Raw genomic sequence first — 55,835 nt, 5'->3', positions numbered from 1 at the left:
CATCGGCACATCGAGGAAGTAGATGCCGAGGCCGATGAAGATCGCGTCGATGAGGGCGACTATCACCGTGCCGCGCACATACGCCGTGAGCGTCTGCCAGGCCCGGGGACCGGCCCCGGCGACACCCGGCCGCGCCGCCGCCGGCACCAGCTTCAGCGTCCACTCCCAGATCCGCCGGCCGTCGTAGAGCAGGAACAGCGTCGAGAACACCGCGAGCAGGATGCCGGTCAGCGTCTCGACGACGACCGTCACGCCCTCGAGTCCCGCGGTGGTGATCTGGTCGGTGTTGGCCCCGACCGCCTCGCGCAGGTTCTCGGCGATGTCGTTGATCTGCTTGTCGGTGACGTGGAAGGGGCTGTCGAGCAGCCAGCGCCGCAACTCGTCGATGCCGTCCTGCACCTGGTCGGAGAGGTTGTCGATGTTCTCCATGACCTGCCAGGTCACGAACCATCCGATCAACCCCATCACCACGAAGCCGAGGATCGCGGTCAGCGCCGTGGCCGGTCCGCGCGGCACCCCGTACCGCCGCAGCCGCGCCACCGTCGGCTGTAGCACCGCCGTGATGAGCAGCGCCGCCACGAAGGCCAGCACGACGAGTTGCACGGCGCTGATGACCCGCATCAGCACCCACAGCGTGCCCGCCAGCACCAGCAGCCGCCAGCCGGCCTCGGCCGCGACCCGCATCCCCCACGGCACGGCCTGCGCCGGATCGGGGCGGGCCACGACCGGGAGGTCACGCGCGTACGGGAGAGAGCTCGCCGCCCTTGCCGACTCCTCGGGATCCGGCTCCGGCGCGCCATGCGCACGCTCCGCCTCGGCCCGGCGCTCTTCCCACCGTTGCCCCATCTCGGTCAGCCGGGTGCCGACCCGACCGAGCCACCCTGGCACTCGCGACATGATCCGTCCTTTTCCCCCAACCGTCCCCACCACTCCCCCCGGAGCCGTCCCGTCAGACCGTACATGGCCGAAGCCCCCCACCGAAGGACGGTGAGGGGCTCGGAAAGGTTGAGCGGGACGTGGCCCGACCGGGGCTCAGTACCAGTGGTTGGCCTGCCAGAACGACCAGGCGCCGCAGGGGCTGCCGTAGCGGTCGTTCATGTAGTTCAGGCCCCACTTGATCTGGGTGGCCGGGTTGGTCTGCCAGTCGGACCCCACGGAGGACATCTTGGAGCCGGGCAGCGCCTGGAAGAGGCCGTAGGCACCGGAGGAGGGGTTGACCGCCGTGTAGTTCCAGTCGGACTCGTGGTCCACGATGTTGCTGAAGCACTGGAACTGGTCGCCCGGCACCATCGCGGCAGCCATCGACTGGATCTCGGAGATGGAGTACGAGCTCTGGACCGCGAAGCTGGCGGCGTCCCGGGTGGCGGACCGGCTGGCCGCCTCCTCCTCCGCCTCCTCGCGCTCCTTGGCTTCCTGGGCCGCCTGCTCGGCGGCCTCCTTCTTCGCGATCGCGGTCTCGGCGGCCGCCTTGCGCGCGGCCTCCTCGGCTTCCTTCTTGGCGCTCGCGTCCGCCGCGATGGCCTGAATGTCGGCCTGCTGCGTCAGGGAAGCGGTCTGTACCTGCGCCTGCTGGCCCGCGGGGATGTCCGCGAGGAGCGTCAGGTCGGTTGCCGCCGCCTCGGCGTCATTGGGCTGCGCGACACTGCCCGAGGCAACGCCGACAACGCTTCCGACAGCGGTGACCGCGGTGGCCGAGGCCACTGCGAATCCCCGGACCGAAATCCGGCTCACACGGTTTCCTTCCAGCATCGCCCGCTCGGTGACCCTGGCGGACGCAATCGTGCCCCCTGACACTGGCCTCCCCAACTGCGGGTCACGGGAGGCACGGGCCCGGTGGGCAACTCCCGCGAGGGGAGCGCCGCATGGTGCTCGGGCGGCATACGACGACGCTATGGAGTTAGGTGTGGTGCTCCTGCTGTGCCGTACCGCTGGGGGTACAGATGTGTCGTATGCGGGGCCTGACAGGAGTGAGACTCTGCCGTAACCCGACACCGCAAGGCAATTCCGGGTTGCGTGTGAAAGCTCACATGTCGTTTGGCTCGAGTGATTTCGAGAAACACTGACGCGCGAAGGCGCCGCCCGGCTAGGCTCTTCGCCTTTGCCGAACGGCGCCAACTACCGCTTCTTCGCCCCGGAGTGGGGCGCGGGGTCAGATCGCCCCCTCCTCCAGCATTTCGGTCACAAGCGCCGCGATCTGGGACCTCTCGGACCGCGTCAGGGTGACATGGGCGAAAAGGGGATGCCCCTTCAGTTTCTCGACGACGGCGACGACACCGTCATAGCGCCCGACCCGCAAATTGTCCCTTTGCGCCACGTCGTGGGTGAGAACGACCCGTGAATTGGCGCCGATCCGGGACAGAACGGTCAGCAGCACATTCCGTTCGAGCGACTGCGCCTCGTCCACGATCACGAACGCGTCGTGCAGCGAGCGGCCGCGGATGTGGGTGAGCGGGAGCACCTCCAGCATCCCGCGCGCGGTGACCTCCTCGATGACCTCGCGGCTGGTGACCGCGGACAGCGTGTCGAAGACCGCCTGGGCCCAGGGGCTCATCTTCTCGGCCTCGGAACCCGGCAGATAGCCGAGCTCCTGGCCGCCCACCGCGTACAGCGGACGGAAGACCATGATCTTCTCGTGCTGACGGCGCTCCAGGACCGCCTCCAGGCCCGCGCACAGCGCGAGCGCGGACTTGCCGGTGCCGGCCCGGCCGCCCATCGAGACGATCCCGACGTCGGAGTCGAGCAGCAGGTCCAGCGCGATGCGCTGCTCGGCGCTGCGCCCCTTGATGCCGAAGGCCTCCCGATCGCCGCGCACCAGACGGACGTTGCCCTCCGGCGTCACCCGGCCGAGTGCCTTGCCGCGCTCGGACTGAATGGTCAGGCCGGTGTGGACGGGCAGTCCCGCGGCCTCCGGGACATGGACGTGGCCTTCCTCGAAGAGGATGTCCACCTGCTCGCCGGGCAGGGTCAGTTCGGACATTCCGGTCCAGCCGGAGGAGTCCGTGATGGCGAGTTCCGCCCGGTACTCCTCGGCGAGGAGGCCGACCGAGGACGCCTTGATCCTGAGCGGGAGGTCCTTCGAGACGACGGTGACGTCGAACCCCTCGGCCTGCAGGTTGCGGGCCACCGCGAGGATGCGGGAGTCGTTGTCCCCCAGGCGGTAGCCGGTCGGCAGCACACTGGGGTCCGAGTGGTTGAGCTCGACACGGAGGGTTCCGCCGAGGTCCCCGGTCGGGATGGGGGCGTCCAGACGGCCGTACCGGACACGGTAGTCGTCGAGCAGGCGCAGGGCCTGCCGGGCGAAGTACCCGAGTTCGGGATGGTGCCGCTTCGCCTCCAGCTCCGTGACCACCACGACCGGCAGCACGACCTCGTGCTCGTCGAAGCGGTTCAAAGCGTTCGGGTCCGCCAGCAGGACGCTGGTGTCGAGAACGTAGGTGCGCCGGTCGGGCTTGTGGCGCTTTGTGCTGGTCACCACGGAAGGACGTACCCCCTCGGATGAGGTCGGGGAGCGACGGAGACGGTCTGGACCGGTTGCCGGCCGCGATGCACGGGCCGGAGACCGGCCCCTCGCCGCTTCGTCCGTGCTGTGACCGCACGATCGGGCTGGTGCAAAGGGCCTCCCGGGCGGACGGCCCCGTGCCGTCCGCTGAGATCCGACACCCGTGGTTCGGGCGTCGACCTGGTTGCTTTATGCCCTCGAAAACGCGCCGCCATGCCACGGCATATGACGGCGTGCCGGTGAACTCCGTATGAAGCGCTCTACGCCCGAAGGGGTGGGACGGCCGCGTCAGCCGCCGTAGCGGCGATGACGCGCCGCGTAGTCGCGCAGGGCGCGCAGGAAGTCGACCTTGCGGAAGGCCGGCCAGAAGACGTCACAGAAGTAGTACTCCGAGTGGGCCGTCTGCCACAGCATGAAACCGGACAGCCGCTGCTCACCGCTGGTGCGGATGACCAGGTCGGGGTCGGGCTGCGCACCCGTGTAGAGGTGGCGGCCGATCATGTCGACGTCCACGGCCTCGGCGACGTCCTCGACCGAGCGGCCCTTGTCGGCGGCGTCCAGCAGCATCGAGCGGACGGCGTCGGCGATCTCCTGACGGCCGCCGTAGCCGATGGCGACGTTGACCAGTATCCCGTCGACGTGCGCGGTGGCCTCCTCGGCCTCCTTGAGCGCCGTGCGCATCGGGGAGGGCAGCAGGTCGGGGGTGCCGACGTGGTGCACCCGCCAGCGGCCGTCGGCGGCCAGGGAGCGCACGACGCCCTCGATGATGCCGAGCAGCGGGACGAGCTCGTCCTCGGGCCGGTCGAAGTTGTCCGTCGACAGCAGCCAGAGGGTGACCACCTCGACGTCCGTCTCGGTGCACCAGCCGAGGAACTCCTCGATCTTCTCGGCACCGGCCTGGTGACCGTGCACGGTGGTGGAGCCCGAGGCCTTCGCCCAGCGCCGGTTGCCGTCCATGATGACGCCGATGTGCTTGGGCACCTGAGCGTGGTCCAGGTGGCCTTCCACCCGGCGTGCGTACAGCCTGACCAACAGGCCGCGCAGCTTGTCGCGCAGGTTCACGTGAATGTCAGCCCCTCCGTACGGATCGGACAGGTGCGGCCGAGCGCGCCCCCTGTCCGCGTGGCGGTCCCCGGGGGCGAAGCCTACCCCCGCGCTACGCCCGTGCCCCGGGCGGGTGTTGGGAGCAAAAAACGGGCCGGTCCGTGGGGGGGAGACGGACCGGCCCGAGGGGGGGCTTCCACCATAACCCTTCGTAAGGGCTGCTGCGTGCATCGGCGCGAGACAACTACTCTCCGGAATCGCCCGGCAACGCGCGGATGGCCGCGGAATGCCGGGTTCACAGCCTCTTCATGGCCGGTTCACGGGGGGCACACAGGACTTTTCGGGCATCCCTCTGACGGGCGACCCTGGAGGTGACGGCGACTTGACGCCTGAAACGGGATCCGGACACCGCGCAGCCCCCTCCACTGCGCGGTGTCGCCCGCGCAGCTTTGCTGACGCGAATTACCTTGGTCTGAACTTACGTGATGTGTCAGGGGTGACGCGAGTGGTCGGCGATAACAATGTGGAAAAACCCTGGCCCTGTCTGCCGCCCGGACCCCCCGCGCGGGGTCCGAACCCCCGCGCGGGACACCCGATCGGCCCCACGGCAGGACCGGATCCGTCCGCGTCGCGCCCTGACGTCCGGCTCCGACCGTGAAGAGCAAAGGGATCACCTGGGCCCAGGTCGGCGCACGACGGCAGGACCGGCAGTTCCTGGCCAATCCGGCGCCGGCCGTTACTCCGGTCGCCGAGGTCGTCGCCGCCCTGCGCGGGGCGCACGCCCAGGTGATGTCGGCGGCCGAACTCTCCGTCGGGATCCGGGCCGCCGACATCACCCGGGCGGACGTACGCGCCGCCCTGTGGGAGGAGCGCTCCCTCGTCAGGACCTACGGTCCGCGCGGCACCGTCCATCTGCTCGACAGCCGGGAGCTTCCCCTGTGGTGCTCCGCCCTGCCCGCCGTGCCCACCGCCGCGGGCCCCCTCCCGCCGGGCATCCGGCTCGACGGCGAACGGACCGCACAGGTGCTCCACGCGATCGGCGACGCGCTCACCGGGCCGTGTCTGACCGTGGACGAGCTGGGCGAGGCGGTCGTCGCGCGCACCGGTGCCTGGGCCGGGGAGCGGGTGATGCCCGCCTTCCAGGAACTGTGGCCGCGCTGGCGGACGGTGCTGCACCTGGCCGGCCAGTCCGGCGCCGTGTGCTTCGGACCCGACCGCGGGCGCAGGACCACCTACACCCGCCCGCCCCTCTTCACTCCCCTGCCCCCACGGGAGGCGCTGCGCCTGCTGGTACGCCGGCACCTGCGTGCCTACGGCCCGGCGACCCCCGCCCACTTCGCGAAGTGGCTGGCGGCCTCACCCGGTTGGGCCGGCGGGCTGTTCGCCGCACTGGCCGACGAGGGGGAGATCGAGGAGGTCGTCTGCGAGGGCACGCGCGCGTGGGTGGTGGCCGGGGACACGGAGTTCCCCGAAGGGCCGGTGCGGGGCGTACGGCTGCTGCCGTACTTCGACGCCTACGGCATCGCCGCGCAGCCGCGCGAGGTGCTGTTCCCGGGACGCGCCCGGGAACGCGCGCTGTCCCGGGGCCAGGCGGGCAACCATCCGCTGCTGCTCGTCGACGGCGTGGTGGCCGGGGTCTGGCACCAGCGGCGCCGGGGGCGGCGGGTGACGGTCACGGTGGAGCCGCTGGGCACGCTCACGGCACGCCAGGAGCGGGAGCTGGCGGAGCAGGCCGAACGGGTGGCGGCGGTGGGGGAGGCGGCGGGCGGGGCGGAGCTGGTGATGGGGGAGGTGACGGTGGGGCCGCACGCCTGACGCCGTGTCCGGTCCGCCGGCCGGTCTCCGGGTCGGTCAGCGGGCCGGTCTGCGGGCAGGTCTGCGGGCGTCGAAGAGGTGGCGGGTGCTGTGGGCCACGAAGGGGCCCTGCGTCTCGATCCGCTCGTGCAGGGCACGGAGCCTGTCCTCGTACGCCTCGACGGTGAAGTCCGGCACCATCCAGATCACCTTGCGCAGGAAGTGGACGACGGCGGCGATGTCGTGGAACTCCGTCCGCAGCCGCTCCGCGCGCAGCTCGACGACCTCCAGACCGGCGGCCTCCGCGCCCGCGCGCTCGCGGTCGGGGTGGCGGCCGCGCCGCACCTCCTCGGGCTGCGGGCCGAGGAAGTACTCCACGAGTTCGAAGACGCTGCCCGGCCCGACGTGCTGGGCGAAATACGTACCGCCCGGCCGGAGCACGCGCGCGATCTCGTCCCAGTGCGGCTGTACGGGGTGACGGCTGGAGACCAGGTCGAAGGCCCCGTCGGCGAAGGGCAGCGGGGCGTCCTCCGGCGCGGCCACGACCACGACGCCACGCGGGCCGAGCGACTCGGTGGCCCGGGCGACGTTCGGGGGCCAGCCCTCGGTGGCGGCCGCGAGCACGGGCCGGTGGCCGGCGGCGTCGAGCGCGAACCCGAGGACCTCGCCGCCGCCGGTCTGGATGTCGAGGGCGGCACGCGCGCGGGCGAGCCGCCCGGCCAGCGACTCGGCGTACCGCCAGGAGGGCCGTGCCTCGGTGGCGCGGCCCTCGAACCACGAGAAGTCCCACCCCTCGGTGGGGACGGCGGCACCCTCGGCGAGGAGTTCCTCGAAACCGGGGCGGGGGTCGGTGGGGCGAGGGTCGGCGGGGCGGCGATCGAGCGGCATGGGCCCGATCGTCGCAGGGCCGTGCCGGGGGCCGCCGCCGATTTTCCGGCGTGGTGACCGACGGCGGGCGGGCCGCGGCTACGGGACCAGCGGCCTGACCTCCTCGGCGGTGAAGCGGACGAAGCCCTCGGGGTCGGGCTCGTCGCCGGTGGGCTGGAGGATCACGGTGTCGGCACCGGCCTCGACGAGCTGCTCGACGGCCTTGGCGACGGTCGCCGCGTCCCCGGCCACACCGAGGTCGGGAACGTCCGCGACGCCCTCGGCGACGAGTTCGGCCCGCAGGCGGTCGAGGGCGTCGGGGCCGGTGGCGGCGAGGAGGTAGACGACGACGCGGTGCGGGTCGGTGCGGCCGGCCGACGTCCGCCCCTCGTCGATGAGCCGACGGGCCCGGCGCACGCCCTCCGGGGACGTCGCCGCGGTGAGGACGGTGCCGTCCGCCGCCGCGCCGGACAGGTGGAGGGTGCGCGGGCCGGTGGCACCGGCGAGGATCTCGACCGGTCCCGGCGGCGGCCAGTCCAGGGCGACGTCGTCGAGCTCGACGTACCGCCCCTCGGTGCTGAGCCGCTCCCCGCGCAGCAGCGCCCGCAGCGCGTCGAGGTGCTCGCGCAGCAGCGTCAGCGGGGAGCCGGCGCGGGCGCCGACCTGGCCCATCCAGTCCTGCACGCCGTGCCCGACGGCGAGCACCGGGCGGCCGGGGAACATCCGGTGCAGCGAGGCGGCCTCCATCGCGGTGATGGCGACGTTGCGCAGCGGCACGGGAAGCAGGCCCACACCGATCCGGACCCGCTCGGTCCAGGCCAGGGCGGCCGCGGCCGTGGAGACACCGCCTTCACGGAAGCAGTCCTCCCACAGCCAGAGTTCGTCGAGGCCGGTGTCGTCGGCCAGTCGGGCGAGGGCGCGCAGCCGCTCGGGGGGAAGTTGGGGACGGAACACAGCGCCGAGTCCTGTCATGCGGCCTTCCTACCCGCGGCAGGCGCAGCGGACAACAGCTTTACGGTGTCGGCGAGGACGGGCGGACCGGTGCTTCGGGAGCGTGCCGGTACGGTCGGTTCGCACACCGGCTGGGGACCGACGGCGGAGGGGCCTGGGAATGGGCAGAGGCTGGGGCGGCGGGCGGCGCATGCGGGACGGGCGGGGGGAACTGGTCGTGCACGGGGGTGCGACCGTGCCGCTGGAGATCGCGGCGTCGTACCGGGCCCGGACGCGGGGGCTGCTCGGGCGGGACGCGGTCGAGGGCGCGCTGCTGCTGTCCCCCGCGAACAGCGTCCACACCTTCCGGATGCGCATGCCCATCGACGTCGCCTACCTGGACCGCGGGCTGGTCGTCCTCGCCGTCCGCACGATGCCGCCGTGGCGGTTGGGCCTGCCCCGGCTCCGGGCGCGGCACGTGCTGGAGGCGGAGGCCGGGGGGATGGCGGGGTGGGGGGTTCGGGCGGGGGTCAGGGTGGAGGTCCGGACGGGGCCCGGGGACGTCCGGTAGCGGCGCGCGAGGTGCCGCTCCCGGCGGGGTGCGTCAGCCGTTGCGGGGGAAGGAGACCTCCACGCGGCGGTTCTTCTTGCGGCCGGACTCGGAGGAGTTGTCCGCGATGGGGTACTGCTCGCCGTAGCCGCGCACCTCGAAGGTGATGTCCGGGGAGTTCAGTTCCGTGTCGAGGATGTCGTGGACGGCGTTGGCGCGGCGGCGGGAGAGGGTGTCGCCGTGGGCGGAGGAGCCGAGGTTGTCGGTGAAGCCGAAGACGCGGACCTTGGTCGCGTTCTGGGTCCTGATCTCGTCGGCGATCGCGGCGATGCGGGCCTTCGACTCGGCGCTGAGCTTCGCGCTGTCCTTGCCGAACAGGACTTCCGCCTGGAGGGCGAACTTCACGTCGGCGTTGGTGTCCTCGCGGCGTTCCTCTCCGCTCTGGTCCTCCACGACCTGCTTGATGTCGAGGACCTTGGGCTCGGCGAGGGTGGCGCCTTCCGGGATCTTCAGATCGGGGTCGTTGGCGTCGACCTCGACCGGCGCGGACGCGGTGGCCTCCGTACCCGGGGGGACGCTGGGGTCGTCGTCGGCGTGCGCGGTCCCGGCGGCGCACAGGGTGCCGGCGAGCATGATCGAGGCTGTGGTGAGGGCGAGGGGGAGGCGGGTGGGGGTCATGGGGGCCTCAACCGGAGATCGTGATGGAGGCTGCGGCGAACATCGGGAGCTGGAAGGCGACCTCGGAGGTGCCGCTGGGGGGCGCCGGGAACTGCATGAAGACGGGGACCGACTCTCCGGACTTCAAGGAAGGGAAGTTGGTCGTGGTCAACGGACGTCCGTCCGTGTCGCGCAGCACGTAATAGCGCTTCTTGCCCTTGGAGTCCACCAGGGTGGCTCCTCCCAGGGACCTGCCGTTCCGGATGATCTCCGTCTCGTTGCCACTCAGCTGTGCGGGCACGTTGACCGTCTCACCGCTGTCGTTCTTCAAGGTGCCGTTGACGGTGACGAAGCCACCCGCGTCCCGTGCAGCTGACGTGATCTGGAGAAGCAGGCCGTCGGGGCCCCTCAACTCGGCGAGAGGAGTGCCCGCGTCACCTTCCTGAGCACTCGGCTGCGATCCGTCGTCCTGGGAAGCGGAGGCCGAGGCCTTCGGCTTCTCGTCGTCACTGCCACCGCCGCCGCAGCCGGCCACACCGAGGGCCATACCGGCCGCAACGGTCCATGCGACCATCCCCCTGCGGGCCTTCGTTGTGAACCGCATGCTCATGACTCCGCTTCCTTCATCACTCGTCGTTCGCTTGTCAGTCGGCCAGATGGACGTCGAAGAGGTCCTCGGGTCCCGGAAGGGTGGCAGGGGTTTCCGGATCCAGGTCCCACTTCACGCCCTCGCAGTTGAGACTCGGCAGGGTGTCCTCACCCGCATCCTCGCCAGGGGGGTCGAAGGTGCAGCGCAACTCCACGACGGCCACGGCGAACGCCGTCGCGTATCGGCCCTCCGTTCCGGGCACGATGGTGTCCCCCACAGGCTCGTCGGTCGTGACGTCGACCCGGTAGCCCAGGAGGCCTTGCCCTTGGCAGGCGTCCACGTGAGCCTCGTTCTGTGCCGCGAGCTGCCCCGCGCGATCACAGGGGTCCTCGAACAGCTCCACGTCACCCTCGAAGATGCCGTGCCACGAGTCCGGGTCCAGCAGGTTCTCGACCCACTCGCCCGTGATCTGGTCCCTCAGGTCCTGGGCAGCCGCGAGCGCGGCCGCGTCCGCCGCCGTCTGAGCCTCGTTGCGGGTCGCCGCGGCCTGCCCGACCGCAAGGTACGCGAACGCGAGAAAGAGCAGACCCGCCACCACCGTGATGTAGATGGGGAAGGCCTGCCCTGCGTCGCGGTGCCTCGGAGGGCGCGTCAGCCTCCGGTCACCTCGGTGATCTTGTCGGTGATCGCGTTGTAAATGGACTGCCCGATGTCCGTCCCCGTGATCGCCAGCACGATGGCCACCACGACCGCGATGATCCCCAGGTACTCCACCGCCGTCTGGCCCCTGTCGTCGCGGGCGGTGGTGTTCCTCCACTTGTGCATGACGTTCCCCTCCCGGTGTGGCGGCTTCGGTGCCGCGAGGGTATGGCGGGGCCGCCCGGTCTGCCGAGGGTCCCAGGGCCCAGCCGTGGGCCCAGATATCCGTCCGCCGCATCGCCCTCACCCCAGCCCCAGCCACTTCGCTGTGGCCTCCGAGCGGCTCGTGCTGTGCAGCTTGGCGAAGATTCGGTTGATGTGGTTCTTGACCGTCTTCTCGCTGATGAAGCACGTGGCGGCGATTTGCTGGTTGTTCATGCCGGATGCGATGAGGTCCATGATCTCCGCCTCTCTCGCGCTGAGTTGGGACCGTGACCGGTATGACGAAGACTGTGCCACAACCGGTTGCACTTGCGAAAGGTTTTCCGAAGAATTAAGGGGTGCAGGGGAGTGCGGGTTTGCAGTCGCATCTGTGGGAGTGCGGGCGCTCTGCCTGAGCTGGGCCAGGAGGGCCTCCGCCGCCGTGGGGGTGAAGTGTGGCCTGCCGTCTTTGATGTCCCGTACCGCCGCGACCAGTTGGTCCGCCGTGAACTCGCCGTGCACAAGGTAGCCGCCCGCGCCGCGCCGCAGGGCCTCCTCGACGATGTCGGGCTCGCGGCTGTAGGTGAGCATTACGACGGGGGCCAGCCGCACCAGGTGCGGCAGGGCCGCGATGCCGTCCACTCCCGGCATGCGGACGTCCAGGAGCACCACGTCCGGCCGGTGGGTCCGGGCCGCCTCGTACGCCTCCCGGCCGTCCGCCGCCTCCGCCACGACCGTGATGTCCTCGCGGCCCGAGAGGAGGGCGGTGAGCCCCGCGCGGACCACGGGGTTGTCGTCGGCCACGATCACGCGCAGGGACGGGCCGGCCGGGTCCGCGGGGGGCGGGAAGGGGGTGGCGGCAGCGGGGTGTTCAGCGTCCGGCATCGTTCGGCCTCCGCTCGGGGGTGGGGCCCAGGGCCGCCAACGGGAGTTCCAGTCGTACTTCCGTGCCCTTGGGGTGCGTGCCGCGGCCGATGCGGATGCGGGCACCCACCGCGGCGGCGCGCTCCACCATGCCGACCACCCCGAAGTGGCCCGTTCTGCGGAGCTGGGCGAGCGACGTCCCGGGGGCGAGGCCCCGGCCGTCGTCGTAGACGCTGAGCAGGAGCTGGTCGCCCTGGACGCCCGCCGTGACGTCGACGTGGGTGGCGTCCGCGTGCCGGTGGGCGTTCTCCATCGCCTCGGCCGCGATGGTCAGCAGCTGGCGGGCCACCGACGGGGGGACGGGCGGGACGGCGGCGTCGCCGGTGCGGCGGTAGGTGGTGGGGACGCCGGTGCGGGCGGTGAAGTCGGCGGTGCGTGCGGAGAGTTCGGCGAGTATGTCGCTGCCGTGGGCCGGGTCCGACTCGCGGCGGAGGTCCGTCAGCAGTTCCCGGGACTCGGCGGCGGCCCGGCGGGCCGAGCGGGCCACGAGTTCGGCCCGGTCCTTGACCAGGGACGGGTCGAGCCGGTCCGCCGAGTGGGCCAGGCCGTCCGCCGCGAGCGCCACGCCGTGCAGGGTCTTGGCCACCGAGTCGTGCAGCTCGCGGGCGAGCCGGGCGCGTTCGGCCGCCACCGCCTCCGCGACGGCCAGCCGCGCCTGGACCGTGGTCAGGGCGTGGGTGGCCTCGCCGAAGCGGAGCATCAGGCCGCGCAGGGTGGAGCCGACCGCGCCGGTGATCACGCAGAGGCCTGGCAGGAGGAGCGTCTCGGCGGGGGTGGCGTCCGGGGTCCTCGCGAGGGTGGCGTGGACCAGGAGCAGGATCAGGGCCTGGAGGGAGGCGAAGACCGCGGCGCCCCGCCAGCTGTAGACGAGTCCGGCGAGGAGCGGGGTGCAGACACTGACGTAGGCCAGGGTGCTGTCGGGGCCGGCGGAGATGAGCGGGAGGGAGCCCAGGAGGGTGTCGAAGGCGAGCAGGGTGGGGTGGCGCAACAGCAGGGGGGCGAAGCGTTCCCAGTCCCTGAACAGGACGTAGGAGGCCATGAAGGTGACCACCACGGCCGCGCCGACCAGGCGGACGCCGAGGCCCGGCGAGGCGTTGAGGAGGGCGGCCGGGGCGGCCAGGGCGATCATCGCGAGCCGGAAGCCGAAGACCTGGCGGCACAGTGCCTGCAGGGCGTTGACCTGGAGGGAGAGCGCGGGTGGGGTGGCGGGCACCGGGTTCCCGGCCCGGTGCGGCCTCGGCGGCGCGCCGGACGCGCGGCCACCGTCGTCCGGCGCGGGTGGCCCGTCAGGGTGCGGGGCGCCGGCGCCGGCCGCCCGCTCGTGCTCCCGCCATGCCCACCCCGCCGCCACGCCCCCCGGCGCGGCCGCGCGGAGGTGCCCCCGCGGGACCGCCCTCGTCCCCTCCGTCGGTGTGAGTGTCATGGCCCTCACTCACCCGTGAGCGTGCCGAAGTCCGTGCCGGAGCCGAGGAGCAGCCCGGCGCCCAGCAGCAGCATCGTCGCCGGGACCATGAACGTCGTGATCATCATCGTGGCCTTGGGCACGGCCCGCGCGGCCTTGCGCCGGGCGTTCTGCGCGTCCGTGCGCCGCATGTCCTTGGCCAGCGACACCAGCGTGTCCACGATCGGCGCGCCCAGCTCCTCGCCCTGCTGCAACGCCGTCACGAACATCGCGACCTGCTCGGAGTCGTTGCGTCGCCGCAGTTCGGCGAATGCCTGGCGGCGGCTCATGCCGAGGTCCATCTGGTGCAGCGTGATACGGAGTTCGTCCGCCCAGGGGCCCTCGTAGCGCGAGGCGACCCGGTCGAGGGCCTGGCGGAAGCCGAGGCCGGCGCTGACCACGACGGCGAGGACGTCGAGGAAGTCGGGCAGGGTCCGGTCGATCACGTCCTTGCGGACCCGGATCGCCGACCAGATGCCCACCTCCGTCCAGAACGCGCCGAAGGCGAGCAGCAGCACGGTCATCAGCACGTTGCCCTGGAGCAGGAACACCAGTCCGCCGACCCCGCCGAGGAAGCCGTAGACCGCGCGGCGCGCGGCGTAGCGGTCGATGGTGAGGCCGCCGGGGTTGCCCGCCAGGTCGATCCTCCTGCGGTACCGGGCGACCCGCGCCGGGCCCATCAGGCGCAGGACGGCGGGCGCGTACCGCATGCCCGTCCGGTCGACCAGCGAGTCCACCGCGCCCGTGCGGGTCGAGCCCACCTCCAGGGCGAGGACGAGGTCGGCGGGGAGCTTCGCCTCCGCCCGGTACATCCGGATCCCGGCGAAGACGCCCCACACGCTCAGACCCATGACCAGTGCCAGTACCAGTGCCATGCCGATCCCCTCCCTTCCTCAGACGTCGATACGGGACAGCCGGCGGATCATGACGAAGCCGACGGCGTACAGCGCGAACGCGACGACCACGCAGGCCTGGCCGACCGGGGAGCCCGTCATCCGGTCCAGGGCGCCGTCCTTGACGCCGTTCATCAGGAACAGCGAGCCCACGCCCATCACGGGGACCGCGTAGGACGTCATGCTGACCTGCGAGAGCTGGGTGCGGATCTCACGGCGGGTCTCCTTGCGTTCCTCCAGCGTCTCGGTGAGGTTGCGGAGCGCGCTGACCAGCTGGCCGCCCGCCCGGTTGGAGAGCACCAGGGTGGTCACCAGGACCACCAGCTCACGGGACGGCAGCCGTTCGGCCATCTCCCCCAGTGCCTCGTCCATCGACGCGCCCACCGCGAGCTGGTTGGCCACCTTGCCGAGCTCCTCCCCCGCCGGGGCCTCCAGCTCCTCCGCCGCCATGCCGATCGCGGTGCGCAGGGCGAGGCCGGCCTGGGTGGCGTTGGCCAGGATGCGGGCGAGTTCGGGGAGTTGGTTGATGAACTTCTCGATGCGTTTCTGCCGTTGCCAGTTGAGGAACTGCACGGCCGCCCAGACGCCCAGCAGTCCGGCGATCGGGCCGAAGAAGGGGGCGAGGGCGGCCTGCCCGATCAGCCAGAGTCCGGCGACGGCGGCGAGCATCGCGACGAAGAACTCCCCGGGGGTCACGTCCAGACCCGTCGCCGCCAGCCGCAGCTCCAGTCTCCGGCCCGCCCGGGTGCGGCGCAGCCGGCGGTCCAGGTCGCGGAACCGGCGCCGGCGGCCGGTGACCTGGACCTGGCCGGTGGACGACAGGCGCTCCACGAGTGCCTGCCGCTGGGCCCTGCCCATGGCGTAGGCGTGCAGCCCGGCCACGGCGAGGACGCAGGTCAGCAGGGTGACGCCGGTGGTGAGGGAGACGAGCGTCGTCAGTTCCATGGTCGGCTCCTGCCTACCGGGCTTCTCGGGTGGCCAGCTGGTCCGCGGACTGGGCGACGCCGAAGGCCTGCGGAATGGGCTGGCTCGCCATGTAGAGGCGGTCGGCGGTGCGGCGGGTGAGCGGGAAGTACTGGAAGCCGCCGTGGATCCGGCCGTCGGCGGTCATGGGCCGGGCGTTGAAGCGGGCGATCGTGGCCAGCCGGTACGGCTCCCCGCCGTGGCTGTCGAGCAGCGCGACCTCGGTGACCCGGCGCAGTCCGTCGGCGAACCGGGTGAGCTGCACGATGACGTCGACCGCGCTGTTGATCTGGTCGTGCAGCGCGGCGAAGGGGACCTCGACGTCGGACATGGAGGCCAGGGTCTGCAGCCGCATCAGCGCGTCCTCGGCGCTGTTGGCGTGGACGGTGGCGAGCGACCCGTCGTGGCCGGTCGACATCGCCTGGAGCATGTCCAGCGACTCGCCGCCACGGACCTCGCCGACGACGATCCGGTCGGGGCGCATGCGCAGCGAGTTGCGGACCAGGTCGCGGATGGTCACCTGGCCCTGGCCCTCGACGTTCGGCGGCCGGGACTCCAGGCGGACCACGTGCTGCTGCTGGAGCTGGAGTTCCGCGGAGTCCTCGATGGTGATGATCCGCTCGCTCTCGGGGATCAGGCCGGACAGCGCGTTCAGCAGGGTCGTCTTGCCGGTGCCCGTAGCGCCCGACACGATGATGTTGAACCGCGCCTGCACTAGCCCCGCCAGCAGGTACACCATCGGCTCCTCCAGCGAGCCGAACTGGATCAGTTCCTGGAGCGTGAAGGAACGCGGGAAGCGGCGGATGGTGAGCGTGGCGCCGGTCAGGGACAGCGGCGGGATGATGACGTTGACGCGCTCGCCGGACGGCAGGCGGGCGTCGACCATCGGGTTCGACTCGTCCACGCGGCGGTTGACGGTCGACACGATCCGTTCGATGGTCTGCATGAGCTGGTCGTTCGAGGCGAACCGCAGCGGCAGCTGCTCGACCCGGCCGGCCCGCTCGACGAAGATCGCGTCGGGGCCGTTCACCATGATCTCGGTGATCGAGGCGTCCTCCAGCAGCGGCTCCAGGATGCCGAGGCCGAGGGCCTCGTCGACCACCCGCCGGATCAGCTGCGAGCGTTCGACCGTCGACAGGACGGGGCCTTCGCGGCTGATGATGTGCCCGAGCACCCGCTCCAGCCGTGCCCTGCGCTCGGCGGTCGCGAGGGCGCTCATCTCCGCGAGGTCGATCTCCTCCAGGAGCTTGGCCCGGTAGGTGGCGACCAGGTGTGCGTCCTCGCCCCGGCTGCCGTTCTCCTCGGGGGAGTTGATCCGTGCCCGCAGACTCATCGCCGTACTCCCCGCTCAGTGGTCCATCGGCATGGTGGCGGTCTTGGTGGCCGGGCCGAAGTCCCAGCCGGGCACGATCGACGGGATGTCGATCGTGGCGGTGACCTCGACCTCGTCGCCCAGGTAGGAGGCCGCGCAGCCGGCGTCCAGCCAGGAGCTGACCGCGTTCCGGCAGTCCTGCGCGTACGGCCCGTCGAGGGAGGCGCTGCGCGCGCCGGTACGGGCGGCCGTGCCGGCCTGCTGTGCGGCGTAGGCGATCAGGCCGACCTGCACGGCGGCCATCGCCACCAGGATCAGGACCGGGAGGAACCCCAGGTACTCCAGGGCCACCTGGCCCCGGTCGCGGACGCGCGCGCTGTGCCGGTACGTCATCTCAGTCCGTCTCCTCCACCACGGCCCCCGCGTGGCCGGCGACGCCGGGGAAGGGGAAGCCGATCGAGCCGGGGAAGAGGACGGGTACGTCGAGCCGCACGTCGGCCGTGACGAGGCCACCGCTCTCGCCGCAGGACACCTCGGCACCCCCTTCCCACGCGGACGGCAGATGCTCGAGGCCCGCCTCCTGACAGGCCGCTTGGCGGTCCTCGGCCGCCGTGCCCGCGCGTGCGGCCTCGTCGGCAGCGTTCCCCGCGAGCGAGTAGGTGTACCCCACGAGCACGAACTGCCACAGCAGCACCAGTGTCAGGACGATCAGCGGGGTCATGCCGAGGAACTCGACGGTGACCTGCCCCCGGTCGCCGCCCCGGCGGCCGGGATTCATCCGTCCCTCCGCCGCCGGAAGCCCGCCGCCCCGCGGTCCGCCCGCGACCGGCCGCCCTTCCGTTCGCCCACCGGCGCCTTGACCAGCCCCAGTTCGCCCGCGAGCGCCCACAGGGCCTGTCTGACGGTGCTCCTGCTGTCCAGTTCGTGGACGCGGCCGGCGTCCACGACACCCTGGAGTTCCTTGAAGTGGGCGGGCACGGCCGTCGCGGCGACCGCCGTGCCGGTGATCCGCTGGATGAGGGCGGGCTGGATCTCCGTACCGCGGGTGTGCCGGTTGACGACGACCGTGGTCTCCTCGGCCTTGCGGATCTGCAACCGGTCCCACATCCGTACCGTCCGCTTGGCGCCCCGGACCGCGACCACGTCCGGTGTGGTCACCAGCAGGGCGGTGTCGGCCATCTCGACCGCGGCGGCGCCGGCGCCGCTCAACTGGGCGCCGCAGTCGATGACGACGGCCTCGTAGCGGGAGCGCAGGGCGCTGACGATCTGCCGGGCGGCGCGGTCGGTGACCTCCTCGCCGCGTTCGCCCTCGCCGGGGGCGAGCAGCAGGGCGAGTCCGGTGTCGTGCCGGAAGACGGCGTCGGCGAGGACCCGCGGGGAGATGTCGTTGATCGCGGCGAGGTCGGCGACGCTGCGCCGGAACTGGACGTCCAGGTAGGACGCGACGTCCCCCGTCTGGAGGTCCATGTCGACCAGCACGGTGGAGCGGCCCGACGCCTGGGAGGCGAGCGCCAGCTGGATGGCGGCCAGTGTCGCCCCGACGCCGCCCTTGGCGCCGCTGACGGTGACGACGGTGCCGCCGACGCCGGTGAAGACGTCGCCGCCGTGACCGAGGTGCCGGCGTACGCCCACCGACCACTGGGCGACCGCCTGCACGCGGTTGGCCAGTTCCTCGTACGACAGCGGCAGGGCGACCAGGCCGCGGGCGCCGGAGTCCATGGCGGCCTGGAAGAGGGCGGGGCCGGCGTCGGAGGTGACGAGGATGACGCCTACGGCGGGGAAGCGGAGCGCGACCTCGCGGATCAGTTCCAGGGCCGGGACGGGCCCGATGCGCTCGTGTACGACGACGACCTCGGGCAGTTCGTCCACGGACTCGGCGGCCAGCCGGGCGAGGGTGTCGACGAGCTGGGTGGAGTCGACGACCGGGGTGACGGGCTCGGCGTCCGGGAGCTGGCTGAGCAGGGTCGTGACGGAGCGGATCGCGTCCGCGTCGCCGACGGCCGGCAGGATCCTCGTGGGCATCCGGGCCTCACTTGTCCTTCGCGAGTTCGTAGGTGCGGTCCGCGTCGGGGACGGTGGTGCCGCCGCCGGGCGCCACCAGGGCCAGCCGGACGCGCTCGGCGAACGACTCGGCGTAGGTGAGGCGCTGGGCGTCGAGGGTGGACAGCGCGAAGGTGATGGGCACGGCGTCGGTGGAGCGCCGGGTGCGGTCGTCGCTGTCGGGCTCCAGGGAGGTGAGCCTGCCGACGTCGATCACCTGGGCGTTGGTGACGATGATCTTCGACTGGGCGGGGTCGCCCTCGCGCTCACCGGCGAAGGTGGCGTACACGTTGACCTTGGATCCCGGTGTGATCTTGCCGGCCACTCCGGTCGCCGCGTCGATCATGATGGCGACCTCCTGCTGTCCCGGCCGCAGCGCGGGCTGGTCGACGATCATGTCGCTCTGCAGCAGGGAGCCCTCGCGCAGGGTGGTGACGGCGATCTTGCCCCGGACCTGCCGCAGATCGGTGACCGCGTTCTGCGACAGCCAGCGCTCGGGCATCTCGATCCGCTCGAACCGGTCGGCGGTCAGGGCGGTGTAGGGCGCGACGTCCTCCTTGAGCCGGTACGCCGAGACCTCGGGGCCGACCTTGGACTGCACGTCGTCGATGACGGAGAGCACGCCCGCGAACGCGCCGAGGGCGCAGAGTACGGACAGGAGCAGGAGTATCACGCCGCGGCGCTGACGGGAGTTCATGAAGCGTGCAACCTCGTTGGGGGTGGGGTCGAACGGGTCGGGGGTCTCGTCGGGCGGCGGGTCACCCCGCCGGGAGCTGGAGCTGGGTGTCGTACGCCGGTGCCGTCGCGGAGCAGAACACGCACCGGTCGCCGATGACGTCGATGCCGCACCAGTGGCAGCTGTTGCGGCGCACCGAGCCGACCAGCTGGTAGAGCACGGACAGGTCGGGCAGATAGGTGCAGAACTCGATCAGCTTGCCGGTCCCCCACCAGGCGGCGGACTCGGCGGGCAGCCGGGTCTCGCGCAGGCCCTGCACACGCCAGGACGGGGCGAGCGTGGCGTTGATCCAGTCGGACTGGAGCTGTCCCCGGGCCAGCAGCATCCAGGTCCCGAACTCCGGTCCCGCGAGCCGTGCTTCGGGGGCGATCCGCACAAGCTGCGGCTCGGGGTAGGCGAGGACGCCGAACTGGCTGCCCGGCACCCAGGACTTGGCGTGCGACGTGAGTCCGACGGGGACGCGGTCGAGCCGGGCGACGGAGGCGAGGAGCGCTCCGGCGTGGATGTAGTGGGTGAGCAGCCGGCCCGCCGAGGCGAGGACGCCCGGGCCGAGGTCGCAGGAGGCCAGCTGCCGCAACTGCCGTGCCAGGACGGCGAGTCCCAGCGGGGGCAGATCGGGCCGGAAGAGGGCGATCCGGTCGCTTTCCAGGAGGGACCGGACGGTGTGCAGCCGCCGCGCCACCGCCGCCGGAACGGCCTGCGAGCACACCACGATCACATGGCCGTGCGCCTCGACCAGGGCCTGCATCTCGGCCAGGGCGTGGTCCAGCGGGCGTTTGTCCAGGTCGCGCAGGACGACGGCGGGCAGGGTCCGCTCGTCCTGCGCCGGCAGCGCCATGTCGGCGCTGGTCACGGCAATGGCTGTTGGCACGCGCAGCTCCCCGTTTCCCACCCAAGTCCGGCCCGCCGGCGCAACTCTCGTGCACCTGGACGACTTCATTGCGTGACTACCTCAGCACTGTATCCACGCCTCCGTGACCGGAGAACAGCGTTTCCGTAGCCGAGCGGCAACTCCTCTTGCACAAGGCGCGCCAAATCGGGACAGGGGGAGCATCCCGACCGAACCCCCAGGAGTGGCCGGGCACTTACCCCTTGACAGCGGAATTGGTCTGGACCAACTTGTAGCTCCAACGGTGGCCACCGTTCGTTCCCTCGCGTTCCTCCTTCGTCGTTCCCCCGTCATGGAAGTCCCCACTCCCCCACCGGAGGCCCCAGTGGACCGCGCACGCAGACGCAGACGTACCCGCATGTGGTCGGGAGCGGTGGTCGCCGCCCTGGCCCTGACCGTGCCCGCGATCGGCCAGGCATCCGCCGCGGACATCAACAACGCCAAGAACGCCGGCTTCGAGTCGGGCCTGACCAACTGGACCTGCTCGGCGGGCAGCGGTACGACCGTCTCCTCGCCGGTGCACGGCGGCTCGTCCGCGCTGAAGGCGACACCGGCCGGGCAGGACAACGCCCGCTGCACGCAGACGGTCGCGGTCCAGCCCAACTCCCGGTACACGCTGAGCGCGTGGGTGCAGGGCGGATACGCCTACCTGGGCGCCACCGGCACGGGCACCACGGACGTGTCCACGTGGACCCCCGACTCGTCGTCCTGGAAGCAGCTGTCGACCACCTTCACCACGGGCTCCTCGACCCGCTCGGTGACGATCTACACGCACGGCTGGTACGGCCAGGCCGCCTATCACGCGGACGACGTCTCGGTGTTCGGCCCCGACGGCGGCGGGGGCGGCGACCCGACCCCGACGATCCCGGGCGCCCCCGCGGGCGTGGCCGTCTCCGGCACGACCTCGTCCTCCGTCTCCCTGTCCTGGAACGCGGTCTCGGGCGCGACGGGCTACAACATCTACCGCAACGGCACCCGGGTCACGGCCGTGACCGGCACGTCGGCGACGGTGACCGGGCTCGCGGCGTCGACATCGTACAGCTTCCAGGTCACGGCGACCAACGCCGCCGGTGAGTCGCCGAGGTCGGCGACCGTGACGGGCACGACGGCACCCACGGGCGGCGGCCCCGGCGTCCCACGGCACGCGGTGACCGGCTACTGGCAGAACTTCAACAACGGCGCGGCCGTGCAGCGGCTGTCGGACGTGCCGTCCCACTACGACATCATCGCGGTGGCGTTCGCGGACGCGACGGCGACGCCGGGGGCCGTGACCTTCAACCTGGACTCGGCGGGGCTCGGCGGCTACACGGTCGACCAGTTCAAGGCCGACCTCCGGGCGAAGCAGGCCGCCGGGAAGAAGGTCATCATCTCGGTGGGCGGTGAGCTCGGCCGGGTCGCGGTCAACGACGCGACGTCGGCGGCGAACTTCGCCAACTCGGTCCACTCGCTGATGCAGACATACGGCTTCGACGGCGTGGACATCGACCTGGAGAACGGTCTCAACGCGACGTACATGTCGCAGGCGCTGCGCCAGCTGTCGGCCAAGGCGGGACCGTCGATGGTGCTCACGATGGCGCCCCAGACGATCGACATGCAGTCCACGTCGAACTCGTACTTCCAGACGGCGCTGAACGTGAAGGACATCCTCACGGTCGTCAACATGCAGTACTACAACAGCGGCTCGATGCTCGGCTGCGACGGCAAGGTCTACAGCCAGGGCTCGGTCGACTTCCTCACGGCCCTGGCCTGCATCCAGCTGGAGAACGGCCTGAACCCGTCCCAGGTGGGCCTCGGCGTCCCGGCCTCGACCCGCGCGGCGGGCGGCGGCTACGTCGCCCCGACCGTCGTGAACAACGCGCTGAACTGCCTGACCCGCGCGACGAACTGCGGCACCTTCAAGCCGCCGCGGACCTATCCCGACCTGCGCGGCGCGATGACCTGGTCGACGAACTGGGACGCGACGAGCGGCAACGCCTGGTCCAACGCGGTGGGCCCCCACGTGGACGCCCTGCCCTAACCCCGACCCGACAGGCGCCGGCCACGTCGAAATCCGACGCGGCCGGCGCCGCCTCGTGGGTCAGTACGCCGGCCGGTAGTGGTTCAGCACCCAGGCCAGTTGGGCGAACCACTCGTGCAGGCGGGACTTCGGCCTCGCCTGCACCACCGCCTCGTAGACCCTGCCGTCGAGGTGGACGACGGCCACCATGAGCGCCTTGCCGTCGGGGCTCGCCTTGTGGTGGACACCGCGGATCTCGGGCCAGTCGAACTCGACCGACGTGCCGTACATCTCCAGCGCCACGCCCGAGGCGTCGATGACGACCGAGTTCTGCTTGTCGATCGCCAGGAACTCCGGGCCGGGCGGCGTGGCGCCGTACTGCGGTGCGGGGGCGGTGCCGTACTGCGGGGGCGGACCGAAGCCGGGAGGCGGCGGGCCGAAGCCGGGGGGTGGTGGGCCGAAGCCGGGAGGCGGTGGCTGCTGGGTCATCCGGTGGTACCTCATGCGTCGCGGGGCTGACGGAGACACCGCACATTCTTTCGCTCCCCGCGGCACCTTGTCCCCGCCCGCTCCCGGCGTCAGGGCCGGGAGGCCCCGTCCCCCGCCGTCAGCACCGCGGGGGTCGTGGTCCGGCGGGGGCCGGCCGTCATCAGGGGCACCAGGGAGATCGCTGCCGCGCCGAGGACCGCCGTCAGGGCGAACGTCGTGAAGCCCAGGCCCGCGTTGCCGCCCGCGAGGACCACGCCGCCGACCGTGGGACCGACCACCGCGCCGGTGCGGCCGATGCCGGTGACCCAGCCGAGGCCGGTGGCGCGCTCGCTCGGGGCGTAGACGCGGGACGTGGCGGCGTAGACCATGACCTGCGCGCTGAACAGCCAGATGCCGGTGAGGAAGACGACGGTGTAGGCAGCGCCGAGCGGCATCTCCGTCCTCAGCAGGAACGTGCCGCAGGCCGTCAGGACGAACCACAGCGCCGAGACCTTCACCGGCCCGAACCGGTCCGCGGTGCGCCCCGCGATCAGCATGCCGACGATGCCGCCCGCGTTGATGACCATCAGGAAGGTGACCGAGGAGGAGAGCGAGTAGCCCGAGGCCCGCATCAGTTCGGGAAGCCAGGTCGAGACGCCGTAGACCAGGAGCAGTCCCGCGAAGGAGGCCACCCACAGCAGCGGGGTCGCCCAGCGGGTACCGGGCGCGAACAGGGCCCGTATCGCGGAGAGTCGGCCCTTCGCGCCGGCCTCCGGCGCCTCCGTCACCCCGGGGCGGCTCAGGCCGTGCCGGTCGGCGACGGCGTACGCCTCCTGCGTGCGCCCCTTCGCGAACAGCACACCCGGCGACTCCGGCAGCCACTTGAGGACCAGCGGCACCGCGATCACCGCGGGCAGCACCCCCGCCCAGAAGACCCAGCGCCAGCCGTGCTCGGGAGCCACGGCGAGGCCGATGCCCGTGGCCGCCATGCCGCCCGCGTGGTACGCGGTCATCATCAGGCCCGTCGCCAGGGCCGCCCGGCGCGGCGGCGCGAACTCCGCGACGATCGCCAGGCCGATCGGCATCAGGCCGCCGAGACCGAGGCCGGAGACGAAGCGGCCCGTGCCGAAGACCGCCGCGCCCGGCGCGAGCGCGCACACTGCCGAACCCAGCGAGAAGAGCACCACGCTCGCCGTCACCAGCGGCTTGCGGCCCAGCCAGTCGGTCAGCGTGCCCGCCGCCAGCGCGCCGATCAGCATGCCGAACGTGGTCCAGCTGCCGATCGTCCCGGCGAGCGCGGTGCTGAAGCCGAGGCTCTCGTCGGCGAGCAGGTGCGGCATGGTCGCGCCGTAGATGTTGACGTCCATGCCGTCGAAGAAGACGGCGAGCCAGCACAGGGCGATGACCACACCGACGGACCGGAAGGAGCGTTCGGGAGGGGACGGGGTCGATGCCACGGGTCACTCACTTTCTGCCACGGCGGTGTGGGAGAGGCACGTCGTCTGCGCGCTTGTTCGCCTGGTGAAAAGTGCTTCACTTGCGGGTCCGTGTGAGTGTGCTCGTGCGCCCAGGCCGTGTCAACGGTTTCGGCGGGCCCCCGGCGCCCCGTCGCGAGAACGCCGTGAAACATTTCCCCCGGCCCACCGCATCAATGAGGTGAAGGCACCGACGACGGGGGAGCACACATGCAGGTCCGCGGGGACGAGTACGCGGAGTTCGCCGCCGCGCGCGCGGGGCACCTCTACCGGGCCGCCTGCCTGCTCACCGCCGGGGACACGCATCTCGCCGAGGACCTGGTGCAGGAGACCCTCGGGCGGCTGTACCTGAGATGGGGGCGGGTCTCCCGCGCCGAGAACCCGGCCGCCTACGCGCAGACCGTCCTGACCCGCACCTTCCTCGCGCAGCGGCGCCGGCGCAGCAGCACCGAGCGCGCAACCGACGTCCTCCCGGAGACAGCCGGCACCGACGGGGACACCACCCTGCGGCTGACCCTGCTGGAGGCGCTCGCGCGGCTGCCCGCCAAGGACCGGGCCGTCGTCGTGCTGCGCTACTGGGAGGACCGCAGCGTGCAGGAGACCGCCGACGCCATGAACACCAGTTCCGCCGCCGTACGGACCCGCTGCTCCCGCGCCCTCGCCCGGCTGCGGGAACTGCTCGGCGAGGACCTCGCCGAGTACGCGGCCACCTGACCGGCGCCCCCACCCCGCCCGACGTCACCTCACCACCCCTTCGAGAGACGGTGATTCGCCATGTCCACGGACCGCACGGAACGCAACGACCACGCAGGCCACCACGACGACCCCTTCGAGGACCGGCTCGGCGCCGCGCTGCGGCAGACCGGGGACACCTTCGACACCGACCGTCCCGCGCTGATCGCCGCGGGCCGGGCCCGCGGACGCGGGCTGCGGCTGCGCCGCCGTGCCGCGGTCGCCGGGGGCGCGGCGGGCATCGCTCTCGTGGGTGTCGCGGGTGCACTCACCCTGCCGGGGACCGGCGACGGCACGGGCGCCGGTGAGCAGCGCTCCGTCGGCGCCGGGCCCGTGACGCCGCCGCCCGCCACCTCGCTCGCGCCGCGGACCGCCACGGCGTCCGTCTCGGCCGAAGAGATGATCTCCACGCTGCGGGAGTTGCTCCCGGAGGGCGAGATCCGTGACGCGCAGGCCGAGGGCGGCGGGGCGCTGGGGACGCCGTCCGTACGGCTCGTCCACGACGACGGCGGGGGCGGCGGTGCCGTCGGCGTCGGCCTGTACCGGGTCGAGCCCGGCAGTCAGGCCGCCCGCGACGCCGTCACCTGCCCGGACAAGGCCTATGTTCCGCACGACAGTTGCCGCCGCGACCGGCTGTCCGACGGGTCGGTGCTGATGCTCTTCCAGGGGTACGAGTATCCGGACCGCCGCGTGGACACCAAGCTGTGGCGCGCCGAACTGGTCACCCCCGAGGGCCAGCAGGTCAGCGTGAGCGAGTGGAACGCCGAGGCCGAGAAGGACGCGCCCATCACCCGCCCGCAACCACCGCTGTCCCTCGCGCAGTTGAAGGCGGTCGCCACGTCCTCACGCTGGCTGCCCCTCGTCCCGGCCGCCCCGGAAGGCCCGGGGCAGCCGGGGGGCGACGCCGGGCCCGCCGACCCTCCGGCGACGCTCACCGGCTCCGCGGCGGACACCCTCGTCACGCTGCTCCCCGAGGGCGCGAAGGTGGTGGACAAGGGTGGCGAGGGCGGCGACTTCGGCTACGTCGTCGTCGACGACGGCAAGGGGCGCAGCCTCGTCCAGATCAACGTGCAGCCAGGCATGGGCGACGTCGTGGGCGACCTCTTCGGCGGGGCCGAGATCCTGCCGGACGGCACGTTGGTGACGGAACGGCAGGGACCCGGCGAGAAGGGCGGCGAGGGCGTCGTGATGTGGACCGCGGACACCCTGCGCGAGGACGGCCTGCGTGTGGTGATCAGCGCCTTCAACTCCGGCGCCCAGCACACCCCGGCGACCCGCGAGACCCCCGCCCTCACCGCCCGGCAGCTCCGCGAGATCGCCCTCGACCCGACGTGGCCCGCCCTGCTGCGGTGAGCGCGCCCGCTAGAAGAACTCCGCCCACGGCTGGTCGGAGATCTGCTTCACGCACAGCACCAGGAACAGCAGACCCGCGATCACCAGCATCCCGTTGCTGACCCAGCCGTTGCGCCACTCGCGCGGCGTGCGGTCGGTGTTGAGCAGCCAGAGCAGGGTGCCGGCGAGGAACGGCAGGAACGCCGCGCCGAGCACGCCGTACAGGATGATCAGCCGGAACGGCTGGCCCTCGAAGAGCAGGACCATGGGCGGGAAGGTCAGCCACAGCAGGTAGGCGCGGAACGGCCAGGACCGTTCCCGCTCGCCGGAGGCGATCTCCTCGCCCTTGGTCTGCGCCCGCTTGCGGTAGCGCGCCACGAAGTCCGCGAACATCAGGCTCACGCCGTGCCAGACGCCGATCAGGGAGGTGAAGGAGGTGGCGAAGAAGCCGATCAGGAAGAACTTCGCCGTCGCCGTGCCGTACTCGGCCTCCAGGATGCCGGTCAGCTGGATGAGGCCCTTGTCGCCGCTCTCGATGGCGATGTTGCGGGTGTGCAGCAGTTCGGCGCCGACGAAGAGCATCGCGATGACGAAGATGCCGGTGGTGGCGTAGGCGACCCGGTTGTCCAGCCGCATGACCTTCATCCAGCCGGTGTTGGTCCAGCCCTTGGCGTTGACCCAGTAGCCGTACGCGGCCAGCGTGATGGTGCCGCCGACGCCGCCGATCAGACCGAGGGTGTTGAGGACGGAGTCCTTCTCGTCCGGCAGGACGGGCAGCAGGCCGGCGAACGCGTCCGGGATGTTCGGGGTGACCCGGATCGCCAGGTACACGGTCACCACGAACATGACGCCGACCAGGACCGTCATGACCTTCTCGAAGACGGCGTACTTGTTGAACCACACGAAGACGAGGCCCACCAGACCGCAGGCGATCCCCCACCACTTCAGGTCCATGACGTCGGGGAACAGCGCCTGCAGCGGCAGCGCGCTCGAGGACATGGCCGCCGCCCCGTACACGAAGCCCCAGACGACGACGTAGACGACGAAGAAGTACGTCGTCCAGCGGCCGAGGCTCGCCCAGCCGTCGAAGAGGGTGCGGCCGGTGGACAGATGCCAGCGGCCGGCCGCCTCCGCGAGGGAGATCTTCACCAGACAGCCGATGACGGCGGCCCACAGGAGGGTGTAGCCGAAGTTGCTGCCCGCGATCAGTGTCGCCACCAGGTCGCCGGCCCCGACGCCGGTCGCGGCGACCACGATTCCGGGGCCGATGTACTTCCAACTGGCCTTGCGGGGGGTCGGTTCGGAGTTCGGGCCGGGTGCCGCCCCGGTGTCACTGGTGTTTCCCGTGGTGTCCGCCATGCACGTCAAGAAAGCCGATGGACGGTCGCGGGACAAGAGGTCGTGCCGGATCTTCACCCGATGTGTGCGCCGGTCCGAGGAGCACCCGTGGACGGGGACGGGCCCCGGCGGCCGGGAGTGCCGCCGGGGCCCGCGGCGGGCGCGTCACGGCTGTCGCCGACCGCAGCCGTCGCACGCGCAGGTGCCGAGTTCGAACCAGACGGTCTTGCCCGGGCCGTCCTGGTGGCAGCCCCAGCGCCGGGCGAGCGCCTCCACCAGGAACATCCCCCGGCCGCTCTCCGAGGCGCCCGGGTCGAGCAGTTGGGGAACCCGCCGGCCGCCGTCGGCGACCTCGCAGCGCAGGACGCCGTGGGCGGCGGTCAGGGTGAGCCGGAAGCGGCTCGCGGCATGCAGCAGGGCGTTGGTGGCCAGCTCGCTGACCAGCAGCTCGGCCGTCTCCACGAGCTCGGTGCCGTGGTCGTCCCCGTCGGCGAGCCCCCAGCGCTCCAGCTGCCGCCGCACCTCCGCCCGGGCCTCCCGGACGGCGGACGGGCGCGGGGGGAGCTCGATGCTCAGGTGGCCCGCTCCTATGGGCGGTTGAGGATAGGCGCCGTAACGGGGTTCAGGATCCGGGCGGCCGGTCCCGGAGAGGTGCAGCATGCCTTCAGGGTGAGGTGTGCCGGGTCGGGGGCGCACGGGGAGGACTACCCGATTCCCTACCTGCCTTGGGGTGCGCATACGGACCGGGCTACGCGTACTGCAGGCGCACGACCGCGCCCGCCTCGTCGTCGCGCACGTCGACGTACGCGCACACCTGCCGCGCGAACCACAGTCCCTGTCCGGGTGCCGGACCGGCCGTGGGCGGGGGCACGAAGCCGGCCAGGGGGTCGTCGACGCGGTGCGGTGAGCGCAGCTCGCAGACGCAGCCGGGCGCCTCGCCCCACAGCAGGACCTGGCTGACCGGGTCGAGGGGGTCCGCCGCCTCGCAGACGGCCGCGGCGAACAGCTCCGCGTCGGCGGCGGGCAGTCCGCGTCCGGCGGCCCAGGTGCGCACGGCGTGCGGTTCGGGCGCGGGCAGCGGGCGCGCGTCGTGCGGGACGGGCGAGAGCGGTACGGCGTCCAGCTCGGCGGCGATGCGCAGCGGGTCCTCGTAGACGCCGGTGCCGGGGTGGGCACGGCGGGCGGCGGCCACCACCGCCGGCCCCGCGGTGCGGGTGTCGTACGCGCACAGGGCGGTGGTCGCGAGCGGGGCGAAGAGGAGGTTGGCGAAGGCCTCGTAGCGGATCCACTCGGTGCTCTCGCGGACGGAGCGTCCGGCACGGCCGCCCCAGTCGGGCTCCATCAGCAGGTGGACGCGGCCCCGGGGGCCGGCGTGCTCGGCGAGGTAACCGGCGCCCTGTGCGACGGCGTTGGCGGCGGATCCGCTGTACCACTCGGTGTGGGGCACGAAGCCGACGCGCCCCGCGTCCCCGCCGAGGGCGTCCCGCAGCAGGTCGAGCTTGTCGGGGGCGGCGATGGCGACGGGCGGGGGCTCGTCGGCGGCGGCGAGCCCCTCGGCGAGGAAGGGCAGCGCGGCGGCGACGAACTCCTCGTCGGAGGAGAAGACGGCCATGCGGTGGTCGAAGGTGCCTTGGGCATGTGCTGAGGGGATGGGCATGGAGTTCCTGTCGGTCGGTGGGGTGGTGGCGGGTCGCTCGGTGCTGGGTGTGCTGCGCGTGGTGCGTGCGGTGCGTGTGGTGCGTGCCGTGCGGACGTCCGGGTGGCCGGCGGGCGGGTGACGCCGTGGACCGGGTGGGGCGGCGGTGCGTCGACCGGGTCGGCCGGTGGTGCCTGTGTGCCTGTGGTGTCTGTGCTGCGGTGGGGCGGACAGGGGCGGTCAGCGTCGGGCGGTGACCCAGGACGCGATCTGGCTGCGGTTGCTGAATCCGAGCTTGCTGAGGATGCGTTCGACATGGCCCTCCGCGGTGCGGCGGGCGATCACGAGGCGGTCGGCGATCTGCTGGTTGGCGAGACCCTCGGCGACCAGTTCGGCGACCTGCGTCTCGCGGCGGGTGAGCCGGACGCCGGGATGGCCGCGTCCGGCGGTGACGTGCTGCCCGGAGCCCCGCGGCTCGCGGCGCTGCTCGTCCAGCGCGTAGCCCACGATGCCGGTGAGGCCGAGGGCGGCGCCCTGCGCGTAGGACCGCTCGTAGGCGGCCGCATCGAGGGCCTCCCGGCAGCGGGTCTCGGTGCCCCGCCGGGTGGTGCCGAGGGCGGCGGAGCCCCACCGGTCCCGGTCGACGTCGGCCCAGACCCGGTCGGCGCCGCCGAGCAGCACGGCCGCGCGCTCGTGGGCGCCGCCCCGGCCCGCGATCTGGGCCAGCAGGTCGAGGGTCAGGCCGATGCCGGTGACGTCGTGGACGGCGAGCTTGAGGCGCAGGGCCTCGCGGGCGTGCCGTTCGGCCCGGCGGTGGTCCTTCTTCACGGTGTGGGCGAGGGCGAGCATGCGGTGCACGTACGACAGCACCCACTCCTCGCCGTGCCGCTCGCACAGCCGCCGGGTCTCCTCGCTGATCGCGATGGCCTGGTCGGCCTCGCCCAGGAAGCCCAGCGCGCAGGCGAGTTCGACGCGGTCGAGCCCGGCGAGGCTGAGGTGCTGGCCGGGCACGCGGCCGCGTGCGACACCGGCGCGGAAATGGGCGAGGGCGGCCCGCAGGTCGTCGCTGAACAGCAGGATGACGCCGAGCACGTACTCGGCGTGCGCCGCCTCGGCCTCGTCCCCGAGGCGCAGGGCCAGCGTCCGCGCCTCCTCGGCGCGCCTGCGGCCCCGGGTGAGGTCCTCGGGGCAGCCGGCGAGCAGTCCGGCGACCCACAGGGCACGGGCCCGTTCGGGCGTGGGCTCGGGGGCGGCGTCGAGCGCCCGGTCGAGCCAGTACCGGCCCTCCCGGGGCGCGCCGCAGGCGTGCCAGTAGAACCAGAGGGTGCCGGCCAGCCGCAGGGCGGCGAGGGCGTCGTCGGGGGTGGTGGGCTCGTCCAGGCCGAAGGCCAGGGCGGCGCGCAGATTGTCCTGGTCGGCGTGGAGCCGGGCCACGATCTCGCGCTGGCCCGGCCCGAACCAGGCCTCCTCGCAGTCCGTGGCCCGTCGCTGCATCCAGTCCCGCTGCCGCCGCCGGGTGACGGCTTCGTCGCCGGGCAGTTCCCGCAGCCGCTCCCCGCCGTAGTGGCGCAGGGTGTCCAGAAGGCGGTAGCGCACGCCGTCGGGGCCGGGTTCACGGCACAGCACCGACTTGTCGACCAGGCCGGCCACGGCCTCCATGACGTCGTACGACCGGATCCGCTCGCCGTCCGCGCACACCGCCTCCGCCGTCTCCAGGTCGAAGCTCCCGGCGAGCACCGACAGCCGTGCCCACACCAGCTGTTCGGGACCGGTGCACAGGTCGTGGCTCCAGTCCACGGCGGCGCGCAGTGTCCGGTGCCGGGGCAGGACGGCGGGGCTGCCGGCGGACAGCAGCCGGTAGCGGTCGTCGAGGCGTTCGAGGAGCTGCTCGACGGAGAGGACCCGCATCCGGACGGCGGCCAGCTCGATGGCGAGCGGCAGACCGTCCAGGCGCCGGCACAGACGCGCCACGGCGGACCGGTTGGCGGGGGTGAGGCGGAAACCGGGGACGACGGCGGCGGCCCGGTCGGCGAACAGGGCGAGCGCCGGGCCGGGTCCGGCGCCGGACGGATCGCCGTCCGGGTCCGGCACGGGCAGCGGCCGTACCTCCAGGAGGTGTTCCTCGGTGAGCCCGAGCCGGTGCCTGCTGGTGGCGAGCACCCGGACGCCTGCGGTGCCGCGCAGCAGCGCCGCCGCCAGGTCGGCGCAGGCGCCGAGCAGATGCTCGCAGTTGTCGACGACGAGCAGCAGCCGGCGGTCCCGTACCTGTGCCACCAGCGCCTCCAGCGGGGGCTGCGCGGAATGGTCGTGCAGGCCGAGGGCGTCCGCGGCGGCGACCGGAACGAGTGCCGGGTCGTGCAGCCCGCAGAGGTGCACGACGTGCACGCCGTCGGGGAAGGCGCGGGCCACGCGGGCCGCGATGCGTCCGGCGAGCCGGGTCTTGCCGACGCCGCCGGGTCCGGTGAGCGTGACCAGACGGGCCCTGGCCAGCAGTTCGCGGCCTTCGGCCAGTTCGGCCCGCCGGTCGACGAAGCTGGTCGTCTCCACCGGTGGCCGGCCGTCCCGTCGTGGCGCTGATCCGCCCATGATCAGCCAGTCCTTGGAAGGTGGGTGGGGTCGTGTGCGCGCCCCTCACTCTTCCGCCATGTGTACATATATGCACGCGCCGCTCACACCGGCGGGTGGAATTCGCCGGGGACCCATTCCGCCGGGGCCGGTCCGCGTACACTGCGCGGCCCGCCGCCGGGCGCGGCCGTTTTCCGCCGGTTTCGGGACGCCACTTCACGGGCTGCTCTTGACCTGGTCATGCCAGGACCGCACGATGAGCGCCACACGCGCACCAGCACCCCGTACGTCGCACGGAAGAACCACCCCCACAGCTCCACTCCCCCACTTCCGGAGAACCCGGAACACCTGGAGATCCAAGGAGACTTCATGCGACTTCGCATCCGTGGCTCAGGCGTCCGCGGCGGCAGACGCACCGCCGCGCTCGCCGGCCTGCTCGCCCTCGCCCTCGCGGCCCCGCTCTCGGCGACGGTCACCGACGCCACCGCCGACAGCGCGGGCCGGGCGGCGGCCTCGGCGGACGACGTCCGCCAGTACGAGATCCACACGCACTCGACCGCCCAGGACCGCACCGCGATCCAGCGCACGGGCGTCACCGTGGACGAGGCCGACGACCACACCGTCGTCGTCTCCGGCCGCGCGGACCAGATCAGGAGACTGCGCGCGCTCGGCTACGAGATCACTCCGCTCGGCGCGGTCCCCGACCGGTCCGCCGGAGAGGACGACGTCCGGCTCTTCGACTTCCCGTCCGCCGACTCCCGCTACCACAACTACGCGGAGATGACGAGCGCGATCAACTCCGCCGTCGCGGCGAACCCCGGCATCGTGAGCCAGCGGGTGATCGGGACGTCGTACCAGGGCCGGAACATCGTCGCCGTCAAGATCAGCGACAACGTCGGCACGGACGAGGCCGAGCCCGAGGTGCTGTTCACCCACCACCAGCACGCCCGCGAGCACCTCACCGTCGAGATGGCGCTGTACCTGCTGCGCGAGCTGACGTCCGACTACGGCACGGACTCCCGCGTGACGAACCTCGTGAACAACCGCGAGATCTGGATCGTCCCCGACCTCAACCCGGACGGCGGCGAGTACGACATCGCCTCCGGTTCGTACCGCTCGTGGCGCAAGAACCGGCAGCCCAACTCCGGTTCGTCGGCGATCGGTACGGACCTGAACCGGAACTGGAACTACCGGTGGGGCTGCTGCGGCGGCTCGTCCGGCTCGACGTCCTCCGAGACGTACCGCGGCCCGGCGGCCGAGTCGGCGCCCGAGGTGAAGGTCGTCGCCAACTTCGTGCGCAGCCGTGTGGTCGGCGGTACGCAGCAGATCCGGGCGGGGATCGACTTCCACACGTACAGCGAGCTGGTGCTCTGGCCGTTCGGGTACACCTACTCCGACACGACCACGGGCATGACGGCGGACGACCGGAACGCCTTCGCCGCGGTGGGGCAGAAGATGGCCGCGAGCAACGGCTACACGCCGGAGCAGTCCAGCGACCTGTACATCACGGACGGGTCGATCGACGACTGGCTGTGGGGCTCTCAGAAGATCTTCGGGTACACCTTCGAGATGTATCCGCGGGGCGCCTCCGGAGGTGGGTTCTACCCGCCCGACGAGGTGATCGAGCGGGAGACCTCACGCAACCGGGACGCGGTGCTGCAACTGCTGGAGAACGCGGACTGCATGTACCGGTCGATCGGCAAGGAAGCCCAGTACTGCTAGTCCCGGTCCTGCTGGTCCCGGTCCTGCTCGTCGGCGTCCTCGGCGTCCGCGACAACCTTGGCGTCCTCGGCGTCCTCGGCGTCCGCCTCGAAGTAGGCGTCGAGGACGGCGTCCAGCTCCTCGTCCCACTGCTGGTGCTGGGACTTCGCCCTGGCCTCGATCTCGATCGGGTACCAGCGGCGCTCCGGCGTGTGCACGGTCACCGTGAACCGCTTGCCGAAGCGCGGGGACTCGGTCTCGATCGCGGCGATCTCGTCCCAGCGGAACTCACAGCTCTCGTCGTCGAGGCTGAGGCGTACGCCCTTGGCGTCGGCGACGACACGGGCGCGGCGGTCGGCGGCCTCGAACACGGGGCCGTCGGCCACCGCGGTGTCGTCGGTGTCGCCGGCGGCATCGTCGTCGGAGGCGCCGTCGCCGGCTTCCTCGTCGACGGCGTCGTCGACCGCGGCGGCGGCCTCGGGCTCGTCGGGCTCCGCAGGGGCGGAGGCGTCCTCGACCGGCGCCGCGTCCTCGGGCTCGGGCTCGGCGGCCTTCTCCGGGCCGGTGAGCCCGGGGATGTGGGCCGGGTTGATCCCGGCGTCCAGGGGCTGACTGCTCGTACCTATGCGCTGCTCCACAGCGGGCAGTATGGCGGACATCGCTGTGCCGTGGGGCGCCGGGGGCGGATGAGGGTCACTCGTCCATGAAGACGATCCTGCGGGACGGAGTGGCCGCGCCCGCCGCCGCGGTCGTCACGGCGCGGCCGGCCGGCACCGCCCGCTCCCGGCCCCACGCGCGGATCTCCTCGATCTGCTCGGGGTTGACCCGGCTCAGCGGCACCGTGTTGGCGAAGGTGTCCAGCACGAACGACGGCTTCAACCGGTCGGGCCCGCCCAGGCGGTACGCCTCCTCCCCCACGTCGTGCAGGGTGGACTCGATGTCGGAGCCCGCGAAGCCCTCGGAGAGGTCGACCAGCCGGTCCACCTGCTCGGGCTCGGGCTCGATCCGCAGATAGCGGCGGTAGTACATGTCGATGATCTCCCGCCGGTCCTGGCTGTCCGGCAGATCCACGAAGAACAGTTCGTCGAACCGGCCCTTGCGCAGCAGCTCGGGCGGCAGGCTGCGGATGTCGTTGGCGGTGGCCACGACGAAGGCACGCGAGCGCGACTCCTGGAGCCAGAACAGGAACTGACCGATGATGCGCTGCGGGACACCGGACATGTCGTCCTTGCCCGCGAGGCCCTTCTCGATCTCGTCGATCCACAGGATGCAGGGCGCCACCCGGTCCGCCATCGCCAGGGCCTCCCGGAACCGGCCCTCGGACTCGCCCAGGTACTTGCCGTGGATGCTGGCCATGTCGAGCCGGTACAGCGGCAGTTGCCATTCGTGGGCGATGGCCTTGGCGGACAGCGACTTGCCACAGCCGGGTACGCCGACGAGCAGCACGCCCCGGGGCGGGCGCAGCGCGGAGTCGCGCAGGTCGGCGTGGAGCATGTCGTGCTTGCGCCGGAGCCATTCCCGCAGGCTGCTCAGGCCACCGACGGTGTAGTTGCCCTCCTTGAGCTGGACGCGTTCCAGGCCGGTGAGATTGCTGAAGATGCGGTCCTTGGCCTGGGCGAGACCGAGGACGTCGCCCTTGAGGATCGAACCCTTGGCGGCGATGGTCGCCATCAGGTTGATGCACTCGGCCTCGGTGACACCGCTCAGGAACTCGGCGGCGCGCCGGGTGTCGTCCTCGTCCCACTCGATCGGGATGTGACCCCGGTGGTCGCCGAGGAACCCGGCGAGGGTGCCGTACATCTCGTCGGCGTCCGGCAGGTCCAGGTGCAGGCTCATGCCGAGGCGCTGGAGACCGCTCCAGATGGGGGCGTCCGTGATCAGGACGATGCTGCCCATGTTGTTGTCGGCGAGCCGGGCCAGTTCGGCGATGTGCCGGGTGACCGGGGTGTCGGACTCCAGGTGGTCGGGGTCGACGAGGACGATCGTGGCGTTGGCCCGGCTGCTGAACTGGGCGGCGGCGAAGTCCATGGCGCCGGTGAGGGAGCGGTCGTCCTGGACGGCGGCGTTGGTGCGCAGGTCGCGCAGGCCGGTGGCCCGGGTGTAGATCCAGAACGGCATGCTGCTGCGGCGGGGCTGGAGGGCGGCGTCCCGCAGGAGGCGCAGGGCGCGTTGCTGTTCGATGGTCCGCATGGCGATCACCGGGACACGGGCGGAGATGTAGCTGTCGAGGTGGTGGAGGCTTTCGGTGTAGTTCGACATGGGGGCCTTCGGATCGTGGGCGGGTGCGGGTCCGTCGGGGCGTGCGCGCGGTTCCCCGCGCCCCTGAGGCGGGGACGGTCGCCGTCTAGTCCGTGACGACTCTTCGGCGCGGGCGGTCGGACGTGTGGGCCTGTGCCCAGGGATCCGTCGTGGCGGCGGCCGGACGTGCCGTCAGGGCGTTGTCCCGGACCGTGCGCCGACGCCCCTCGATCCAGCGCGGGTCCGAGCCGTCGGTCGCCGCGAGGTGGTCGAGGTTGCGCTCGATCTGCTGCTGGAGGTCGGTGATCTGGGACTCGACCAGTTCCGTGAACCTGCTGCGGAGCGTCTTGGGCAGGCCGGGGTGGCCCGCGACCGCGCGTACCTCCGTCAGGCCCACCCGCGCCTGGGCCAGGGCGCGGCCCGCCGAGAACTCGTCGTCGGCCGCGAGCAGCGCCTGGGCGAGGCGCTCGCCCCAGTACTTCAGGCGTCCGTCGAGGGCGTCGCCGAGATGGCGGGCGAAGCGCTCCCAGGTCTCGCCGGGGTAGTCGTCCTGGGACAGCGGGGGCAGGGCCGCGGGATCGGCGGGCTCGGCGGCAGCCCAGCGGCGCAGGAAGTCCACCCAGGTCTCGTAGGGGCCGCCGTGGCCCCAGTAGGAGTGCGTGTTCACAGCGTGCCGCCCGGCCTGCGCACGACGGTCTCGCCGGGTGGCAGGGGCTCCCAGTCGGGCAGGCCCTCGGCGATCTTGCGGACCCGGCTGGTGGCGCGCTCCCCGGCGGGTCTGCGGCTGGCTCCCCAGGGGGACGTTCCGGGCGCGGCGTACTGGGGGTCGGCGGCGGGCCTGCGGGGCGGGGGCGGGGCCGCCGGGACGCTGCCGGGCGCGGTGCTCATGACGCGGTGTCCTCCTTGGCTACGGTGCGGCCCTCGAAGGGGGAGCCGCCACGGGTCGCGGTGGCGAGGGAGGTGATGAACTCCCGGCACTGCGGCTCGACGGCGTCGGCTGCGCGGAACGTGGCGTTCCAGTCGGTGAGTTCGGCGGAGGCGGCGCGCAGGTGGTGCACGGACTCCTGCTGGGCCTGCCGCAGGATCTGCCGGGCGTTCTCCTGCAGGCGGGTCGCTGCCTGGGCGCCGTTGTACAGCACGAGTCCCCAGACGCCGCCGACGACCAGCGCGATCACCAGGGCGGCCGGGAACGAGAAGGAGCCGACGATCACCAGGATGCCGAACAGGACGAGCGCGAGCGGCGTCGCCTTCCTGCCCCACGGGTAGGCGTAGGCCGCGATGAACGGCTCCATGTGCTGGTCCCAGTGCGCGGACAGCGAGGCCTCCAGCTCGGGCAGCGGCCGGGTGAACGAGCCCTGCCAGGGCGGCAGCTGGAAGGACTGGGAGGCCACGGTGTACGCGGTGCCGAACCGCGCCTGGACGTCCTGCGGCACGGCGGAGCGGTAGTCGCGGGTGAAGCCGGCGTGGGCCTGGAGGAACCACTCCTGGCAGGCGGCCACGGAGAGCCGCTGGGTGGCGGGCGAGGCGCCGATCGCCGTCGGGTTGAGCGCGGCGGTGGTCTGCACCGTCAGATAGTCGAGCGTCTCGTCGTACGAGGCCGAGTCGGCGTCGGCGGCCCGGCGGGCGGCGTCGAGGTCGCCGCCGTGGTCGATCACCGCGTTGTTGAAGGCGAGGTCGCGGCGGAGCGGCAGCTCCTCGTCGTCGTACTCGGAGACCAGCCGGTCGAGGATGTCGTCGACGGCGTCCTCCAGCCGTTCGGACGGCCGGTACTCGCGGTCCATGACGGCCCGGTACCGGTCGAGCACGACCTGGTGGGCGCGGGCCCGGCCGAGCACCGCGTCGAGCTGCGGCCACTGCGGGGCGACCTGGGCCAGGCGCGGGAACCGTGCCGCCGCGGAGGGCTGGGCGAGGGCGTCGATCTCCTGGCGCCAGCGGTCGATCTGGCGCTGCTGGCCCTCGGCGCTGTCCATGAGCTGTTCGCGCCAGGCGGCCAGGGTGGTGTGCAGCATCTCGCGTCCGGCGAGCCCGAAGGCGCCCTGGGCGATGGACTCCAGGATGACGGCGAACTCCCGGCCGAGCGCCGCCGGGTCCTGCGCGAGCAGGTAGTGCCGCAGCCAGCGGACGGCCGCCTCCTTGCGGTCCTGGCGGCGCAGCACCAGCGCGAAGAACAGGGAGGTGCGGTCCGGTGAGCGGCGGAAGGCCTCCTCGACGGCCCGTTCGCACAGCGTCCGGTCGTCGGCGGACCAGGAGGCGAGCGCCACCAGGGCGGGCGCCAGCCAGTAGCGGGGCGTCTGGATCATCAACTGGTCGCCGACCGCGCGGACGTTCTCCTCGGAGACGAGGCCGAGGTCGAAGGCCTGGAGCATGCCGACGGCGGTGCGCCGCACCGTCTTGTGGTGCCCGAACTCGTGGTCGACCTGGTCCTGGATCACGCCGACCCGCGTCTCGGCGCGCTGCACGTTGGCGGTGAGCTGGGCGGTCTTCACGAAGGCGAGGAACTCGTCGCGCAGCTGCTGGAGTTCGGTACGGGTCTGCTGCTGGCCCGCCTCGACGGCCGAGACCTGGCCGGACACGGAGCCGACCTGTTCGCTGAGCCGGACCACGAGGTTGCTGACCTGCTGCACCTTCTGGTGCAGGGCGAAGTCCACCTCGGACATGCGGTTCTCCGATCACATGGTTCTGGCACGTGGATCTGGTACGGGGACGTACGGCTCTGGTACGGGGGCGTGCTGCGCGCCGGGCCTCAAGGACGGACGACGGTGCCGTCGTCGAGGACCGGCAGGAGCAGTCCGCCGGAGTAGACCTCGACGAAGGCGTAGCCGCCGGAGCGCACCAGCATCCGGGCGCCCGCGAACGGCTCGGGCACCGGGTCGGACGGGGCGAAGTGGCGGATGATCACCTGAAAGAGGTTGAGCTGGTGGTCCACGTAGGGCGGGCCCAGGTGGCAGCGGGCGAAGAAGCCGAGCGGGACCTCTCCGTAACTGGCCCGGTACTCCTCGCCGATCCACTCGGCGAGCTGCCGGCGGGCGTTCTCGTCGAGGCCCGCGTCGAGGCGGCCGACGGCGTCGCGCAGGCCCTGCGGGCGGGCGGCGAGGCGTTCACGGTGCAGCGGCGCGGCCGGGCCGGGCGCGCCGACGGTGCGCCGGGCGCCGGTGGCCGGGCCCTGGTCCGTGCGGCGCAGGGCGTCCGACGAGGTGGACGGCGGTGTCCCGGCACCGCCCGGTTGCACGATGCGTCGTGGCCGCTCCAAGTGGCCCATGTGTCCCCCGAGCTGATCTGCATGAGCGATGGCAAGAGACGAAGCGTAGTGACGTCCAGTCAATAGTGCGACCGCATCGGGCACTTGGCATCCGGAAAACCGGTTCCTGCCCCGAACTCGCCCCGTTGCCGCCCAGTTCACACACGTCACGGCCCGGGGCGGGCTGACAGACTGCCCGGCATGGGGTCGATCCACACGTTCATGGCGGGCATCAACGACTATCCGGCCGCGATCGCGTCGCCGCTCGAGGGCTGTCTCAACGACGTCGCCGAGGCGCACCGGCTGCTGACCGACCGCACGGGGGGCGGCGCACAGGTGCGGACCGTGCTGGACGGCGCGGCGACGGTGGCGGCGGTCGAGGACGGCATCAGCGGGTTCCTGGGAGCGGCCGGGCCCGGGGACACCGCCCTGTTCTGGTTCTCCGGGCACGGCACGTCGCTGCCCGCCACCGGCGCGGACCTGCTGACCGAGTCCACCGGTTTCAGCCAGGCGCTGGTGTGCGCGGACGGCCCGCTGCCCGACAAGCGGCTCGGCGCGCTGCTCGACGCGGTCGCCGCGCGCGGCGCGCAGGTGGTCGCGGTGCTGGACTGCTGTTACTCCGGCGGGGCCACCCGGGACGACCTGCCCGAGGGACTGACCCCGCGGTTCGCGCCACCGCGCCCGGAGTGGGAGCGGGCGGCGCCGGTCACCCGCGAGGTCGTGCTGCCGCAGAGCCCCGCCCGGCATGTGCTGCTCGCGGCCTGCCGGCTCGACCAGCTGTCGTACGAGGGGGACTACGGCGGCAGACGGCACGGCGCGTTCACGTACGCCCTGCTGGGGGCGGTGCGCACGGCGGGCCCCGACGCCACCTACCGGCACCTGCTGTCCGCGGCCCACGCGCGCGTGCGGCGCTCCGGCGGGCTTCAGCTGCCGGTGCTGTATCCCGAGACGCCGGGCGGTACCGCCGATCTGCCGTTCCTCGGGGGTGCGCTCGCGCGGTCGGCCGGAGAGCATCTGCTGCGGAACGCGGCGGAGGGGTGGGAGGTCGACTGCGGCAGCGGTCACGGGCTGGCGGACGGGAAGGGCGCCGAGGGCACGGAGTTCTCGGTGGCCGGGCCGAGGGGCGCGCTGCTGGGCGCGGTCGTGCGGGCCCGCTCGGTGCGGCCCGACCGGACGCTGGTGGATCCGGTCGGCTGGGCGCCCGACCCGGATCAGGTGTACCCGGTGAACCTGACCGCGCTGGCCACTCCGCCCGCGACGGTCAGCGTGCCCGAGGGGGCCGCGGGCGACCTGCTGCGCGCGGCGGTCGCGGCGCACGGCCCCGGCGGCGGCCCGGCCCCCCTGCTCAGCCTCGTGGACGAGCCAGGGGAGTTCGCGGATCTGCACTTCCGGGTGGTGGTCGACGGGGGCCGCGCACGCGTGCTCGGGCGGGACGGGACGGACTTCGTGGATCCGCTGCCCTTCACCGCGCAGGACGACGCCTGGCGCGTGGCTGACTGCCTGACCCATCTGACCCGCTGGCACCAGCTGCGCGACCTCACCTCCCGGCCCGGTGTGCTGGACAACCTCGTGCAGGTGGAGGTCGTCCCGTGGGACGCGCCCGGCAGCGGGCCCCTGCTGCCGGACGGCAGCGGGGACCTCGTCTGCGCCTACGCCCCGGAGGCCGCGGAGGGTCGGCGCGAGCCGTTGGTCTCGATCCGGCTGCACAACCGCTCCCCGCACCGTTCGCTGTGGTGCGTCCTGCTCGACCTCACCGACCACGACTACTCCGCCGACCCGGCGCTCGTTCCGGGCGAGTTCATCGGCCCCGGCTGTACCGGGTACGCCCTGGAGGGCGGCCCCGTCCAGCTGTCGCTGCCCGCCGGACGGCCCGTCGTACCGGGCGCGGAGTGCCGGGACTGGCTCAAACTGATCGTCGCGGAGGACGAGTTGCGCACGACGTCGTTCCGGCTGCCGGCCTGGGACCCGGAAAGGGTCGTCTCCCGCAGCCCCGGTCCCGGGGCCTGGGGAGGGCTGCGGTTCGAGGGGCACAGGGACCGGAAGGCGGGCCCGGTCAGGGGATACGCGGCCGGGCGCTGGGCGACCCGGACGGTCGCCCTGCGCACGGTCGTGCCGGCTACCGGCCGAGGTGCGTGAACCCGGCCCAGGCACTCAGGTCGTCCGGGTCGACGCGTGCGGCCCGTTCGGCGAGCAGGTCGGGCAGGCCGGTGAGCGGCTCGCGGTCCGGGTCCAGCATCCACAGCTGGGCCCGGCGCAGCGCCCTGGCGGGCGGTTCGCCCTCGGCGCGCAGGAAGTGGTGGGTCAGGAACATCAGCACCGAGGTCGCCTCGTCCGGCACCGGCCACAGCGAGCCGACCACCGAGCGGGCACCGGCCACCAGGAACGCCGTCGCCAGGCTGAACGCCTCGTTGTGGCCGCGCCCCGACACATGGCTGCGGCAGGCGGCCAGCACCACCAGGCCGAGCCTGCCGCGGCCCGACGAGGCGACCGCCTCGGTGAGTTCCTCGGCCGCCAGTTCCCCGTCGTGCAGGGAGAGGTGGGCGGTCCGGCGGGCGGTGCGGGCGATGGAGGCGTGGCAGGCGAGGTGCAGCACGGCGCCCTCCTCGTCGGGGCCCTCCGCGCCGGTCAGCCAGGACAGCACCTCCTGCCGGGTGCCGGGCCCTTCGGCGCCGCCGCGCGCACGCCACCCGAGGAAACGGCCGCGCGGGTAGAACGCCTGCTGCACGGCGTCCGCCTCCTCCCCGGCCCAGCGCAGGTCCCCGGTGGGGTTGCCGACGACGAGCGCGGCGCCCGAGTGGACGGCCTCGGGGCGCGCGGCCACGTCGCACAGGAGGCGGGCGGAGGCGGCGTACGAGATCTCCGCGTCCTCCAGGGCGTGGCGGCGCCGCCCGTCCGCGCCCTGCGCCCAGGCCGCGTGCCACGGGACCAGGCCCAGCGTGCCCATCGGCACGAACACCAGCCGCGGCGCCCGCCCGGTGCGGGTGGCGAAGACGTCGAGGAGCGGGCGCATCGCGGCGTACCAGGCCCAGCCGCACAGCCGGTCGAGCCGCTCCCGCAGCGAGGGCAGGGCCGGCCTGCTGACGGACCAGCCGGGCGCCGGTTTCATGACGCGGGCCTCGTCCGGGTCCGTCCCGAACGGTGACACGTCGCGCGCGTCCTCGGCGAGCCGTACCGCGTCGGCGTGCGGCGCGCGGGCGTACTCGCGCAGCGGGCCCGCGTTCTCCGTGAGCGTCGGCAGCGGGACGGAGTGGACGGCGCCGCCTGAGGTGACGACGACGGCGCTGCCGGGGGTGTCCTCGCCGGCGGGGACCAGATAGACGAGGGCGTCCTTGCGCAGGGTGCGCAGTGCGGTGGCGATCTCGTCCGTGGCCGGCGGGTCGAGGAGGCGGTCCTGGGTGCTGTCCGTGCCGGTGAGGGCGGCCAGGACGCGGCGGCGCAGGGCGCTCGGAACGCTCACGGGTGTCCGGAGCGCGGTGAACGGGTCGGCGGACTCGGGGGCGAGGCCCGCCGCGCGCCATTCCTCGGCCAGGGCGTCATGGCCCGCCGCGGCCAGGCGCTCGGGCACCGTGCGGGAGGTGGTGGCGGCGTGCAGCAGCAGGCCGCGGCAGGCGTCGAGGGCCTGCACCGCCTCGTCGAGGGCGTTGTCGCGCAGACACCAGCCGGCGACCTCCAGCGCGGTCGTGGTAGCCATGGCCACGGCCTGCGCGGCGTGCTCGGTACCGGACTGGAGCAGCGCCGCCCAGGCGTGACCGCGCAGTGCGTCCAGGCCGGTGCGGCGGCCCAGGCCCTTGTCGTCCCGGCGGAGTTCGCCGCGGGTGCGGTAGGCGCGGCCGAGGGCGAGTCCGGCGCCCGCGTAGAGCCGGTGCTCGGGGCCGCCGGCGAGGGCGAAGGCGGCCTCCAGGAGCGCGATGCCCTGGGCGAGATGGCGGGCGCGGGCCGTGGGCAGCCGCTGGGACCCGGCCAGTCCGCAGTGGCCGACGCCCAGGCAGTAGCCGTAGCGCAGCTTGCTGTCGCTGCCCTCGTCGACCAGGTCGTACGCCTCCTGGATCAGCTCCATCGCCTCGGTGACGGCGACCGGGTCGCCGGACCGTCCGGCGCGCATGAAGTGGTTGATGCCGTTGTCGCCGAGCACCCAGGCCCGCTGGTCGCGCGGCAGGCCGCGGGCCCCGCGGCGCAGTTCGGCCGGGGAGGGGCGGCCGGGCAGCGGGGGCGCGGGCGGGGCGCCGAGGTCCTGGGCGAGGCGGTCGCGGGCCGAGCGGGCGTTCTCCAGCAGCGTCCACAGTTCGAGGCGTGTGCTGTCGTCCGGGGCGAGTTCGCCGTGCACGGTGAGCAGTTCGTCGAGGTGGGCGTCGGTGGCCGCGAGATCGCCGCGCAGGGCGGCGGCGTGCGCCTCGAACCCGGCCTGCTGGGCGCCGATCACACGGCGCAGGTACGGCGAGAGCGCGGGGTTGTCGCGCAGCCGCTGCCACATCTCGCCGGCGGCCTCCACGTCGTCGCCGGCGCCGCCGGTCTGCCCCCGGTGGCTCATGGCGGCGAACCGGGCGATGTCGATGCCCTGTCCGAGCCGGTCCTCGACTCCGCCGGCCGGTGGGGCACCGGCGCCCGCGCCGTGCGGCAGACCCGCGGCCCCGTCGCCGGACACCGCGCCCGCACCGGCCGCGTCGGCCTGTGCCAGATGGTCGAGGACGGCGTCCATGCCGCGTCCTGAGCCGCTGAGTTCGTCCCGCAGCCGCGCCTGGGCGACCACGGCGTGCGCCCTGCGCTGCCACGCGGGGTCGTCCGGGCGGTGCGCCAGGACGGTGTCGATCAGTTCCGTCTTCTGCGCCTCGGTGACATGGGTGCCGTGCGGGTCGAGGAGCATGCCCTGCGACAGCAGGTTGAGGGCGAGGAAGGCGCGGCCCGACGCGTCCCGCTGGGCGGCGAAGGAGGCGTACCCCTGGTCGAAGGCCTCGGTGAGCGCGCCGCTGCCGCCCAGGCCCTTGAAGATGCCGGGGAAGTCGTCGTCGGAGTCGCCGAAGTTCAGCGAGCCGATGCCGCCGCCGTCGAGGTCGTCGAGCATCCCGAGGTAGGCGTCGCGGGCGCCTTCGAGGCGCATCGCCTCCGGGACGTCCTCCGGCGAGGCGGGTGTGATGCCGTGCGTCTCCTCCAGGGTGGTCCAGGCCCACAGGCCCATCATCTGGGCGACCTTGCGCAGCTCGGGCGAGAAGGACTCGTCGGCGAGGACCAGCGCGCAGCTCTCGGTGACGTCGTGCAGCCGCCCCGGGTCGGGGTCGTCCCGGTAGCGGCTCTGCTGGAACATCCCGAGGAAGAGCGCGGTCACGGTGACCTGCCCGTCCCGTGCGGGCTCCCAGGTGTCGAGCGCCCGCCGGATCAGCCCGATCGCCCGGTCCCTGGCGGGTCCGTCACCGCGCACGCTCGCCCGCTCGTACAGCAGCCGCCCGAAGCTGTCGAGGAACACCGGGGTGAGCCGCGCGACGTCGTCGGGGTCGGCGAGCAGCCCGTTCAGCTCGACCTCGGCCGCGGCGGCCTGCGCGTGGTCCTTCCAGTGCGCCCAGAGCAGGAAGCGGACCAGGGCGCTGCGGATCCCGGCCTCCCACGCCCAGGACGGCGCACGGCCGAGCCGCTGCCGTGCCTCCAGCAGCGCGGTGCCGAACTCCTCGCGGGCCTGCTCCAGTTCGTCCCGGTCGGTGGTCACCCGGCCGTGCACCATCAGGGCGAGGCCCAGGCTGTAGCGGACCAGCGGCAGATCGCTGGTGGGCAGCGCGGCGTCGAGCACCGACCGGTAGTGGGCGGCGGCGGCCTCGGCGTCCGCCGGCACCCGGTCCAGCTCGCAGCGCTCCAGACGCAGGAACCCCTGGGCCTCGGCCAGCTCCACGGCGTCCTGGCTGCCCGGCACCTGTGCCGCCGCGGCCGCCTCGTGCCGGCGCAGCGCCTCGTCGAGCAGTTCGAGGCGCCGCGCGGCGGGTCCGTCGCACTCCTGGTAGCGCTGTTTGGCGCAGGCCGCCAGCAGTTGCGCTCCCAGCTCGCGCGCGAAGGTGTACTCGGGGTCGTCGCGGGGCAGCCCGGCGGTGCCCTCGGTGAGCAGTTCCCAGACGGTGCCGAGGAGTCCGGGGCGGGGGTCGAGGTCGTACTGCAGTGCCCTCACATGGCCGAACACGATGCGCCAGGCCGCCCAGTCCGCGTGGTCGCCGGGCGTCCTGAAGGCCAGCGCGAACGCCTCGGCCGCCCGCTCCAGGTCCTCCGGGTCGCCCGCCAGGAGGTGCAGCCGGTAACCGAGTTCCCCGGCGAGCGCGCACAGCGTGGGGGCGTCCGGGTCGTCGGAGGCGGTAGCGGCGAGGGTGTCGAGGACCTCCTCGCGCTGGGCGCGGAGGTCCTCGACGAGGTCTCGGTCGTCGTCAGCGGTCACAGGCCGGGCTTTCCAGGACGTCGTGGGCGGGCTTTCTCGGCATGGCCCCTCAGGGGGCGAGTCGGACGTGGTACGGCAGCAGCACGGAGTTCAGCCATTCCCGGCCCTCGGCGGTGCCGAAGTCCACGGTCTCGTCGTCCTCGCAGCGCAGCGCGCCGTCCGGGCAGCGGTCGCCGAACAGCACCACGGTCCGGTCCGCCGGTTCCCGCTTGGACGCCCACACCATGCCCTGCGCCCACGGCTGGGTGTGCCGGCGGATCCAGTGGGCCCAGTCCCGGGTGTACGGGTACTCGTGCGCCTCGGTGTGCACCAGCCAGGTGTCCTGGTGCACGGCGGCGAGGTCCTGCGCGCTCATCAGCGGCAGCACGCAGAGGTCGGCGGTGAGCCGCAGCGTGCTGAGCCGGCGCCCCTCGACGGCCCGGTGCGGAAGCAGGCGCGGGCCGCCCGCCGGGTCGAACGGCAGGGAGCGCAGCATCGTCTCGCACACGGCGGCGGCCGCGCTGAGACCGGCGTACAGATAGCCGTACCGGTCGCAGGAGGTGGCGTCGAAGCGGCCACCCCCGTAGAGACAGTGCGAGGGCCGGGGGTTGAACGCGGCGGCGTCGCGGTGCGAGCCGTGGACGCGGTGGAGCAGGGTGCCACGGGCCAGCGTCACCTTGCCGGGGGTGCCGGTGAGCGCGTCGGGCGGGCGGTAGTTGGGCATGCCGGTCACCCACCCTCGCTGTCCATCAGGAACCGCGCGGTCTCCACGAGCTGCCGGTCCCGCCCGGTGCCCAGCAGCCGGACGGGGCTGGTGCCGAGCCAGGCGTTGGCACTGAGCCACCAGTCGGCGGCGCCCCAGGGGTCGTGCCCGGCGTCCAGCAGCGCGTTGACCTCCAGGACCACCAGCCAGGGCAGGGTCTCCTCGGAGAACTGGAACCTCGGCAGCCGCAGCCGCCCGCCGGCGCCGCGCAGCCGGATCAGGTCCGGCGCGTACGGCTCGCCGCCCGCGCGCTGCACGGTCTCGGCGTCCAGCGCGGGCTCCGCGAGCAGCCGTTCGCGCACCGGCCCGAGCACCGGTCCCACCATGCGGTGCCCGTCGATCAGCAGCACGGCCAGATCCTCGGTCCCGAACCCCTGCACGGTCGGCGGGCCGCCCTGCGCGGTGTGCACGCCGGCCAGCCGTGCCTGCGCGTCGGCGCCGAACTCGTCGGGCAGCCGCTGCCGCAACAGCCCCGCGGCCTGTACGGCGCAGGAGTGCCGGCCGGGGGCGTCGGCGTGCCGGACGACGGTGAGCAACTCGGCCAGCCGGGCCCGGGTGTCCGCCCCGAGCCGGGCTGCGACCCGGTCCCAGCGGGCGGCCGCGGCGGCGAGGGTGAGGTACGGGTCGGCCGGTTCGGACGGGGGATGCCCCATCACTCCTCCCCCACGGCGGCGAGCAGCCGTTCCAGCAGGTCGGCACGGGCATGGCGGCGTACCACGAAGTGGATGTCCCAGTCGGCGCCCCGGGCGAGTTCGGCCTCGACGGCCGTCCACAGCGCTCCGAAGCTCTCCAGCGGGGTCAGTCCGCCGCGCCCCGCGCCGAGCAGCGGCAGGCAGACCGACCGCGGCGGTGGGTCGCACCGGCGGGCCTCCTCGGCGAGCAGGGCGAAGACACGGGCCACGCCCCGGGTGATGTCGGCGGGCTGGACGTCGTAGTCGTTGGTCTCGGGGCGGGGCACGGCGACGGCCACGTGGTAGATGCGCCGGATGCCCTGACCGGCCAGCGCGCCCGCGGAGGTGACGGCGACCGTGCCCGGCAGGGCCGCCCGGCCGGGAGCCCCGTGCCGGGCGGCCCACGCCCCCAGCTCGTCGTGGACGCGGTCCTCGACGAGTCCCCCGGTGGGGTCCCTGCGCGCCCCCGCCCGGCGCAGGGTCGCGGCGACGGACGACTTGTAGGGCGCGGGCAGTGCGAAGTAGGTGTTCGACGGGGAGACCACGACGTCGATGTCGCGCAGCAGGTCCACCGAGTGGACGTGCACGGTGACGGGCACGGTACGGCGGTGCACCCGGACGCGCAGCGCCCGGTGCGCGGCGGGGACGCGGTCGCGCGGCGCCCTCGCGGGGCCGGGCCCGGCGGCCGGGACGGCGGCGGCGCGGTCGTGGCCGGCACCGTCGTGGCCTGCCCTGTGGTCGGCACCCTGCACGATCTGTTCCGCGACCTGGCCGAGGACCATGAACTCGTGGTGCTTGCGGAACCGTTCGACGCTCACCCCGTACACCTGGGCGGCCCGTCGGCGCCGGTCGGCGGCCGGCCAGTCCCGGGTGCCCTGGGCGAGCCCGAGGCTGTACTCGGCGGCGGTCTGGAGGGTGCCGCCGCCCATCCGGGAGACGGCGAGCCGTAACACCTTCTCCACCGGCCCCCCAGGTAACTCGCCGTCTCCCCGCGGAAGTTCACGGGCGGCCTCGACGAGCGCCGGCAGGGCGAGTTCCCGCAGTCTGACGACCCCGGCTCGTCGCACCTTGCGCACCTCCGCGAGGACCACTCCGTGATCGAGCGGGTGAGGCGGCGGCGACGGCATGACGATCAGCATCGCACCGCCCCGTGCCCCTCACAAGCCCGTTCCGCCCTTCCATTGCAGCGCACGGCCCGGTCGCGAACGGGGCGGAAACAGGGCGCGTCCAGGGCCGGGTACGGACCTGGACGCGCCCCTCGCGGCGCCGCCTACACGAAGAGGCTGAGCACCGCCGCCGCCGCGAATCCGGCGACCGACAGCACCGACTCCAGCACCGTCCACGTCTTCAGCGTGTCCCGCTCGCTGATGCCGAAGTACTTGGCGACGATCCAGAAGCCGCCGTCGTTGACGTGCGAGGCGAAGATGGAGCCCGCGGAGATGGCCATGATGACCAGGGCCACGAACGCCTGGGAGTGGTCGCCCTCCGCCAGCAGCGGGGCCACGATGCCGGCCGTCGTCACGATCGCCACCGTCGCCGAGCCCTGGGCGACCCGCAGGACCAGCGAGATCAGGTAGGAGAGGACGAGCACCGGCAGGCCGACGTCGTTGAAGGTGTCCGACAGTGCCTGGGCCACGCCGCTCGCCTTGAGGACGGCGCCGAAGACGCCGCCCGCGCCGACCACCAGCAGGATGTTGCCGACGGGCTTGAGGGACGAGGTGGACACCGTCTCCAGGGACCTGCGCGACCATCCGCGGCGGATGCCGAGGAGGTAGTACGCCAGCAGCAGCGCGAGGGTGAGGGCCACGAACGGGTGGCCGAAGAACTCGACCACCGAGCGCGGGGTGGAGGGGTCCAGGGCGATGGAGGAGAAGGTCGCCGCGAGGATCAGGATCAGCGGCGTGCCGATGATGGCGAGGACGGTGCCCAGCCCGACCGGCGCCTCACGGGGCTCCACGCCGTCCGCCCGCTGCTCGTCGAGCACGGCGCGCTTGGCCTCTTCGGCCGCCTCGGCCATGTCCTGCGGGACCGGCACGAAGATCCGGCGGCCGATCCACGCCGAGTACGCCCAGGCGGCCAGCACGGCGGGGATGCCGCAGACGATGCCCATGAGGATGACCCAGCCGAGGTCGACGTGGAGCAGACCCGCGGCGGCGACGGGACCGGGGTGCGGGGGCAGGAAGGCGTGGGTCATCGACAGGCCGGCCAGCAGGGGCAGGCAGTAGAGCAGCACCGACTTGCCGGAGCGCTTGGCGGCGGCGTAGACGAGCGGCGCGAGGACGAAGATGCCGACGTCGAAGAAGACCGGGATGCCGAAGATCAGGCCGGTGAGGCCCATGGCGAGGGGCGCGCGCTTCTCGCCGAACAGGCCGAGCAGCCGGGAGGCCAGCACCTCGGCGCCGCCGCTGACTTCGAGGATCGCGCCGAGCATGGTGCCCAGGCCGATGATGATCGCGACATGGCCGAGGATGCCGCCCATGCCGGACTCGATGGTGGAGACGGCGTCTGACTTCTGGACGGTGCCGAAGAGTTCGGTGACCGACAGGCCGGCCATCAGGCCGACGGCGATGGAGACCGCGAGGAGGGCAACGAACGGCTGGAGGCGGACCTTGATGATCAGGAAGAGCAGCAGTGCGATACCGATCGCGGCGACGGTCAGGAGGCCTGCCGTCCCGTCGACGAGGAGCAGCAGCCCGCCGGTGTGGGGTGGGGTCTCCGGGGCCGGCGCGGCGGATATGTAGGACATGCGGGGGTCCTCTGCGTCAACACATGGTGCTTTCGGGCATGGGGGATCACGGCACGGCGCCCAAGGGGAGAGGGCGCCGTGCCGTGACGGCAATCAGGGTGCGGAAGGTGAGGGGGCGCTCAGCCGAGGACGGCGAGGGCGTCGATCTCGATCAGGAGACCGGCGGGCAGGCCGACGTACACGGTGGTCCGCGCGGCCGGCGGCTGGGTGAGGCCCTGCTCCTCGAAGTACGCGTTGTAGAGCGCGTTCATCTCGGCGAAGTGGTCCACGTCCGTGAGGTAGACGCGGATCATCATCACGTCGTCCCAGGAGGCGCCGCCCTCCTGGAGGATCGCCTTGACGTTGGCGAGCGTCTGGAGGGTCTGCTCCCGCAGGCCCGGTCCGGCCGGCGTCGGGGGCTGCCCCTCGACGGCGGGCAGGAAGCCGACCTGACCGGCGACCTGGAGGATGTTGCCCTTCCGCACGCCGTGGGAGAACTTCGCGGGCGGGGTGGTGTGGGTCGTGGGGGTGAGGGCGGTCTTCTCGGTCATGCCAGCTCTTTCTTCGGGGTCCTGCCGGAGTACTCGCCGCTGATGGCGTCCGCGGTGCGGCGGACCAGCGGGAGCAGGGTGAGGAGTTCGTCGCCGGTGACGACGACGTTGGGCGCCGAGACCGACATCGCGGCGACGACCCGGCCGTCCGCGCCGCGGATCGGTGCGGCGACGCAGTTGATGGACTCCTCGTGGCCACCGAGGTCGGTGGCCCAGCCCTGTTCGCGCACCTTGGCCAGCTCCCGGAGGAAGGCCTCGGGGTTCGGCGTCGAACGAGCCGTGTACATGGGGTAGTCGAGCTTCTCCGCGAGGGTGCGGCGCTCGTGCTCGGGAAGGTCGGCGAGCAGCAGCTTGGCGACGGCGGCGACCGTGATGGCGACGGGTTTGCCGATCCGCGAGTACATCCGCACCGGGTAGCGGCTCTCGACCTTGTCGATGTAGAGGACCTCGTTCTCCTCGTACACCGCGAGGTGCACGGTGTGCCCGCACTGCTCGTTCAGCCGTACGAGGTGGGGGTGCCCGATCTCGCGGATGTCGAGGTTCTCCATCGCCTCCTGGGCGAGCGCGAAGAGCCGGGCGCCGAGACGGTAGCGCTGGTCGGACTGGCGGTAGACGAAGCCGTGCTCGTGGAGGGTGCGCAGCAGGCGCAGCGCGGTGGACTTGTGCACGCCGAGCCGGTCGGCGACCTGCCCGAGGTCGGCGGGGCCCTCCGCGAGCAGCGGCAGGATGCTCAGCGCGCGGTCGACGGTCTGACTCATGGCGTACGTACCTCCTCCGGGGCCCGATCAACGGCGTGCGTCCAGCCGGGGCCGAGTCGAAGTGTCCCCCACGCGTCGTCGTCCAGGGCCGCGAGCCGGTCGGCGTGCTGTCGCGTCGCGGGGGTGGCGAGGTCGCCGGGGACGGTCAGGGCGGCGGCGGCCATGAGGTGCCCGTGCCGCAGCCGGTCCCGGGTGGGCAGACCGCGCAGGGTGGCGGAGAGGAACCCGGCGGCGAAGGCGTCCCCGGCGCCGACGGAGGCGACGACGTCGACGCGGGGAGCGGGTTCGCCGACCCGGCCGGGCCCGGCCGCCCCGCCGTCGCCCACGGGGTCGGCATCGGTGCCGGGGTCGGCATCGGAGTCGGGGGCGGCATGGGCGTCGGAGGCGGGGGCTGGGGCGGCATGGGCGTCGGCGTGGCCCTCGCGCTCCGGCCCCCGCTCGAACACCGTGGCTCCCGCGGCCCCCTGCTTCACCACCAGCGTCCGCGGCTCGGGCAGCAGTTCCCGGATCGCCTCCGGACCCCCGGTCGCCCCCCAGGCCTCCTCGGCCTCGTCCTCCCCCACGAACACGAGGTCCGCGCGCCGCGCGAGTTCCAGCAGGACCCCGGCGCCGCCGGCGTCCCGCCACAGACCGGGCCGGTGGTTCACGTCGAAGGAGATCAGCGGGCGCCCGGCCAGGGGGGCGGTCAGCTCGCGCAGCAGACTGAGGCAGTCCGCCGACAGCGCGGCCGTGATGCCGGAGAGGTGCAGGACGCGGGCGGCGCGCACCGCCGCCATGTCGATGTTCCGCGCGCTCATCGCGGACGCCGCCGACCCCGCCCGGTAGTACGCCACCTCGTGGCCGTCGCCCGCCCGGTCCCCCGCGGTGCGGAAGTACACGCCGGTGGGGCGCGCCGGGTCACGCCGGACCGCCGACACGTCGACGCCGTACGCTCCGACCGCCTCGACCAGGTGGTCGCCGAAGCCGTCCGCGCCGACCCTGCTGACCCACCGCGTGGTGTGCCCGGCGGCCGCCAGCACGCAGACCACGTTGGACTCGGCGCCGCCGATGCCGCGGTCGAAGGAGGGAACGTCGGCGAGGCGGCCGGGCCGGGAGGGCAGGAACGTGACCATGGACTCGCCGAGCGCGACGACGTCCACGACGTCGGGGGCGGTGCAAGGGCCGTTGGCGGTCACGATGGTCAGGACTCCTCGTCGGCGTCGCGGGTCGTGGCGGCTCCGTTGACCCCGCGTTGGCCGAGATGTTAGACAGCAGTAAGCGACATACGCAATGGACGTTGCACACTTCGCAACGCACCAGATCAGGGAGGCTCCATGGCTCTCGACCCCGGCACCACCACCGCCACCGAAGCGCTCGCCGCCCTCACCGAGGAACGCGTCGACCACCGCTTCAAGGGCCTCCCGCCCGACGCCCACGGGCTGACCGTGGCGGAGCTCGCCGCCCAGCGCCGCAACCTGTTCACCGGCGGCTTCACCACCCCGGTCCTCGCCCTCTCCGCCGAGCACCTGGAGCACAACCTGCGGCTCATGGCGACGTACGCCGACCGCCACGGTCTGGCCTTCGCCCCGCACGGCAAGACCACCATGGCCCCGCAGCTCTTCCAGCGGCAGATCGACAACGGCGCCTGGGGCATCACGCTCGCCGTGCCGCACCAGGTGCGGGTGGCACGGGCGTTCGGCGTCCGACGGGTCTTCCTGGCCAACGAGCTGGTGGACGCGGCGGCCCTGCGGTGGATCGCCGGCGAGCTCGCCGAGGACCCCTCCTTCACGTTCGCCTGCTACGTCGACTCCGTGCGCGGCGTCGAGCTGATGGACGCGGCACTGCGCGGCACCGAGCGCCCGGTGGACGTCGTCGTCGAGCTGGCCGCCGGTGACGGCGCCCGCACCGGCGTGCGCACCGAGGCGGAGTGCGCCGAGATCGCCGACGCGGTGGCCGCCGCACCGGCGCTGCGCCTGGTCGGCGTCGCGGGCTACGAGGGCGAGGTGCCGGGCGCGAACCCCGAGCGCGTGCACGCGTGGCTGCGCCGGCTGGTGGCGCTGGCGGCGGACTTCGACAAGGCGGGACGCTTCCAGGGGCTGGACGAGATCGTCGTCAGCGCGGGCGGCAGCGCCTGGTTCGACGCGGTGGCCGACGTGTTCGCCGAGATCCCCGAACTGAGCCTGCCGGTGCTGAAACTGCTGCGCTCGGGCGCGTACGTCTCGCACGACGACGGGCACTACCGCAAGCTGACGCCCTTCAACCGGGTCGCCGAGGAGGGCGCGCTGGAGCCCGCGTTCCGCCTGTGGGCGCAGGTGGTGTCGCGGCCGTCGGCGGAGCAGGCCTTCCTCAACGCCGGGAAGCGGGACGCCGCCTACGACCTGGACCTGCCCTTCGCGCAGGTCGTCCGCCGGGACGGCGCAGAGCGCCCGGCCACCGGCGTGGAGGTCACCGCGCTGTCCGACCAGCACGCCTGGCTGCGCACCGCCCCGGAGGCGGATCTCCAGGTCGGTGACTGGCTCGGCATGGGTTTGTCCCACCCGTGCACGTCGTTCGACAAGTGGCAGCTGATCCCGGTGGCCGAGGCGGACGGCACGGTCGTCGAGTACATCCGCACGTTCTTCTAGGAGGCCCGGCATGGCAGACCTCGTCATCCGTGACGCGGACGTCGTCGACGGCACCGGTGCCCCCGCGTACCGCGCCGACGTGGTGGTGGACGGCGGCCGGATCGTCTCGATCGTCAAGGAAGCGGCGGCGGCGGGCTGCCAGCGCCCCACCGCCACCAGGGAGCTGGACGCGGAGGGCCTCGTCCTGTCCCCCGGCTTCATCGACATGCACGCCCACAGCGACCTCGCCCTGCTGCGCGACCCCGACCACAGCGCGAAGGCCGCCCAGGGCGTGACGCTGGAGGTGCTGGGCCAGGACGGGCTGTCGTACGCCCCCGTTGACGACCGCACGCTCGCCGAGGTGCGCCGCGCCATCACCGGATGGAACGGCCACGGCGACGACATCGACTTCGACTGGCGTTCGGTGGGCGAGTACCTGGACCGGCTGGACCGGGGCGTCGCGGTCAACGCGGCCTATCTGATCCCCCAGGGAACGGTCCGCGCGCTGGCCGTCGGCTGGGAGGACCGCGAGGCCACCCCGCAGGAGCTGGAGCGGATGCGCCGGCTCGTCGCGGAGGGCCTGGAGCAGGGCGCGGTCGGGTTGTCGTCCGGGCTCACGTACACGCCCGGCATGTACGCCGCCGACGCCGAACTGTCCGAGCTGTGCCGGGTGGTGGCGCGGTACGGCGGCTACTACTGCCCCCACCACCGCTCGTACGGCGCCGGGGCCCTGCAGGCGTACGAGGAGATGGTCGCGCTGACGCGGGAGGCCGGCTGCCCGCTGCACCTCGCCCACGCCACCATGAACTTCGGCGTCAACAAGGGCCGCGCGCCCGAACTGCTGGCCCTGCTGGACGACGCCCTCGCCGCCGGGGCCGACATCAGCCTGGACACCTACCCCTACACCCCCGGCTGCACGACGCTGGTGGCCCTGCTGCCGAGCTGGGCGAGCGAGGGCGGCCCGGAGGCGATCCTGCGGCGGCTCGCGGACGACGCCACGGCCGAGCGGATCCGGCACGACCTGGAGGTCGTCGGCGCGGACGGCTGTCACGGCGTACCGGTCGAGTGGGAGACGATCGAGATCTCCGGCGTGAGCGACCCGGCCCTGGAGGCGTACGTGGGCCGCACGGTCGAGGACTCGGCGGCACTGCGCGGCGAGGACCCCTGGGTCACCGCCCGCCGGCTGCTGGTCGAGGACCGCCTCGGGCCGACGATCCTCCAGCACGTCGGGCACGAGGAGAACGTCCGGGCGATCATGCGGCACCGGGTGCACACGGGCGGCTCGGACGGCATCCTCCAGGGCGCCAAGCCGCATCCGCGCGCGTACGGCACGTTCCCGCACTACCTCGGCAGGTACGTGCGGGAGCTGGGGGTGCTGTCGCTGGAGGAGTGCGTGGCCCGGCTGACCGGACGCCCGGCGGCCCGGCTGCGGCTGCCCGACCGGGGCGTGGTCCGCGAGGGTTACCGGGCCGACCTGGTGCTCTTCGACGCGGCCACGGTCGCGGCGGGCTCCACCTTCGAGCAGCCGCGCACGCTCCCGACGGGCATCCCCCATGTGCTGATCGACGGACGGTTCGTCATCGAGGACGGCCGCCGCACGGACGTCCTGGCGGGCCGCTCGGTGCGCCGGACGCCCCGGTGACCGGTCACTTGGGCCCCTTGGTGCCGCCGCGCCCGTGCCCCGGATTGCCGTTGGCGTTGCCCGGTCCGTCGACCGAGGAGCTCTCGGTGGCGGTGGGAGTCGTGGCGGACGCGGTGGGGCCGGCCCCGGAGGCGGTGGGCGAGGCGCTGACGTCACCCGCGCTCCGCGACGGGTCCGGGGCCGACGCGGACGCCGAGGGGTTCGCGCCGTCCCGCGCCGGCACGGCAGCGGCGTCCTCGTCCGCCCCGGGGGAGGACGAGGGCTCCGCACCGCCGGAGGCGTCCGGGGTCGACCTCGTCCGGTCCTGACCGCCCTGCGTGCCGCCGCCGGAGCCCGACCCGGCGAAGCCGGCGATCAGCGCCGCGGCGGACACCGCGCCCACCGCGCCGGCCGCCACCACCACCCGCCGGCGGCGCCAGGGACCGGGCTTGCGGCGGGAGCCACGCGCCACCGGGACCGTCACCGCGGGCAGCTCACGCGTCTCGTCGTAGGCGTTCTGCCAGCCGTGGGCGGCGGCCGGGTCGGTGTACTCCTCGTAGGCGGGCGGACGTACCGGCTCCGGCTGCACGTACACGTTCGGCGGACCCTGGGGGTTACCCGTTCTGGGAGGCTCTGACATGCCGCCGCATTCTAGGGATACGCCGTGGCCGCGGGGGCGACCAGGGGTGCACGGCCCCCGTCCAGGGGCGTCTCACGTGGTGGAAGACACGACGCCCGGGGCGGCGGGCGGCCGTAAGCTCCCAGACATGCAGGTGATCCAGTCGACGAAGCTCGCCAACGTCTGTTACGAGATCCGGGGCCCGGTACTCGAAGAGGCGATGCGCCTGGAAGCGGCCGGCCACCGCATCCTGAAGCTGAACACCGGCAACCCGGCCGCCTTCGGCTTCGAATGCCCGCCGGAGATCCTGGAGGACATCCTCCGCAACGTCTCGACGGCCCACGGCTACGGCGACGCGAAGGGTCTGCTGGCCGCCCGGCGCGCGGTCGTCATGCACAACCAGACCCTCGGCATCGAGACGGACGTCGAGCACGTCTTCATCGGCAACGGCGTCTCCGAGCTGATCACCATGG

General features: G+C 73.0%; 52 protein-coding genes (2 of these 52 only partly in view). 11 read left to right on the top strand and 41 right to left on the bottom strand.

Annotated features, from left to right (window positions below):
- From ACIP2X_RS15760 to ACIP2X_RS15745, 4 genes are all read right to left on the bottom strand, one after another.
- Positions 1-897: the 5' portion of an AI-2E family transporter gene (locus ACIP2X_RS15760; protein WP_401672752.1), read on the bottom strand. Its footprint begins 429 nt before the window's first position; 897 of the gene's 1,326 nt are visible here — the first part of the coding sequence; it begins with the start codon at positions 895-897; its stop codon lies beyond the left edge, outside the window.
- 135 nt (positions 898-1,032) lie between these two features.
- Complete coding sequence (locus ACIP2X_RS15755; RefSeq protein WP_401672750.1) at positions 1,033-1,731, bottom strand: transglycosylase SLT domain-containing protein; 699 nt, start codon at positions 1,729-1,731, stop codon at positions 1,033-1,035.
- Between the two features lie 418 nt (positions 1,732-2,149).
- A complete protein-coding gene (locus ACIP2X_RS15750) occupies positions 2,150-3,475 on the bottom strand; it encodes a PhoH family protein (RefSeq protein WP_401672748.1) in 1,326 nt (441 codons plus the stop codon).
- 312 nt (positions 3,476-3,787) lie between these two features.
- Positions 3,788-4,561 carry an isoprenyl transferase gene (locus tag ACIP2X_RS15745; RefSeq protein ID WP_401672745.1) on the bottom strand — a complete coding sequence of 258 codons (774 nt, stop codon included), beginning with the start codon at positions 4,559-4,561 and terminating at the stop codon, positions 3,788-3,790.
- Positions 4,562-5,197: 636 nt separating this feature from the next.
- Between ACIP2X_RS15745 and ACIP2X_RS15740 the strand changes: the two genes are divergently transcribed.
- Positions 5,198-6,358: a winged helix DNA-binding domain-containing protein gene (locus ACIP2X_RS15740; protein WP_401672743.1), complete on the top strand. Its 1,161-nt coding sequence runs from the start codon at positions 5,198-5,200 to the stop codon at positions 6,356-6,358.
- A 36-nt stretch (positions 6,359-6,394) separates the two neighbouring features.
- Here the strand turns inward: ACIP2X_RS15740 and ACIP2X_RS15735 are convergent, their stop codons facing one another.
- Together ACIP2X_RS15735 and ACIP2X_RS15730 are read right to left on the bottom strand one after the other, a co-directional pair.
- Positions 6,395-7,225, bottom strand: a complete 831-nt coding sequence (locus ACIP2X_RS15735) for a methyltransferase domain-containing protein (protein ID WP_401672741.1) — start codon at positions 7,223-7,225, stop codon at positions 6,395-6,397.
- A gap of 78 nt (positions 7,226-7,303) precedes the next feature.
- Positions 7,304-8,176, bottom strand: coding sequence for an LLM class flavin-dependent oxidoreductase (locus tag ACIP2X_RS15730; RefSeq protein WP_401672738.1), 873 nt, complete (start codon positions 8,174-8,176; stop codon positions 7,304-7,306).
- A gap of 139 nt (positions 8,177-8,315) precedes the next feature.
- On the opposite strand from ACIP2X_RS15730, the gene ACIP2X_RS15725 reads away from it, so the two are divergent.
- Positions 8,316-8,705, top strand: coding sequence for a DUF192 domain-containing protein (locus tag ACIP2X_RS15725; RefSeq protein ID WP_401672737.1), 390 nt, complete (start codon positions 8,316-8,318; stop codon positions 8,703-8,705).
- Positions 8,706-8,738: 33 nt separating this feature from the next.
- Here ACIP2X_RS15725 and ACIP2X_RS15720 read toward each other — a convergent pair whose 3' ends face one another.
- The 14 genes from ACIP2X_RS15720 to ACIP2X_RS15655 form a co-directional block, all read right to left on the bottom strand.
- Positions 8,739-9,362 carry an OmpA family protein gene (locus ACIP2X_RS15720; protein ID WP_401672734.1) on the bottom strand — a complete coding sequence of 208 codons (624 nt, stop codon included), beginning with the start codon at positions 9,360-9,362 and terminating at the stop codon, positions 8,739-8,741.
- A gap of 7 nt (positions 9,363-9,369) precedes the next feature.
- Positions 9,370-9,951: a hypothetical protein gene (locus tag ACIP2X_RS15715; protein ID WP_401672732.1), complete on the bottom strand. Its 582-nt coding sequence runs from the start codon at positions 9,949-9,951 to the stop codon at positions 9,370-9,372.
- A gap of 34 nt (positions 9,952-9,985) precedes the next feature.
- Complete coding sequence (locus ACIP2X_RS15710) at positions 9,986-10,585, bottom strand: pilus assembly protein TadG-related protein (protein WP_401674451.1); 600 nt, start codon at positions 10,583-10,585, stop codon at positions 9,986-9,988.
- Entirely contained in the window at positions 10,582-10,755 is a 174-nt protein-coding gene (locus ACIP2X_RS15705) for a Flp family type IVb pilin (protein WP_401672730.1), read from the bottom strand. Before ACIP2X_RS15705 ends, ACIP2X_RS15710 begins: the two co-directional genes overlap by 4 nt.
- Positions 10,756-10,872: 117 nt before the next feature.
- Positions 10,873-11,655 carry a response regulator gene (locus tag ACIP2X_RS15700; protein WP_401672727.1) on the bottom strand — a complete coding sequence of 261 codons (783 nt, stop codon included), beginning with the start codon at positions 11,653-11,655 and terminating at the stop codon, positions 10,873-10,875.
- Positions 11,642-13,117, bottom strand: coding sequence for a sensor histidine kinase (locus ACIP2X_RS15695; protein WP_401672725.1), 1,476 nt, complete (start codon positions 13,115-13,117; stop codon positions 11,642-11,644). Before ACIP2X_RS15695 ends, ACIP2X_RS15700 begins: the two co-directional genes overlap by 14 nt.
- Before the next feature lie 5 nt (positions 13,118-13,122).
- A complete protein-coding gene (locus ACIP2X_RS15690) occupies positions 13,123-14,010 on the bottom strand; it encodes a DUF5936 domain-containing protein (RefSeq protein ID WP_401672723.1) in 888 nt (295 codons plus the stop codon).
- An 18-nt stretch (positions 14,011-14,028) separates the two neighbouring features.
- On the bottom strand, positions 14,029-14,973 hold the full coding sequence (locus ACIP2X_RS15685) for a type II secretion system F family protein (protein ID WP_401672720.1): 945 nt from the start codon (positions 14,971-14,973) through the stop codon (positions 14,029-14,031).
- 13 nt (positions 14,974-14,986) lie between these two features.
- Positions 14,987-16,324: a CpaF family protein gene (locus tag ACIP2X_RS15680; RefSeq protein ID WP_401672717.1), complete on the bottom strand. Its 1,338-nt coding sequence runs from the start codon at positions 16,322-16,324 to the stop codon at positions 14,987-14,989.
- Positions 16,325-16,339: 15 nt separating this feature from the next.
- Entirely contained in the window at positions 16,340-16,696 is a 357-nt protein-coding gene (locus ACIP2X_RS15675) for a TadE/TadG family type IV pilus assembly protein (protein WP_401672715.1), read from the bottom strand.
- Position 16,697: 1 nt separating this feature from the next.
- Positions 16,698-17,081: a TadE family protein gene (locus tag ACIP2X_RS15670; protein WP_401672713.1), complete on the bottom strand. Its 384-nt coding sequence runs from the start codon at positions 17,079-17,081 to the stop codon at positions 16,698-16,700.
- The gene (locus ACIP2X_RS15665; RefSeq protein WP_401672710.1) at positions 17,078-18,325 is read right to left on the bottom strand and encodes a CpaE family protein; all 1,248 of its coding nucleotides are present in this window, start codon (positions 18,323-18,325) and stop codon (positions 17,078-17,080) included. Before ACIP2X_RS15665 ends, ACIP2X_RS15670 begins: the two co-directional genes overlap by 4 nt.
- A gap of 7 nt (positions 18,326-18,332) precedes the next feature.
- Entirely contained in the window at positions 18,333-19,040 is a 708-nt protein-coding gene (gene cpaB, locus ACIP2X_RS15660) for a Flp pilus assembly protein CpaB (protein ID WP_401672707.1), read from the bottom strand.
- Between the two features lie 61 nt (positions 19,041-19,101).
- Positions 19,102-19,917 (bottom strand): hypothetical protein, encoded by an 816-nt coding sequence (locus ACIP2X_RS15655; protein ID WP_401674448.1) that lies wholly within the window; start codon positions 19,915-19,917, stop codon positions 19,102-19,104.
- Positions 19,918-20,326: 409 nt separating this feature from the next.
- Between ACIP2X_RS15655 and ACIP2X_RS15650 the strand changes: the two genes are divergently transcribed.
- Positions 20,327-21,985 (top strand): chitinase, encoded by a 1,659-nt coding sequence (locus ACIP2X_RS15650; RefSeq protein ID WP_401672706.1) that lies wholly within the window; start codon positions 20,327-20,329, stop codon positions 21,983-21,985.
- A 60-nt stretch (positions 21,986-22,045) separates the two neighbouring features.
- On the opposite strand, the gene ACIP2X_RS15645 is transcribed toward ACIP2X_RS15650, so the two are convergent.
- Together ACIP2X_RS15645 and ACIP2X_RS15640 are read right to left on the bottom strand one after the other, a co-directional pair.
- Positions 22,046-22,453 carry a hypothetical protein gene (locus ACIP2X_RS15645; protein ID WP_401672704.1) on the bottom strand — a complete coding sequence of 136 codons (408 nt, stop codon included), beginning with the start codon at positions 22,451-22,453 and terminating at the stop codon, positions 22,046-22,048.
- An 89-nt stretch (positions 22,454-22,542) separates the two neighbouring features.
- Positions 22,543-23,889 (bottom strand): MFS transporter, encoded by a 1,347-nt coding sequence (locus ACIP2X_RS15640; protein ID WP_401672701.1) that lies wholly within the window; start codon positions 23,887-23,889, stop codon positions 22,543-22,545.
- 228 nt (positions 23,890-24,117) lie between these two features.
- Between ACIP2X_RS15640 and ACIP2X_RS15635 the strand changes: the two genes are divergently transcribed.
- Entirely contained in the window at positions 24,118-24,621 is a 504-nt protein-coding gene (locus tag ACIP2X_RS15635) for a SigE family RNA polymerase sigma factor (protein WP_401672698.1), read from the top strand.
- A gap of 60 nt (positions 24,622-24,681) precedes the next feature.
- Positions 24,682-25,992: a hypothetical protein gene (locus ACIP2X_RS15630; protein ID WP_401672696.1), complete on the top strand. Its 1,311-nt coding sequence runs from the start codon at positions 24,682-24,684 to the stop codon at positions 25,990-25,992.
- Between the two features lie 9 nt (positions 25,993-26,001).
- On the opposite strand, the gene ACIP2X_RS15625 is transcribed toward ACIP2X_RS15630, so the two are convergent.
- From ACIP2X_RS15625 to ACIP2X_RS15615, 3 genes are all read right to left on the bottom strand, one after another.
- Complete coding sequence (locus ACIP2X_RS15625) at positions 26,002-27,330, bottom strand: Nramp family divalent metal transporter (RefSeq protein WP_401672693.1); 1,329 nt, start codon at positions 27,328-27,330, stop codon at positions 26,002-26,004.
- Between the two features lie 144 nt (positions 27,331-27,474).
- Positions 27,475-27,969: an ATP-binding protein gene (locus ACIP2X_RS15620; protein ID WP_401672690.1), complete on the bottom strand. Its 495-nt coding sequence runs from the start codon at positions 27,967-27,969 to the stop codon at positions 27,475-27,477.
- Positions 27,970-28,057: 88 nt separating this feature from the next.
- Complete coding sequence (locus ACIP2X_RS15615; RefSeq protein ID WP_401672687.1) at positions 28,058-28,966, bottom strand: anti-sigma factor RsbA family regulatory protein; 909 nt, start codon at positions 28,964-28,966, stop codon at positions 28,058-28,060.
- On the opposite strand from ACIP2X_RS15615, the gene ACIP2X_RS15610 reads away from it, so the two are divergent.
- The gene (locus ACIP2X_RS15610) at positions 28,965-29,087 is read left to right on the top strand and encodes a hypothetical protein (RefSeq protein ID WP_401672683.1); all 123 of its coding nucleotides are present in this window, start codon (positions 28,965-28,967) and stop codon (positions 29,085-29,087) included. The two genes, ACIP2X_RS15615 and ACIP2X_RS15610, sit on opposite strands and share 2 nt — an antisense overlap.
- A gap of 98 nt (positions 29,088-29,185) precedes the next feature.
- On the opposite strand, the gene ACIP2X_RS15605 is transcribed toward ACIP2X_RS15610, so the two are convergent.
- Positions 29,186-31,531 (bottom strand): ATP-binding protein, encoded by a 2,346-nt coding sequence (locus tag ACIP2X_RS15605; RefSeq protein WP_401672681.1) that lies wholly within the window; start codon positions 31,529-31,531, stop codon positions 29,186-29,188.
- A 348-nt stretch (positions 31,532-31,879) separates the two neighbouring features.
- Between ACIP2X_RS15605 and ACIP2X_RS15600 the strand changes: the two genes are divergently transcribed.
- On the top strand, positions 31,880-33,232 hold the full coding sequence (locus ACIP2X_RS15600; protein WP_401672679.1) for a M14 family metallopeptidase: 1,353 nt from the start codon (positions 31,880-31,882) through the stop codon (positions 33,230-33,232).
- On the opposite strand, the gene ACIP2X_RS15595 is transcribed toward ACIP2X_RS15600, so the two are convergent.
- The 6 genes from ACIP2X_RS15595 to ACIP2X_RS15570 form a co-directional block, all read right to left on the bottom strand.
- Positions 33,229-33,870 carry a hypothetical protein gene (locus tag ACIP2X_RS15595; protein WP_401672677.1) on the bottom strand — a complete coding sequence of 214 codons (642 nt, stop codon included), beginning with the start codon at positions 33,868-33,870 and terminating at the stop codon, positions 33,229-33,231. The two genes, ACIP2X_RS15600 and ACIP2X_RS15595, sit on opposite strands and share 4 nt — an antisense overlap.
- A 34-nt stretch (positions 33,871-33,904) precedes the next feature.
- Complete coding sequence (locus ACIP2X_RS15590) at positions 33,905-35,470, bottom strand: AAA family ATPase (protein WP_401672674.1); 1,566 nt, start codon at positions 35,468-35,470, stop codon at positions 33,905-33,907.
- An 85-nt stretch (positions 35,471-35,555) separates the two neighbouring features.
- Positions 35,556-36,116, bottom strand: a complete 561-nt coding sequence (locus ACIP2X_RS15585) for a hypothetical protein (RefSeq protein WP_401672673.1) — start codon at positions 36,114-36,116, stop codon at positions 35,556-35,558.
- A complete protein-coding gene (locus tag ACIP2X_RS15580) occupies positions 36,113-36,337 on the bottom strand; it encodes a hypothetical protein (RefSeq protein ID WP_401672671.1) in 225 nt (74 codons plus the stop codon). The genes ACIP2X_RS15585 and ACIP2X_RS15580 overlap by 4 nt, the downstream gene beginning before the upstream one ends.
- Complete coding sequence (locus ACIP2X_RS15575; protein ID WP_401672668.1) at positions 36,334-38,106, bottom strand: hypothetical protein; 1,773 nt, start codon at positions 38,104-38,106, stop codon at positions 36,334-36,336. The genes ACIP2X_RS15580 and ACIP2X_RS15575 overlap by 4 nt, the downstream gene beginning before the upstream one ends.
- Positions 38,107-38,192: 86 nt before the next feature.
- Positions 38,193-38,708, bottom strand: a complete 516-nt coding sequence (locus tag ACIP2X_RS15570; protein ID WP_401672666.1) for a hypothetical protein — start codon at positions 38,706-38,708, stop codon at positions 38,193-38,195.
- Positions 38,709-38,888: 180 nt separating this feature from the next.
- Between ACIP2X_RS15570 and ACIP2X_RS15565 the strand changes: the two genes are divergently transcribed.
- A complete protein-coding gene (locus tag ACIP2X_RS15565; RefSeq protein WP_401672664.1) occupies positions 38,889-40,823 on the top strand; it encodes a caspase domain-containing protein in 1,935 nt (644 codons plus the stop codon).
- On the opposite strand, the gene ACIP2X_RS15560 is transcribed toward ACIP2X_RS15565, so the two are convergent.
- The 8 genes from ACIP2X_RS15560 to ACIP2X_RS15525 form a co-directional block, all read right to left on the bottom strand.
- Positions 40,804-45,093 (bottom strand): CHAT domain-containing protein, encoded by a 4,290-nt coding sequence (locus tag ACIP2X_RS15560; RefSeq protein WP_401672662.1) that lies wholly within the window; start codon positions 45,091-45,093, stop codon positions 40,804-40,806. The two genes, ACIP2X_RS15565 and ACIP2X_RS15560, sit on opposite strands and share 20 nt — an antisense overlap.
- 49 nt (positions 45,094-45,142) lie before the next feature.
- Positions 45,143-45,796, bottom strand: a complete 654-nt coding sequence (locus ACIP2X_RS15555; RefSeq protein WP_401672660.1) for an RES family NAD+ phosphorylase — start codon at positions 45,794-45,796, stop codon at positions 45,143-45,145.
- A 5-nt stretch (positions 45,797-45,801) separates the two neighbouring features.
- Positions 45,802-46,488 (bottom strand): hypothetical protein, encoded by a 687-nt coding sequence (locus ACIP2X_RS15550; RefSeq protein WP_401672657.1) that lies wholly within the window; start codon positions 46,486-46,488, stop codon positions 45,802-45,804.
- Positions 46,488-47,633, bottom strand: a complete 1,146-nt coding sequence (locus tag ACIP2X_RS15545; protein ID WP_401672655.1) for a hypothetical protein — start codon at positions 47,631-47,633, stop codon at positions 46,488-46,490. Before ACIP2X_RS15545 ends, ACIP2X_RS15550 begins: the two co-directional genes overlap by 1 nt.
- A gap of 143 nt (positions 47,634-47,776) precedes the next feature.
- Positions 47,777-49,252: a GntP family permease gene (locus ACIP2X_RS15540; RefSeq protein WP_401672653.1), complete on the bottom strand. Its 1,476-nt coding sequence runs from the start codon at positions 49,250-49,252 to the stop codon at positions 47,777-47,779.
- Between the two features lie 119 nt (positions 49,253-49,371).
- The gene (locus tag ACIP2X_RS15535; RefSeq protein WP_401672651.1) at positions 49,372-49,782 is read right to left on the bottom strand and encodes a RidA family protein; all 411 of its coding nucleotides are present in this window, start codon (positions 49,780-49,782) and stop codon (positions 49,372-49,374) included.
- On the bottom strand, positions 49,779-50,540 hold the full coding sequence (locus tag ACIP2X_RS15530) for an IclR family transcriptional regulator (RefSeq protein WP_401672649.1): 762 nt from the start codon (positions 50,538-50,540) through the stop codon (positions 49,779-49,781). The genes ACIP2X_RS15535 and ACIP2X_RS15530 overlap by 4 nt, the downstream gene beginning before the upstream one ends.
- Positions 50,537-51,715, bottom strand: coding sequence for a sugar kinase (locus ACIP2X_RS15525; protein ID WP_401672647.1), 1,179 nt, complete (start codon positions 51,713-51,715; stop codon positions 50,537-50,539). The genes ACIP2X_RS15530 and ACIP2X_RS15525 overlap by 4 nt, the downstream gene beginning before the upstream one ends.
- A gap of 138 nt (positions 51,716-51,853) precedes the next feature.
- On the opposite strand from ACIP2X_RS15525, the gene ACIP2X_RS15520 reads away from it, so the two are divergent.
- Both ACIP2X_RS15520 and ACIP2X_RS15515 read left to right on the top strand, forming a co-directional pair.
- On the top strand, positions 51,854-53,143 hold the full coding sequence (locus ACIP2X_RS15520; protein WP_401672644.1) for an amino acid deaminase: 1,290 nt from the start codon (positions 51,854-51,856) through the stop codon (positions 53,141-53,143).
- Positions 53,144-53,153: 10 nt separating this feature from the next.
- On the top strand, positions 53,154-54,764 hold the full coding sequence (locus tag ACIP2X_RS15515; RefSeq protein WP_401672642.1) for an amidohydrolase family protein: 1,611 nt from the start codon (positions 53,154-53,156) through the stop codon (positions 54,762-54,764).
- 4 nt (positions 54,765-54,768) lie between these two features.
- On the opposite strand, the gene ACIP2X_RS15510 is transcribed toward ACIP2X_RS15515, so the two are convergent.
- Positions 54,769-55,383 carry a hypothetical protein gene (locus ACIP2X_RS15510; RefSeq protein ID WP_401672639.1) on the bottom strand — a complete coding sequence of 205 codons (615 nt, stop codon included), beginning with the start codon at positions 55,381-55,383 and terminating at the stop codon, positions 54,769-54,771.
- A 127-nt stretch (positions 55,384-55,510) separates the two neighbouring features.
- On the opposite strand from ACIP2X_RS15510, the gene ACIP2X_RS15505 reads away from it, so the two are divergent.
- Positions 55,511-55,835, top strand: the 5' portion of a protein-coding gene (locus ACIP2X_RS15505; protein ID WP_401672637.1) for a pyridoxal phosphate-dependent aminotransferase. It continues 887 nt past the right edge of the window; the window shows 325 of its 1,212 coding nt (coding positions 1-325); its start codon is at positions 55,511-55,513; the stop codon falls past the right edge of the window.

The organism is Streptomyces sp. NPDC089424 (genome assembly GCF_044749345.1).
Classification (GTDB): domain Bacteria; phylum Actinomycetota; class Actinomycetes; order Streptomycetales; family Streptomycetaceae; genus Streptomyces.
This window is presented reverse-complemented; position numbering and strand designations above follow the sequence as displayed.

Bases quoted from the DNA above. Each gene is read 5' to 3' on its own strand.
- ACIP2X_RS15625 (WP_401672693.1), bottom strand. From the start codon at position 27,330: ATGGCGGACACCACGGGAAACACCAGTGACACCGGGGCGGCACCCGGC.
- ACIP2X_RS15655 (WP_401674448.1), bottom strand. From the start codon at position 19,917: ATGGCGCTGCCGGCGCAGGACGAGCGGACCCTGCCCGCCGTCGTCCTG.
- ACIP2X_RS15600 (WP_401672679.1), top strand. From the start codon at position 31,880: ATGCGACTTCGCATCCGTGGCTCAGGCGTCCGCGGCGGCAGACGCACC.
- ACIP2X_RS15520 (WP_401672644.1), top strand. From the start codon at position 51,854: ATGGCTCTCGACCCCGGCACCACCACCGCCACCGAAGCGCTCGCCGCC.
- ACIP2X_RS15735 (WP_401672741.1), bottom strand. From the start codon at position 7,225: ATGCCGCTCGATCGCCGCCCCGCCGACCCTCGCCCCACCGACCCCCGC.
- ACIP2X_RS15510 (WP_401672639.1), bottom strand. From the start codon at position 55,383: ATGTCAGAGCCTCCCAGAACGGGTAACCCCCAGGGTCCGCCGAACGTG.
- ACIP2X_RS15705 (WP_401672730.1), bottom strand. From the start codon at position 10,755: ATGCACAAGTGGAGGAACACCACCGCCCGCGACGACAGGGGCCAGACG.
- ACIP2X_RS15610 (WP_401672683.1), top strand. From the start codon at position 28,965: ATGGAGTTCCTGTCGGTCGGTGGGGTGGTGGCGGGTCGCTCGGTGCTG.
- ACIP2X_RS15645 (WP_401672704.1), bottom strand. From the start codon at position 22,453: ATGACCCAGCAGCCACCGCCTCCCGGCTTCGGCCCACCACCCCCCGGC.
- ACIP2X_RS15545 (WP_401672655.1), bottom strand. From the start codon at position 47,633: ATGCCGTCGCCGCCGCCTCACCCGCTCGATCACGGAGTGGTCCTCGCG.
- ACIP2X_RS15590 (WP_401672674.1), bottom strand. From the start codon at position 35,470: ATGTCGAACTACACCGAAAGCCTCCACCACCTCGACAGCTACATCTCC.
- ACIP2X_RS15550 (WP_401672657.1), bottom strand. From the start codon at position 46,488: ATGGGGCATCCCCCGTCCGAACCGGCCGACCCGTACCTCACCCTCGCC.
- ACIP2X_RS15695 (WP_401672725.1), bottom strand. From the start codon at position 13,117: ATGACACTCACACCGACGGAGGGGACGAGGGCGGTCCCGCGGGGGCAC.
- cpaB (WP_401672707.1), bottom strand. From the start codon at position 19,040: ATGAACTCCCGTCAGCGCCGCGGCGTGATACTCCTGCTCCTGTCCGTA.
- ACIP2X_RS15515 (WP_401672642.1), top strand. From the start codon at position 53,154: ATGGCAGACCTCGTCATCCGTGACGCGGACGTCGTCGACGGCACCGGT.
- ACIP2X_RS15555 (WP_401672660.1), bottom strand. From the start codon at position 45,796: ATGCCCAACTACCGCCCGCCCGACGCGCTCACCGGCACCCCCGGCAAG.
- ACIP2X_RS15670 (WP_401672713.1), bottom strand. From the start codon at position 17,081: ATGAATCCCGGCCGCCGGGGCGGCGACCGGGGGCAGGTCACCGTCGAG.
- ACIP2X_RS15680 (WP_401672717.1), bottom strand. From the start codon at position 16,324: ATGAGTCTGCGGGCACGGATCAACTCCCCCGAGGAGAACGGCAGCCGG.
- ACIP2X_RS15635 (WP_401672698.1), top strand. From the start codon at position 24,118: ATGCAGGTCCGCGGGGACGAGTACGCGGAGTTCGCCGCCGCGCGCGCG.
- ACIP2X_RS15595 (WP_401672677.1), bottom strand. From the start codon at position 33,870: ATGTCCGCCATACTGCCCGCTGTGGAGCAGCGCATAGGTACGAGCAGT.
- ACIP2X_RS15540 (WP_401672653.1), bottom strand. From the start codon at position 49,252: ATGTCCTACATATCCGCCGCGCCGGCCCCGGAGACCCCACCCCACACC.
- ACIP2X_RS15665 (WP_401672710.1), bottom strand. From the start codon at position 18,325: ATGCCCACGAGGATCCTGCCGGCCGTCGGCGACGCGGACGCGATCCGC.
- ACIP2X_RS15620 (WP_401672690.1), bottom strand. From the start codon at position 27,969: ATGCTGCACCTCTCCGGGACCGGCCGCCCGGATCCTGAACCCCGTTAC.
- ACIP2X_RS15685 (WP_401672720.1), bottom strand. From the start codon at position 14,973: ATGGAACTGACGACGCTCGTCTCCCTCACCACCGGCGTCACCCTGCTG.
- ACIP2X_RS15630 (WP_401672696.1), top strand. From the start codon at position 24,682: ATGTCCACGGACCGCACGGAACGCAACGACCACGCAGGCCACCACGAC.
- ACIP2X_RS15720 (WP_401672734.1), bottom strand. From the start codon at position 9,362: ATGACCCCCACCCGCCTCCCCCTCGCCCTCACCACAGCCTCGATCATG.
- ACIP2X_RS15700 (WP_401672727.1), bottom strand. From the start codon at position 11,655: ATGCCGGACGCTGAACACCCCGCTGCCGCCACCCCCTTCCCGCCCCCC.
- ACIP2X_RS15565 (WP_401672664.1), top strand. From the start codon at position 38,889: ATGGGGTCGATCCACACGTTCATGGCGGGCATCAACGACTATCCGGCC.
- ACIP2X_RS15615 (WP_401672687.1), bottom strand. From the start codon at position 28,966: ATGCCCATCCCCTCAGCACATGCCCAAGGCACCTTCGACCACCGCATG.
- ACIP2X_RS15575 (WP_401672668.1), bottom strand. From the start codon at position 38,106: ATGTCCGAGGTGGACTTCGCCCTGCACCAGAAGGTGCAGCAGGTCAGC.
- ACIP2X_RS15725 (WP_401672737.1), top strand. From the start codon at position 8,316: ATGGGCAGAGGCTGGGGCGGCGGGCGGCGCATGCGGGACGGGCGGGGG.
- ACIP2X_RS15570 (WP_401672666.1), bottom strand. From the start codon at position 38,708: ATGGGCCACTTGGAGCGGCCACGACGCATCGTGCAACCGGGCGGTGCC.
- ACIP2X_RS15530 (WP_401672649.1), bottom strand. From the start codon at position 50,540: ATGAGTCAGACCGTCGACCGCGCGCTGAGCATCCTGCCGCTGCTCGCG.
- ACIP2X_RS15690 (WP_401672723.1), bottom strand. From the start codon at position 14,010: ATGGCACTGGTACTGGCACTGGTCATGGGTCTGAGCGTGTGGGGCGTC.
- ACIP2X_RS15715 (WP_401672732.1), bottom strand. From the start codon at position 9,951: ATGAGCATGCGGTTCACAACGAAGGCCCGCAGGGGGATGGTCGCATGG.
- ACIP2X_RS15650 (WP_401672706.1), top strand. From the start codon at position 20,327: ATGTGGTCGGGAGCGGTGGTCGCCGCCCTGGCCCTGACCGTGCCCGCG.
- ACIP2X_RS15580 (WP_401672671.1), bottom strand. From the start codon at position 36,337: ATGAGCACCGCGCCCGGCAGCGTCCCGGCGGCCCCGCCCCCGCCCCGC.
- ACIP2X_RS15675 (WP_401672715.1), bottom strand. From the start codon at position 16,696: ATGACGTACCGGCACAGCGCGCGCGTCCGCGACCGGGGCCAGGTGGCC.
- ACIP2X_RS15535 (WP_401672651.1), bottom strand. From the start codon at position 49,782: ATGACCGAGAAGACCGCCCTCACCCCCACGACCCACACCACCCCGCCC.
- ACIP2X_RS15605 (WP_401672681.1), bottom strand. From the start codon at position 31,531: ATGGGCGGATCAGCGCCACGACGGGACGGCCGGCCACCGGTGGAGACG.
- ACIP2X_RS15730 (WP_401672738.1), bottom strand. From the start codon at position 8,176: ATGACAGGACTCGGCGCTGTGTTCCGTCCCCAACTTCCCCCCGAGCGG.